Origin of the sequence: Nostoc sp. UHCC 0302, assembly GCF_038096175.1 — a bacterium.
GTDB lineage: Bacteria > Cyanobacteriota > Cyanobacteriia > Cyanobacteriales > Nostocaceae > UHCC-0302.
Genome location: NZ_CP151099.1, coordinates 5713701 through 5771134, shown reverse-complemented (window position 1 = coordinate 5771134; position 57434 = coordinate 5713701). Strand labels below are relative to the sequence as shown.

Annotated in this window: 59 protein-coding genes (2 of these 59 cut by a window edge); 31 read left to right on the top strand and 28 right to left on the bottom strand. The window is 40.8% G+C overall.

The annotated features are described in order from the left end of the window. The 6 genes from WKK05_RS25060 to WKK05_RS25035 form a co-directional block, all read right to left on the bottom strand. A protein-coding gene (locus WKK05_RS25060; RefSeq protein ID WP_341525757.1) for a hypothetical protein crosses the window boundary here: on the bottom strand, window positions 1–64 show its start. It extends 128 nt beyond the left edge of the window; the window shows 64 of its 192 coding nt (coding positions 1–64); it begins with the start codon at window positions 62–64; the stop codon falls past the left edge of the window. Window positions 65–123: 59 nt separating this feature from the next. Then, complete coding sequence (locus WKK05_RS25055) at window positions 124–462, bottom strand: carbon dioxide-concentrating mechanism protein CcmK (RefSeq protein ID WP_341525756.1); 339 nt, start codon at window positions 460–462, stop codon at window positions 124–126. A 177-nt stretch (window positions 463–639) separates the two neighbouring features. Beyond that, a complete protein-coding gene (locus WKK05_RS25050) occupies window positions 640–1209 on the bottom strand; it encodes a 3'-5' exonuclease (protein ID WP_341525755.1) in 570 nt (189 codons plus the stop codon). A 50-nt stretch (window positions 1210–1259) separates the two neighbouring features. Beyond that, the gene (locus WKK05_RS25045) at window positions 1260–1721 is read right to left on the bottom strand and encodes a hypothetical protein (RefSeq protein ID WP_341525754.1); all 462 of its coding nucleotides are present in this window, start codon (window positions 1719–1721) and stop codon (window positions 1260–1262) included. 238 nt (window positions 1722–1959) lie between these two features. Then, window positions 1960–3237: a hybrid sensor histidine kinase/response regulator gene (locus WKK05_RS25040; RefSeq protein WP_341531186.1), complete on the bottom strand. Its 1278-nt coding sequence runs from the start codon at window positions 3235–3237 to the stop codon at window positions 1960–1962. A gap of 30 nt (window positions 3238–3267) precedes the next feature. Continuing rightward, the gene (locus tag WKK05_RS25035) at window positions 3268–5205 is read right to left on the bottom strand and encodes an ATP-binding protein (protein WP_341525753.1); all 1938 of its coding nucleotides are present in this window, start codon (window positions 5203–5205) and stop codon (window positions 3268–3270) included. 361 nt (window positions 5206–5566) lie between these two features. Between WKK05_RS25035 and petN the strand changes: the two genes are divergently transcribed. The 4 genes from petN to WKK05_RS25015 all read left to right on the top strand — a co-directional run bounded on the left by petN (window position 5567) and on the right by WKK05_RS25015 (window position 9534). After that, on the top strand, window positions 5567–5656 hold the full coding sequence (petN, locus tag WKK05_RS25030; RefSeq protein WP_071589177.1) for a cytochrome b6-f complex subunit PetN: 90 nt from the start codon (window positions 5567–5569) through the stop codon (window positions 5654–5656). Window positions 5657–5663: 7 nt separating this feature from the next. Beyond that, window positions 5664–5825 (top strand): hypothetical protein, encoded by a 162-nt coding sequence (locus tag WKK05_RS25025; protein ID WP_341525752.1) that lies wholly within the window; start codon window positions 5664–5666, stop codon window positions 5823–5825. Window positions 5826–6014: 189 nt separating this feature from the next. Further along, a complete protein-coding gene (locus WKK05_RS25020) occupies window positions 6015–9149 on the top strand; it encodes a GAF domain-containing protein (protein WP_341525751.1) in 3135 nt (1044 codons plus the stop codon). Between the two features lie 28 nt (window positions 9150–9177). Continuing rightward, complete coding sequence (locus WKK05_RS25015; RefSeq protein WP_341525750.1) at window positions 9178–9534, top strand: hypothetical protein; 357 nt, start codon at window positions 9178–9180, stop codon at window positions 9532–9534. A gap of 298 nt (window positions 9535–9832) precedes the next feature. Here WKK05_RS25015 and WKK05_RS25010 read toward each other — a convergent pair whose 3' ends face one another. From WKK05_RS25010 to WKK05_RS24995, 4 genes are all read right to left on the bottom strand, one after another. Further along, the gene (locus WKK05_RS25010; RefSeq protein WP_341525749.1) at window positions 9833–10132 is read right to left on the bottom strand and encodes a type II toxin-antitoxin system RelE/ParE family toxin; all 300 of its coding nucleotides are present in this window, start codon (window positions 10130–10132) and stop codon (window positions 9833–9835) included. Then, the gene (locus WKK05_RS25005; protein ID WP_341525748.1) at window positions 10129–10383 is read right to left on the bottom strand and encodes a type II toxin-antitoxin system ParD family antitoxin; all 255 of its coding nucleotides are present in this window, start codon (window positions 10381–10383) and stop codon (window positions 10129–10131) included. The genes WKK05_RS25010 and WKK05_RS25005 overlap by 4 nt, the downstream gene beginning before the upstream one ends. 309 nt (window positions 10384–10692) lie before the next feature. Further along, window positions 10693–10911: a type II toxin-antitoxin system HicB family antitoxin gene (locus WKK05_RS25000; RefSeq protein ID WP_341525747.1), complete on the bottom strand. Its 219-nt coding sequence runs from the start codon at window positions 10909–10911 to the stop codon at window positions 10693–10695. Continuing rightward, on the bottom strand, window positions 10898–11128 hold the full coding sequence (locus tag WKK05_RS24995; RefSeq protein WP_341525746.1) for a type II toxin-antitoxin system HicA family toxin: 231 nt from the start codon (window positions 11126–11128) through the stop codon (window positions 10898–10900). The genes WKK05_RS25000 and WKK05_RS24995 overlap by 14 nt, the downstream gene beginning before the upstream one ends. Here WKK05_RS24995 and WKK05_RS24990 point away from each other — a divergent pair. Then, window positions 11103–11321 carry a hypothetical protein gene (locus tag WKK05_RS24990; RefSeq protein WP_341531293.1) on the top strand — a complete coding sequence of 73 codons (219 nt, stop codon included), beginning with the start codon at window positions 11103–11105 and terminating at the stop codon, window positions 11319–11321. The genes WKK05_RS24995 and WKK05_RS24990 overlap by 26 nt on opposite strands. Before the next feature lie 38 nt (window positions 11322–11359). Here WKK05_RS24990 and WKK05_RS24985 read toward each other — a convergent pair whose 3' ends face one another. The 4 genes from WKK05_RS24985 to WKK05_RS24970 form a co-directional block, all read right to left on the bottom strand. Continuing rightward, window positions 11360–12094 (bottom strand): hypothetical protein, encoded by a 735-nt coding sequence (locus WKK05_RS24985; protein ID WP_341525745.1) that lies wholly within the window; start codon window positions 12092–12094, stop codon window positions 11360–11362. A 248-nt stretch (window positions 12095–12342) separates the two neighbouring features. Next, entirely contained in the window at window positions 12343–13749 is a 1407-nt protein-coding gene (locus tag WKK05_RS24980; protein ID WP_341525744.1) for an NAD(P)(+) transhydrogenase (Re/Si-specific) subunit beta, read from the bottom strand. After that, the gene (locus WKK05_RS24975; protein WP_100900811.1) at window positions 13746–14039 is read right to left on the bottom strand and encodes an NAD(P) transhydrogenase subunit alpha; all 294 of its coding nucleotides are present in this window, start codon (window positions 14037–14039) and stop codon (window positions 13746–13748) included. Before WKK05_RS24975 ends, WKK05_RS24980 begins: the two co-directional genes overlap by 4 nt. A 111-nt stretch (window positions 14040–14150) precedes the next feature. Further along, a complete protein-coding gene (locus tag WKK05_RS24970; RefSeq protein ID WP_341525743.1) occupies window positions 14151–15323 on the bottom strand; it encodes a Re/Si-specific NAD(P)(+) transhydrogenase subunit alpha in 1173 nt (390 codons plus the stop codon). 848 nt (window positions 15324–16171) lie between these two features. On the opposite strand from WKK05_RS24970, the gene WKK05_RS24965 reads away from it, so the two are divergent. The 9 genes from WKK05_RS24965 to WKK05_RS24925 all read left to right on the top strand — a co-directional run bounded on the left by WKK05_RS24965 (window position 16172) and on the right by WKK05_RS24925 (window position 23086). After that, a complete protein-coding gene (locus tag WKK05_RS24965; RefSeq protein ID WP_341525742.1) occupies window positions 16172–16777 on the top strand; it encodes a DUF2808 domain-containing protein in 606 nt (201 codons plus the stop codon). A 150-nt stretch (window positions 16778–16927) separates the two neighbouring features. After that, window positions 16928–17062 (top strand): 50S ribosomal protein L34, encoded by a 135-nt coding sequence (gene rpmH, locus WKK05_RS24960; RefSeq protein WP_341525741.1) that lies wholly within the window; start codon window positions 16928–16930, stop codon window positions 17060–17062. Between the two features lie 26 nt (window positions 17063–17088). Beyond that, window positions 17089–17511, top strand: a complete 423-nt coding sequence (gene rnpA, locus WKK05_RS24955; protein WP_341525740.1) for a ribonuclease P protein component — start codon at window positions 17089–17091, stop codon at window positions 17509–17511. Further along, window positions 17498–17899 (top strand): PH domain-containing protein, encoded by a 402-nt coding sequence (locus WKK05_RS24950; protein ID WP_341525739.1) that lies wholly within the window; start codon window positions 17498–17500, stop codon window positions 17897–17899. The genes rnpA and WKK05_RS24950 overlap by 14 nt, the downstream gene beginning before the upstream one ends. A 167-nt stretch (window positions 17900–18066) precedes the next feature. Next, window positions 18067–19218 carry a membrane protein insertase YidC gene (gene yidC / locus WKK05_RS24945; protein ID WP_341525738.1) on the top strand — a complete coding sequence of 384 codons (1152 nt, stop codon included), beginning with the start codon at window positions 18067–18069 and terminating at the stop codon, window positions 19216–19218. Then, the gene (locus WKK05_RS24940) at window positions 19215–19730 is read left to right on the top strand and encodes a R3H domain-containing nucleic acid-binding protein (RefSeq protein WP_341525737.1); all 516 of its coding nucleotides are present in this window, start codon (window positions 19215–19217) and stop codon (window positions 19728–19730) included. The genes yidC and WKK05_RS24940 overlap by 4 nt, the downstream gene beginning before the upstream one ends. A gap of 320 nt (window positions 19731–20050) precedes the next feature. Continuing rightward, window positions 20051–20560 carry a DUF177 domain-containing protein gene (locus tag WKK05_RS24935; RefSeq protein ID WP_341525736.1) on the top strand — a complete coding sequence of 170 codons (510 nt, stop codon included), beginning with the start codon at window positions 20051–20053 and terminating at the stop codon, window positions 20558–20560. A 305-nt stretch (window positions 20561–20865) separates the two neighbouring features. Next, complete coding sequence (locus tag WKK05_RS24930) at window positions 20866–22377, top strand: AAA family ATPase (RefSeq protein ID WP_341525735.1); 1512 nt, start codon at window positions 20866–20868, stop codon at window positions 22375–22377. A 166-nt stretch (window positions 22378–22543) separates the two neighbouring features. Beyond that, window positions 22544–23086 (top strand): SH3 domain-containing protein, encoded by a 543-nt coding sequence (locus tag WKK05_RS24925; RefSeq protein ID WP_341525734.1) that lies wholly within the window; start codon window positions 22544–22546, stop codon window positions 23084–23086. Window positions 23087–23112: 26 nt separating this feature from the next. Here the strand turns inward: WKK05_RS24925 and WKK05_RS24920 are convergent, their stop codons facing one another. Further along, complete coding sequence (locus WKK05_RS24920) at window positions 23113–26031, bottom strand: EAL domain-containing protein (protein ID WP_341525733.1); 2919 nt, start codon at window positions 26029–26031, stop codon at window positions 23113–23115. 1162 nt (window positions 26032–27193) lie between these two features. Further along, the gene (locus WKK05_RS24915) at window positions 27194–30220 is read right to left on the bottom strand and encodes an SMC family ATPase (protein ID WP_341525732.1); all 3027 of its coding nucleotides are present in this window, start codon (window positions 30218–30220) and stop codon (window positions 27194–27196) included. A gap of 540 nt (window positions 30221–30760) precedes the next feature. Here WKK05_RS24915 and WKK05_RS24910 point away from each other — a divergent pair. Then, entirely contained in the window at window positions 30761–31315 is a 555-nt protein-coding gene (locus WKK05_RS24910; RefSeq protein ID WP_341525731.1) for a GNAT family N-acetyltransferase, read from the top strand. Between the two features lie 116 nt (window positions 31316–31431). Here WKK05_RS24910 and WKK05_RS24905 read toward each other — a convergent pair whose 3' ends face one another. Together WKK05_RS24905 and WKK05_RS24900 are read right to left on the bottom strand one after the other, a co-directional pair. Continuing rightward, window positions 31432–31701, bottom strand: coding sequence for a hypothetical protein (locus WKK05_RS24905; RefSeq protein WP_341525730.1), 270 nt, complete (start codon window positions 31699–31701; stop codon window positions 31432–31434). A 2-nt stretch (window positions 31702–31703) separates the two neighbouring features. Further along, window positions 31704–31883: a hypothetical protein gene (locus tag WKK05_RS24900; protein WP_341525729.1), complete on the bottom strand. Its 180-nt coding sequence runs from the start codon at window positions 31881–31883 to the stop codon at window positions 31704–31706. 384 nt (window positions 31884–32267) lie between these two features. On the opposite strand from WKK05_RS24900, the gene WKK05_RS24895 reads away from it, so the two are divergent. Further along, a complete protein-coding gene (locus tag WKK05_RS24895; protein ID WP_341525728.1) occupies window positions 32268–32951 on the top strand; it encodes a conjugal transfer protein TrbI in 684 nt (227 codons plus the stop codon). Window positions 32952–33340: 389 nt separating this feature from the next. Here WKK05_RS24895 and WKK05_RS24890 read toward each other — a convergent pair whose 3' ends face one another. Beyond that, window positions 33341–33793, bottom strand: coding sequence for a hypothetical protein (locus WKK05_RS24890; RefSeq protein ID WP_341525727.1), 453 nt, complete (start codon window positions 33791–33793; stop codon window positions 33341–33343). A gap of 839 nt (window positions 33794–34632) precedes the next feature. Continuing rightward, complete coding sequence (locus tag WKK05_RS24885; protein ID WP_341525726.1) at window positions 34633–35982, bottom strand: GAF domain-containing sensor histidine kinase; 1350 nt, start codon at window positions 35980–35982, stop codon at window positions 34633–34635. 284 nt (window positions 35983–36266) lie between these two features. Between WKK05_RS24885 and WKK05_RS24880 the strand changes: the two genes are divergently transcribed. Continuing rightward, entirely contained in the window at window positions 36267–36584 is a 318-nt protein-coding gene (locus WKK05_RS24880) for a DUF3155 domain-containing protein (RefSeq protein WP_341525725.1), read from the top strand. Between the two features lie 410 nt (window positions 36585–36994). On the opposite strand, the gene WKK05_RS24875 is transcribed toward WKK05_RS24880, so the two are convergent. Then, window positions 36995–37525, bottom strand: coding sequence for a cofactor assembly of complex C subunit B (locus tag WKK05_RS24875; protein WP_341525724.1), 531 nt, complete (start codon window positions 37523–37525; stop codon window positions 36995–36997). A gap of 54 nt (window positions 37526–37579) precedes the next feature. Beyond that, window positions 37580–37927 carry a PadR family transcriptional regulator gene (locus tag WKK05_RS24870; protein WP_341525723.1) on the bottom strand — a complete coding sequence of 116 codons (348 nt, stop codon included), beginning with the start codon at window positions 37925–37927 and terminating at the stop codon, window positions 37580–37582. Window positions 37928–38485: 558 nt separating this feature from the next. Here WKK05_RS24870 and WKK05_RS24865 point away from each other — a divergent pair. The 6 genes from WKK05_RS24865 (at window position 38486) to rpsN (ending at window position 43432) form a co-directional block, all read left to right on the top strand. After that, window positions 38486–39064, top strand: coding sequence for a DUF3611 family protein (locus tag WKK05_RS24865; protein WP_341525722.1), 579 nt, complete (start codon window positions 38486–38488; stop codon window positions 39062–39064). Between the two features lie 193 nt (window positions 39065–39257). Further along, on the top strand, window positions 39258–39599 hold the full coding sequence (locus tag WKK05_RS24860) for a hypothetical protein (protein ID WP_341525721.1): 342 nt from the start codon (window positions 39258–39260) through the stop codon (window positions 39597–39599). Between the two features lie 175 nt (window positions 39600–39774). Further along, window positions 39775–41055, top strand: coding sequence for a serine--tRNA ligase (gene serS, locus WKK05_RS24855; RefSeq protein ID WP_341525720.1), 1281 nt, complete (start codon window positions 39775–39777; stop codon window positions 41053–41055). A 176-nt stretch (window positions 41056–41231) separates the two neighbouring features. Next, complete coding sequence (gene rseP / locus WKK05_RS24850) at window positions 41232–42332, top strand: RIP metalloprotease RseP (protein WP_341525719.1); 1101 nt, start codon at window positions 41232–41234, stop codon at window positions 42330–42332. After that, window positions 42308–42982, top strand: a complete 675-nt coding sequence (gene nth, locus WKK05_RS24845; protein ID WP_341525718.1) for an endonuclease III — start codon at window positions 42308–42310, stop codon at window positions 42980–42982. Before rseP ends, nth begins: the two co-directional genes overlap by 25 nt. A 147-nt stretch (window positions 42983–43129) precedes the next feature. Further along, a complete protein-coding gene (gene rpsN / locus WKK05_RS24840; RefSeq protein WP_341525717.1) occupies window positions 43130–43432 on the top strand; it encodes a 30S ribosomal protein S14 in 303 nt (100 codons plus the stop codon). 83 nt (window positions 43433–43515) lie between these two features. On the opposite strand, the gene WKK05_RS24835 is transcribed toward rpsN, so the two are convergent. Beyond that, the gene (locus WKK05_RS24835) at window positions 43516–43845 is read right to left on the bottom strand and encodes a hypothetical protein (RefSeq protein ID WP_341525716.1); all 330 of its coding nucleotides are present in this window, start codon (window positions 43843–43845) and stop codon (window positions 43516–43518) included. 135 nt (window positions 43846–43980) lie between these two features. Here WKK05_RS24835 and aat point away from each other — a divergent pair, with 135 nt between their 5' ends. The 3 genes from aat to WKK05_RS24820 all read left to right on the top strand — a co-directional run bounded on the left by aat (window position 43981) and on the right by WKK05_RS24820 (window position 46355). Next, window positions 43981–44556, top strand: a complete 576-nt coding sequence (gene aat / locus WKK05_RS24830; RefSeq protein ID WP_341525715.1) for a leucyl/phenylalanyl-tRNA--protein transferase — start codon at window positions 43981–43983, stop codon at window positions 44554–44556. A gap of 89 nt (window positions 44557–44645) precedes the next feature. Next, window positions 44646–45353, top strand: coding sequence for a hypothetical protein (locus tag WKK05_RS24825; protein WP_341525714.1), 708 nt, complete (start codon window positions 44646–44648; stop codon window positions 45351–45353). A 798-nt stretch (window positions 45354–46151) separates the two neighbouring features. Next, entirely contained in the window at window positions 46152–46355 is a 204-nt protein-coding gene (locus WKK05_RS24820) for a type II toxin-antitoxin system HicB family antitoxin (protein WP_341525713.1), read from the top strand. 25 nt (window positions 46356–46380) lie between these two features. On the opposite strand, the gene WKK05_RS24815 is transcribed toward WKK05_RS24820, so the two are convergent. The 3 genes from WKK05_RS24815 to WKK05_RS24805 form a co-directional block, all read right to left on the bottom strand. After that, window positions 46381–46944: a Uma2 family endonuclease gene (locus tag WKK05_RS24815; RefSeq protein ID WP_341525712.1), complete on the bottom strand. Its 564-nt coding sequence runs from the start codon at window positions 46942–46944 to the stop codon at window positions 46381–46383. Between the two features lie 99 nt (window positions 46945–47043). Then, on the bottom strand, window positions 47044–47850 hold the full coding sequence (locus WKK05_RS24810; protein WP_341525711.1) for a DUF3598 family protein: 807 nt from the start codon (window positions 47848–47850) through the stop codon (window positions 47044–47046). An 80-nt stretch (window positions 47851–47930) separates the two neighbouring features. Further along, the gene (locus WKK05_RS24805; RefSeq protein WP_341525710.1) at window positions 47931–48833 is read right to left on the bottom strand and encodes an ABC transporter permease; all 903 of its coding nucleotides are present in this window, start codon (window positions 48831–48833) and stop codon (window positions 47931–47933) included. A 280-nt stretch (window positions 48834–49113) separates the two neighbouring features. Between WKK05_RS24805 and def the strand changes: the two genes are divergently transcribed. Beyond that, window positions 49114–49677, top strand: a complete 564-nt coding sequence (def, locus tag WKK05_RS24800; RefSeq protein ID WP_341525709.1) for a peptide deformylase — start codon at window positions 49114–49116, stop codon at window positions 49675–49677. 12 nt (window positions 49678–49689) lie between these two features. Continuing rightward, the gene (locus tag WKK05_RS24795) at window positions 49690–49893 is read left to right on the top strand and encodes a hypothetical protein (RefSeq protein ID WP_341525708.1); all 204 of its coding nucleotides are present in this window, start codon (window positions 49690–49692) and stop codon (window positions 49891–49893) included. A gap of 55 nt (window positions 49894–49948) precedes the next feature. On the opposite strand, the gene WKK05_RS24790 is transcribed toward WKK05_RS24795, so the two are convergent. Continuing rightward, window positions 49949–53560, bottom strand: coding sequence for an NB-ARC domain-containing protein (locus WKK05_RS24790; RefSeq protein WP_341525707.1), 3612 nt, complete (start codon window positions 53558–53560; stop codon window positions 49949–49951). 608 nt (window positions 53561–54168) lie between these two features. Between WKK05_RS24790 and WKK05_RS24785 the strand changes: the two genes are divergently transcribed. After that, window positions 54169–54408 (top strand): hypothetical protein, encoded by a 240-nt coding sequence (locus WKK05_RS24785; protein ID WP_341525706.1) that lies wholly within the window; start codon window positions 54169–54171, stop codon window positions 54406–54408. Between the two features lie 219 nt (window positions 54409–54627). Beyond that, window positions 54628–54855, top strand: a complete 228-nt coding sequence (locus WKK05_RS24780) for a hypothetical protein (RefSeq protein ID WP_341525705.1) — start codon at window positions 54628–54630, stop codon at window positions 54853–54855. Between the two features lie 167 nt (window positions 54856–55022). Here WKK05_RS24780 and WKK05_RS24775 read toward each other — a convergent pair whose 3' ends face one another. Further along, window positions 55023–56267: a glycosyltransferase gene (locus WKK05_RS24775; RefSeq protein ID WP_341525704.1), complete on the bottom strand. Its 1245-nt coding sequence runs from the start codon at window positions 56265–56267 to the stop codon at window positions 55023–55025. Between the two features lie 715 nt (window positions 56268–56982). Between WKK05_RS24775 and WKK05_RS24770 the strand changes: the two genes are divergently transcribed. After that, window positions 56983–57434, top strand: partial view of a PD-(D/E)XK nuclease family protein gene (locus tag WKK05_RS24770; RefSeq protein ID WP_341525703.1) — the 5' portion only. Its footprint extends 349 nt past the window's final position; the window shows 452 of its 801 coding nt (coding positions 1–452); its start codon is at window positions 56983–56985; its stop codon lies off the right edge, out of view.

Here is a 57434-nt window from a genome sequence, read left to right as displayed (position 1 = left end):
TAACATCACGATGTATTGGCATAACACCACGACGTATTGGCATAACATCACGATGTATTGGCATAACACTGCGATGTATTGTGATCGCGTTGATTTGAAAACCCTGCGGTGCTGTGCTATCCGCTAAACTGACAATGGTGGGGGAAACCGGATATCTGCACTAAACTGTTCAACATCGGCGCTGCGATGAATTGGTAAAACATATTCTAGATTCTCATGGGGACGAGGAATAATGCGATCGGAAAGTACCTCGCCGCCATCAACTCGCAACACCGCTTTTAATCCAGCGGCTACAGCCACATTCACCTCGCCCACATTTCCCCGAATCAACACAGTAATTCTTCCCAAATCAGTATTTTCATAGCCAACAAGCGTAACGCGGGCAGCTTTACACATCGCATCTCCCGCTTCTACTGCTGCGGGAACTCCATAAACTTCTATCATGCCCAGCGCCAATGTCATACTGATTTAAAATTTTAGTCGTAAGAATAACACAACCAAAATCCTATCACTTGTGGTTGTTTACAACTTATACCATTTTATTTTAATAATGATACAAATACGCTGGTAAGGCCATGGGATTGCCATGCCCCTACGAGAAATCTATATATATCAGGATTTTCGTTAATTGGTATTACCTCAATCATTAGCTACGTTTTTTGTTTGAATATGTTTATAGATAGATGCAATATTGCGAGCATCGTCAATACCGCGATGATGTGTTCCTTTTAACTCTATTCCCAGTTGATTGAGAGCCTCTGCCATACCAAATTTCTTAGATACACCAAGATATTCTGAAAACTCTTTTTTGATATTTATATGTTCTGGCGTAAAAGGATAGGGAATATTATGAAAAGCACAATCTTGAATAAATTGCTTTTTATCGTACTCTCCCCAAGAGCAAAAAATATAATTGGGAAATGAGTAAATCCACTCTTTAAAACGAGAAATTACTTCAGAGAATTGTGATGCTTGGTCAACATCTTGCTGCCGAATACTAGTTAATTCGGTACAAAATTTCGTTAATTGTGGATGTCTTACGGGTTGAATGAATTCCTGAAATTCTGCATCAATTTTCCATGTTGCTCGATTGAGCATCACCGCGCCGATTTCAATTATCTCCATTTCGCGACGCGGGATACTTCGGTTTTCACAGCACGTAGCTTCCAGATCAACTATGAGATAATAGTCGGCTTTCTGAATTTTCATATTAGGTAATAAGTCTATATAAATTTTTTGAATGCTTAAGAATTAAGAATTTAGGTTGATGAAAAAGGTTGAATCCAGCCAAATTTGATAGCGATATCAAGAGCGATCGCAGCCATTGCAAACCATAATACACTCTCAAAAGCCAGCACTAGAAAAGGTAAAATTGTCTCAGCAGAATTCCATCCAACTTCTATCTGGGTTAATCCGCGTACTAAGCCAAATGCCAATACGCCACCAGTTTTAAGTTGAGGATTGTTGTCTAAACGGATGATATAGCGATAGGTTACACCAAATAGCAACCCAGAAAAACCAGCGATTGCACCACTCACCAACCAATACCAACTAACACCAATTTGCAAACTTGCAAGTATCTCAAAATACTTTGCTAGCACTAGATTATTTATCAAATTTGTGATTACGAACGCAAAACCTAGAGATAATCCCCCAATAATTCCAGCTTTGAGAGATTCTAAGCGTTCTACCATTAATTGATTATTTGAAATTCGATTCATTTTACATAACGGTTTGGGATTATAAATTTGGCAAATTGCCCAGTACCCAATTACCACTATGATAAATACTAGATTATAACGTAAGTATAATTATTACTTTATTAAGTAGTGGCGGGTCTTAATCCCCCACTAACTGCATTCTGACGCTTCGCGAACGCGTAGCTTGCTTCCCCGGAGGGGTACGACAGGCGGTAGTTGAGCGCAGTCGAAACTCAGGGCATCGCTTCTGAATTCTTCTTCAAAAATCATGTTTTATATTAGGAATCCTGATCGTAAACTCGGTTCCTGTACCTAGCAGAGAATTCACCCCTAATGTCCCATTGTGTTTTTCCACGATAATTTGATGAGCTATCGACAAGCCAAGTCCAGTGCCTTTACCAACAGTTTTTGTAGTAAATAAAGGCTCAAACAGCCGTTGTTTAACTCGTTCAGGAACACCGATCCCATTGTCAGCAATCCGAATTACAACCAATTGTTCAGAATCTACCTCTGTTGCAATCTGAATCTGAGGAATTTGATTGCTGATTTTACCTTGCATTATGGCTTCATCAAGAGCATCAATTGCATTTGCCAGAATGTTCATAAATACTTGATTCATCTCCCCAGCAAAGCAATATACCTGTGGTAATGTTCCATAATTCCTAATAACTTTAATAGATGGGCGATCGCCATTAGCCTTAAGACGGTGCTGTAAAATCATTAGTGTACTATCCAGCCCTTGGTGCAAATCCATAGGTATTTTGGTATCACTATCCGAGCGAGAGAAAGTTCGGAGTGAATTAGAAAGATGCTGAATCCGACTAGCTCCTAACTGAAGTGAGTTCAAAATTTTTGGCATATCTTCGAGAACGAACTCCAGATCCAAGTTCTTCACAGCAGCAGTAATTTTATCTGTCGGGCTAGGATACTCTTGTTGATACAGTAAAAGCAGCTGGGTCACTCCTGCAATATATTCCTTTAGAGGCGGAATATTGCTGGTAATAAAGCTAATGGGATTGTTCATTTCATGAGCAATCCCAGCGATTAACTCTCCCAGCGTTGATAGTTTTTCTTGCTGTACCAGTTGGACTTGGGTTTTTTCCAAAGCAGTAGTGCGATCGCTAACTTGTTGTTCCAAAGAGTTAGTCAATCGCTTAAGTTGTAAATGTACACGCACCCTAGCAATGACTTCCTCTTGTGCAAACGGTTTGGGGATATAGTCTACTGCACCCAGAGAAAATCCTTTGGTTTTACTCTCCGTATCTGCTAAGGCTGTAGTGAAAATAATCGGAATGTTTTGTGTAACAGGATTAGCTTTCAGGCGACGACAGGTTTCAAATCCGTCAATACCCGGCATTTGTATATCCAGTAAAATCAATTCTGGCTGATTACGTTCGGCTTGAGCGATCGCACTTTCTCCATCAACTGCAACACGAAAACGAAACTTCTCACTATTGAGCGCTTCGCAAAGCAGAGACAAATTTGTTGGGTTATCATCCACAATCAAAATAAATCCGGTATCTAGGGTCTTGCTCATCATGGATTTCCAAGTGAAGTTTATCTAGAATTAATTGATATATTCGTTAATAAAAGTTTCCAAACGTTTGAGTTGAAAGTTGCTGGCAAGCTGGATAAGTTGCTGGTTAAAAGTGTTTAGCTGTTCGTTCGATTTGGAAAGTTGTTCAGCCATTTCTAAAAGTCTTTGAATATCGCCGTCTTGCACCAGTTCTAGTAACTGTTGTAAAACCTCTTTGGCAGGAGAAATAATCTCAGATGAATGAGCCAAACTACCTACATAGTTTTTTTTGTTTGTGTTTGCGTTCCCGTCAAAAATCCATTCTAGTTGCAAAAATTGTTGCAGCAGTTTCAGCAATGCTTCAGCTTCTATAGGCTTTGGTAGAAATGTATCTGCGCCAGCATCAACACTCTGGTGTTGGTCACTTGCAAACACACTCGCTGACGAAGCAATGATAGGAATATCTTTAAATGGAAAAGACTTACGCAAACGTTTGATCAACTCAAATCCATCTATTATGGGCATTACTAGGTCGGTGATAATCAAGTCTGGTTTGTAGACTAGAGCCTGTTCCCATCCTTCTTGACCGTGGCCAGCTTCTACAACAGTAAACCCAACTGGCTCTAGTAAATTTACAATCACCGAGCGGTTTTCCCATCTGTCATCCACAATCAAAATAGTGCGTTTTTGCCCTTGATAACCAATAATGGTTCCCTGTTCAATCACTCTAGAAAATTTTGCCCAGTCTTTAGATTCTGGCAATTGCACCTCAAACCAGAAAGTACTACCTTTGCCAAACTCACTTTGTACCTGAATTTGGTTATTCATCAACGAAACAATTTTTTGACTTATTGCCAATCCTAAGCCTGTACCTTCAGTTTGTCGTTTCTGATTTCCTACTTGCTCAAAGGGCAGAAAAATTTTCTTGACTTGCTCAGGAGTCATACCTGTGCCGGTATCTGTTATTTCAAAACGAATTTTGTAGTTAATGATTTCTCTACTGTCATTTTTCCCCGAAGTTAACAGTGAAGACTTCTCTGTTTGTTTTAAATCTTGTAATTCTTGACTAATGACTTGAGCTTTGAAAGTTACACTACCTTGTTGTGTAAATTTAATAGCATTACCAAGCAAGTTAATTAATATTTGTCGCAAGCGTTTTTCATCAGCACTAACGCCCGTTGGCAAATCAGGATCGAGTTGGACATCAAAGGCGATGACCTTTTGTTCTGCCCGGATGCGGCAAATTTCAATTACACTGTCTATAAACGCAGGTAAGTAGAAATCAACAGGATTCAATTCCAACTTTCGGGCTTCAATTTTGGAAAGATCCAAGACATCATTAATTAGATTTAATAGATGAGAACCACATTGGTAAATAATGCTGACTCCTTTTCGTCCTTTTTCGCTTAAAGATTCTGTGCGTTGAAGGATTTGTGTATAGCCTAAGATGCCATTAAGAGGTGTACGTAGTTCGTGACTCATGTTGGCGAGAAATTCACTCTTGGCTTCGCTAGCATTTTGAGCAATTTCCTCTGCTTGACGTAGTTCTTGCTCAATGCGTTTACGCTCGACAATTTCACTTGTGAGAACTTGATTAATTGCTTCTAATTGTGCAGGGCTAGGTAGTGTCAGAGCTTGAGGCATGAGATGAATTAACGCAAATGCTGTATATATGGAAATAATTGCAGTTATAGCTTTTAAAACACCTGAAATCCAGTAATCTGGATGCCAAAGCGTCCAAATATCCATCAAGTGTCCAGTACCGCAGGCAATGATAAAAGCCCCAAATAATAGAAAGACTCCGTTGAAAGGAACGTCTTTCCGCTTAGAAATGAAGTAAATCAGTAGGAAGGGAATAGAATAATAAGCAAGAGCGATCGCAGCATCAGAAATAATGTGTAGCGCAACTAGTCCAGTTTTCCAAAGATAACAATGTCCGTGGGGAACAAAACCGTTTGAGTTCAAAGGATAGTTGAAAAGTATCAACATAATGTTGGAGGTTATTGGATTGGCAATATATTCCTATAGCCTCAGTATTCCCAAACTATTAAGTGATAAAGCACGAACAAAATTTTTTTACCTTTCTCTTCAGAGTAGGCGTCAGCTTATCGATAAAACATAATGTCTTATTTATAAGTGCATAAAAAACTAAGTTATGTCAGATTCACTTGAACACTGATCATTAGAACTGATATCGTAGACGCTGCAAGCCAAAAAATTTTAGATAATTAAGCATTATCCGAGCTTGCATAATCAAGGTGATTGACAAAAAAATCTGATCCCTCTAACTCCCCTTTCCCAGTATGATGATAGTTAGAGACATTTTGTAAATTAATTAAGAAGTAGGACTATGGAGATTTTGACACTGGGTTGGGTATCACTACTAGCTGTATTCACTTGGTCAATTGCAATGGTAGTTTGGGGACGTAACGGACTGTAGGGGAATCGTGGAAAGTCCATTCCTGAGTATTTTGGCTTTAGTTGCCGTTGTGCTGCTGCTAGCAGTCACTGGTGGTGTTGGTTATTTGACCGTGGCAGATTGGCGCGATCGCCGCCGTCGAGAAGAAGAAAAACGTGTCACCCGCAACACCCCTCGCAAGCGGCGATAATTCACTCGTATTTGAACAGGTTTTTTGTAGGGACATGATAATATCATGTCCCTACACTATTTTATGCAGCACCAGAGGCGATTCTCCCAAGAGGGAGACGCTACGCGATCGCTAGTAATACTGTTACCTTTCCAGTCGTTGAGGGAATTATAAGAGAGAAGACTTTCAATATTCAAAGTCCTACTGGGAATGGAAAACGCCTCTACTGTACAACCCACACAAGCGAATTTAGAGCAGCAAGAATCTCAATCAGACAAAAAACTCACCGCGCATCAGCAAAGTGAGAAAAAAAAAGCTTTATCTGGAGTAATTGCCCGCATTCGCGAGTCTCTAGATATAGAAACCATCTTCAAAATTACAGTTACAGAAGTACGCCAACTCCTGAAAACTGACCGGGTTGCTGTCTTTCGTTTTTATCCTGACTTGGGATGGGAAGGAGAATTTATTTATGAGGATCTGGGAGCAGAATGGGGTTCAACCCTAACAGCTAAACTTCGTGACCACTGCTTTGCTGCGGAGTTTGCTGGACTATATCAGCAAGGTCGGATCAAAGCAATGGCTGATATTTACCAAGCTGGCATGAGTGATTGCCACGTCCAGATGTTAGAACGATTTCAAGTACGTGCCAATATAGCTGCCCCACTGATGAAAGGTAAAGATTTATGGGGATTGCTGTGTATTCATCAGTGTAGTAATCCTCGTGAGTGGGAAGCATCAGAAATTGAGTTTGTGCAATTAATTGCCGAAAATTTGGGAGTTGCTTTACAGCAAGCAGATTATTTAGAGCAGGTGAAACTACAATCAGCACAACTAGCACAAGCAAAAGCCAGAGAAAAAGCAGCAGAATGGCAGAAAACCATAGCCATAACTGTTGAAAAAATTCGTCAATCTCTGAACTTAGAAAGTATTTTTCGCACAAGCACCGCCGAACTTAGGCAGTTGCTGAATGCTGACCGCGTAGCAATTTATCGCTTTAATTCAGATTGGAGTGGTCAATTTGTGTTTGAATCTGTAGCACAGGGCTGGACTTCCCTGATTGACGAACAGTTGCAGCGACCAGAACTATGTGAAAACATCAGCGAATGTAGTGCTAAAGATTTAGCTCAAATTCCAGTAGTAGATACTTACTTACAAGATACAGATGGTGGTCAGTTTGTTAGAGGTGAAGTTTACCGCATTTGTAATGATATTTACAGTGCAGGTTTTAACGACTGCTACATAAAAGTCTTAGAGAGCTATCAGGCAAGAGCTTATGTAATCGTGGCCATTTACCACGGTCAAAGGCTTTGGGGCTTGCTAGCAGTGTACCAAAATTCCGCAATACGTAATTGGCAAGAAGATGAGGTATACTTACTTACGCAAGTTAGCACTCAACTAGGTGTAGCTTTGCAGCAAGCAGAATACTTACAGCAAATGCAGAGTCAAGCAGCAGAAATCAGCAAAGCTGCTGAACGACAAAGAGCGCTAGCAAATACTGTAGAGAAAATTCGTCGGTCTTTGGACATTGACACTATTTTTAATACTGCTACTCAAGAAGTCCGCCATCTACTGGAAGTGGAACGAGTCGCAATTTACCGCTTCTATCCTGACTGGAGTGGCGAATTTGTCGCTGATTCCATTGTTGATGGTTGGACACCAATGGTTAAGCCTCAGCCTGTGACAGAGCGGGTTCTTTTGCAAGGAACGCAAGCAGGCAAGTATGCACGTAATGAAGTTTTTGTACCAATTTCTCAGGGTGATAAGCTGTGGGGGTTGCTGGTAGCTTATCAAAATTCCCAGCCTCGTTATTGGCAAGATGAGGAGATCAATTTACTGGCACAAGTTGGCATACAACTAGGAGTGGCTTTACAGCAAGCAGAAGCTTTGAAACAAGTGCAGATGCAAGCCCAGCAACTGGCAAAAGCCGCCGAACGTGAACGGAAAGCCACAGAAAGGGAAAAAGCTTTAGCTGCAACAGTAGAAAAAATTCGCCAGTCTCTTGACTTAAGTACTATTTTTGCCACTAGTACTCAAGAAGTTCAGCGACTATTGGAAGTTGATCGAGTTACTATATATCGCTTCCAACCTGATTGGAGTGGCGAATTTGTTGCCGAGTCTTTAGCCAAAGGTTGGACACCAAAGCGGGAACTTGTACCTGTAATTGCAGATAATTACTTGGAAAAAACCCAAGGAGGAGACTTTGCTAACGGTAAAATTCTCATTATTAAGGATATTCACAACAGCAACAATGATTCTATTCCTTATCTTGCCCTGAGCGAGTTCATAGAGGCTAGGGCATACATGATTGTGCCGATTTTCCAAGGTGATAAACTCTGGGGATTACTAGCAGCCTATCAAAATACCAAACCTCGTGATTGGCAAGAAGATGAAGTAGATTTATTAATCCAAATTTGCACTCAATTAGGAGTAGGACTTCAGCAAGCGGAATTACTCGAACAAACTCAGCGTCAAAAAGAAGAACTTGCAGAAACTCTCAAAGAATTGCAGCAAACTCAGAGCCAGTTGATTCAAAGTGAGAAAATGGCTGGTTTAGGGCAGTTAGTTGCTGGTATAGCGCATGAAATTAACAATCCAATTAGTTTTATTTACGGTAACATCACTTATGTTACTGAACACACAGAAAATTTATTTAAATTACTGCATCTTTACCAGAAAAACTATCCCAAACCAAAAGGGGAAATTCAACAACAAGTAACAGCATTAGATTTAGATTTTATTGCTGATGATTTGCCTAAAATCCTGACTTCTATGATGATTGGGGCAGAACGTATCTGTGAGTTAGTTCTGTCGTTACGTACTTTTTCTCGACTTGACGAAGCAGAAATGAAGCCAATTAATCTTCATGAAGGCATTGACAGCACTTTGTTGATATTACAACATCGCCTGCAACCAAAAACTAGTTATGTTGCTATTGAAGTAGTTAAGAAATATGGTAAATTGCCCTTAGTCGTCTGTTACGCAGCTCAGATGAATCAAGTATTTATGAATATTCTTAATAATGCAATTGATGCTTTAGAATATTCAGTGTCTGCTGATAAAATGGTTGACAATCCTAAAATCTTGATTACTACAGAAATTATAGGAAATAATTCTACTTTGATTCGCATTGCGGATAATGGTTGTGGTATTCCAGAGAGTATGCGATCGCGTATTTTTGAGCCTTTCTTTACAACCAAAGAACCTGGACAAGGTACTGGTTTAGGGTTATCTATTAGCTACCAAATTATTGTGGAAAAACACGGCGGTCAAATTAAGTGTGTTTCTGAACCTGGGAAGGGTTGTGAGTTTTGGATAGAGATTCCGATGAATCGCTCAGTTACTTAAATAATTAAGGCGATACCTTTACTGCGGAATGCTACGCGAACGCCTAACGCTGGAGATTTTGCAGGCGATCGCTTTTTTTGTTTCGTGCAAAGTCGTAGCGAAGCGATCGCCTACTCCAAATCTTCTATACTTGTACTATGTAAAGGTAATCAAATTCTCTATAATTACAAACACTAATACCCAAATGAAAACCAATCAATACCCATTTGCCCAAGAATTAATTACAGATACTCAAGGTAACATTCGTAAAGTAATTATAGATTTTCAAGACTATCTACGTTTATTAGAAGCGATTGAAGATGAAGGATTGATATTAGCAATGAAGGAAGTACAACAAGAAACGCCATTAAATATTAATGAAGCATTAGCAGAATTAGAAAGATAGTGAATACCCAGTATCTATCCAGCTTTATTAATCCCAAGATATCGCACTTACAGCAAATCGGGGAATGCGATACTCCAAGACGATTCCAGGGCAATCGCATTTCCACTGAAATAGGTTATGTGATCGCATTTTATTGTAAAGGTGCAATTAGGCGATCATGTGTCAAGAATAAAGTAAGCGATCGCTCTTTGGCAGTTTTGGATATCACTTTTTTATCTCACACAGAGGTGCAGAGAACACACAGTAAGGAGGTAGCGATCACCTTTGCTGTAGAAAGTGCAATTAGACTATGGCTATTTCACTCTAATTCTAAAAATAGTGATTCCAAATCTCTATATCCACTGATGACACGCGCAATATCAATTCCATCTTCTCTGGGATAGTAGAAGACAATATATTCTTCAATATTAAATCCCCGTAAATTCGGAGATAATTGCTCATAACTCTTCCCCATGTTGGGAAATCCAGCAACTAATTTGCATTTCTGGCGAATAGCATCAAAAAGTTTACTAGCAGCGCTGGGGCTAGTCTGGGCAATATATTCACAAATAGTATTTAAATCTTTGACTGCTTCATCAGAAAACGAGTAGTTACTCATTTTTGAGACTCAGAAATTTGATTGATTTTTTCTTGTAGTTGAGCAAATACTATCTCACCATCTGTAACCTCTCCTCTAGCAATTTCTTCCTTTCCAATCACTATTTTTTGTCGAAGTTCTTCCAAACGTTGTTCTCGTGCTTGTAGCAATTTGAATGCTTCGTTCATAACTTCTTCTGCATTAGCATATCTCCCAGCTTGAATTTGAGATTGAATAAACTGCTCATGCTCAGGTTTGAGGGAAATATTCATTCTAAATAACTCTACTAACTTGACTATATTCAAATTTTATCGCTAATTGACTTGACGAAGGAATACAGCTCAGTTTTCAACTGAAAGATTAATGTGTTCACGAAGTGACTCCGTAGGAGTATCGCGTTTGTTATGAAGATGAAATTAGGCGATCGCATTTCAAAAAAAAGCAAGCGATCGCTCTTTTTAACGAACCACAGAGGTGCAGATAACACAGAGGAAGAAGAGAGCGATCAGCTTGACGATAAAGTTAGGTTAGGCGATACAAAACAAGCGAGTCACTTTATTATTGATCAACGCACTACCCATTTAAGCTACCTTACAAACGGTCGGTTTTGGAAGTGCTTCCCCGGTGGCTTCATAAGCCATTATCAGTGACTCTAATGCTTCAGTACCATTTGCAACAGCTTCCTCATAACTATCGCCATGCGTCCGAAAAGGCTGTCCAGGAAAATCGGGGAATCCGACTAAAAAGCAGTTGTCTTCATCAGACCATTGAATTAGCATTTGATATTTAAATTTGCTCATCTTCTTGATTCTCTCGCTGTTTTTCTTCTACTTCTTGAATTGCTTCTTGAACGTCTTTCTCTTGATAGCGTTTTGCGTCTGAACTGTCTTTACCAGAAACCGTGAGTTTTCCTGCATATAAAGGATGTATCCAGTTTGTATGACTTCCTTTACCTGGGATTTCTGTAAAATTCGCTCTTACCAACATTTGTTTGAGTTCCCTGATTGTCTTTGGCATTGTCAGGTCTAGACGCTTTATTAATCCCAAGATATCGCACTTACAGCAAATCGGGGGATGCGATACTCCAAGACGATTCCAGTGCAATCGCATTTCCAATGAAATAGGTTATGCGATCGCATTTTATTGTAAAGGTGCAATTAGGCGACCACGTGTCAAGAATAAAGTAAGCGATCGCACTGTGGAGTTTTAGCTAGCATTTTTTTAAGGAACCACAAACTACACAAATAATTATTCTTCCGCTATTTTAGTGGCAATTGATCTACCAATATTATGGAAATATTCATTTGTTAAACCTCTACTTACAGGATGTTTAGCTATAACAAACACAGTCTGACTATTTTTACAAATTAAGAAACCTTCTGAAGTTGGTGAAAACTCAACATCAGTTATTTTTTCAGTTATTCTTCTCCAATAATACTCATATCCCACACCGTAGAAAATAACCGCTTTAGGTTGATGTTCTTTTATTCTCTGACTAATATAATTTATTCGCTTCTCAAGACAATAATTTTCATAGGTAGCTCTATTAGATAAAAAAGAAAGTTGAGTATGGGGAGGATTAAAGATCCAATCCTTAAGAGATCGTGACGGTAGAGGGAATAATTCTAATAAACAAGTCTCCTTATCTTTTCTACCCAGTTCGTTTATTTGATATTTACGAACCTTTTCTAAATCAATATTCTCTTTTTCTTTAGCACTCAATACAATGCGAATCAATTTATTCCATGTTGGTTGTATTCTTTCGTCCCATGTTCCCATATCTATATGATATTCTGCAACATCATCTATTTCATATTTGCCCCTGTTTGACCATATATTTATTCTTTTATGAATATCTTGAAAGTCTTCTCCTCTTTCTTCCATACCAATAAACCAATAATTTTCTTTATAATTACCATATCCATAAAATACATCGACTCTTTTTTTAAGAAGCTTATCATTAAAAAAGTCTTGATTGAACATAACTTTGTAATTTTACTTCTAAAATTAAAATTTGTTAGTCAAAAGTAATTGAGCATACATAGAATGTCAAGTAAAATAACAAAACTGAAAATTTTATTAAATTATCAAATCTATAATAAATAACCTTTCTATTCTTTGCATGAGGTAATTATCCAACAAAAAAACTTGCCTAAGAAGCATTACACCCCCAAGGCAAGCCAACTGTCTAAATTCTTTACTTCGCGCCCTTTGCGCCCTTTGCGGCTCGTTTAAAGTTGCTTCACTTCCGAAACCAACTTCGACACCATATCCTTAGCGCTACCAAAAAGCATCGTAGTTTTATCCTTGTAGAACAACTCATTATCTACACCGGCAAAACCCGTACTCATGCCGCGCTTAATCACAATCGTCTGCTTCGCCCGATCTACTTCCAAAATTGGCATACCATAAATCGGGCTATTTGCATCACTCCGCGCCGCCGGATTTACCACATCATTTGCCCCAATTACTAAAGCCACATCTGCTTGATCAAACTGGGGATTAATATCATCCATGTCATACAACTGGGTATAAGGCACATTTGCCTCCGCCAGCAACACATTCATATGCCCCGGCATTCTCCCAGCAACAGGGTGAATGGCATACTTGACATCAACGCCCATTTTTTCTAGCTGATCTGACAATTCCCGGACGCTATGTTGCGCTTGAGCAACTGCCATACCATAACCAGGCACAATCACCACAGAACGGGCATAACCCAACATCATCGCTCCTTCTTCAGGATCGATACTGCGGACGCTTTGATCGGTTGCACCACCACTAGCACCACCACCAGCAGAACTAGATCCTGTACCAAAAGCGCTGAACAACACACTAAATAAGGAGCGGTTCATCGCCTTACACATAATCTCAGTGAGGATTAAGCCAGATGCTCCTACCAAAGCCCCAGCGATGATTAACATATTGTTCATCACCACGAACCCAGCCGCCGCCGCCGCCACACCTGACAACGAGTTCAACAGCGAGATTACTACTGGCATATCGCCGCCACCAATGGGGATGACGAACATTACGCCCAACACCAATGAAACGCCAACCACTCCCAAGAATATGGGTAAGCTATCTGGTGTGATGATTAAGTAGGCACTGCCTACTATATAAGCACCCAGAAGTAAGAGGTTAAATGGTTGCTGGAAAGGAAACGTAATCGGGGAACCGCTGATTAAACCTTGCAATTTGGCAAAGGCCAAAAAACTACCTGTGAAGGTAACACCACCGATTAAAACGTCCAACAGCATGGAAATGTTCACATCTAGCGGTATCGGCTGAGAACTATCTAATAACCGCCAGAATTCGGCAACAGCTACTAATGCCGAAGCTGCACCACCCAAACCGTTAAGTAAACCCACCATTTGGGGCATTTCGGTCATTTGGACTTTGTAGGCAACGATCGCACCAATTCCCGATCCAATTGCCAAACCCAACAATATCATCTCGTAGTTCAATACGTGCTGATCGAGCATTGTTGCCACAATTGCCAGTAGCATCCCTACAGCCGCTACGATATTACCGTTCCTCGCTGTAGCAGGTGATCCCAGCTTTTTCAAGCCCAGAATGAATAACGATGCAGCGACTAAATACGTCAGCTGAATGCCAGTTGGTAAAAAGTCGCTCACGCCTTAATCTCCTTCTTCTTGAACATTTGCAACATTCTGTCTGTGACTAAAAAACCACCCACAACGTTGACTGTTGCTAGTACCACAGCAATCAAACCGAGAATTACTGACACGCTTGTGTCTCTCGCACCAGCAGCAACTATTGCTCCCAGTACCGCAATGCCAGAAATCGCATTTGAGCCTGACATTAATGGCGTGTGGAGAGTCGGGGGTATTTTGTTGATGACTTCAAAGCCAATAAAAGATGCCAAAACAAATACAAACAAAGCAGCAAGTAATGCCTCTGTCATGAAATAAAAACTCCTTTTAGGACTGGGGACTAGAGACTGGGGACTGGGAAATTGGGAATGGATATTCTTAGTTGCTCTCTCACTCGCTAATCTCCCCCATTCTCCCGCTCCCTAATTAACGGCTGGTTGTTGAGAATTCGATGCTTGTAGTGCATCCCGCACTCGTTGATTGCGAATTTCACCTGCATGGGTAACACAAGCTGCATCAACGATGTCGTCGCTAAAGTCCACCTGCAAAGCTTTATCTTTGATTAGCAGTTGAATTAATGACGTAACGTTCTTGGCATACAATTGGCTGGCGTGGATTGGCATTGATGATGGGAGATTGATCGGGCCAATAATCGTTACACCATTCCACACAATATCTTTACCAGGCTCAGTACAGGCGCAGTTACCACCCTGTTCAGCAGCCAAATCCACAATCACTGAACCTGGTTTCATTTGTGCCACCATTTCTTCTGTAACGAGTCGTGGTGCTTGTCTCCCAGGAACTTGAGCGGTGGTAATTACGACATCAGAATTTTTGATGTGTTCAGCGACAACTTCTTGGGTACGTTGTTTGCTAGCTTCAGAAATTTCCTTGGCGTAACCGCCAGCAGCGACGGTTTCTTCTTCTAGTTTGACTTCAACGAATTTTGCCCCTAAGCTTTGCACTTCTTCTTTGACTGCGGGACGAATATCAAAGGCTTCTACCACTGCTCCCAAGCGTCTAGCGGTGGCGATCGCTTGTAATCCTGCTACACCAGCGCCCATAATAAATACTTTAGCTGGCGCGATCGTTCCTGCGGCTGTAGTTAACATTGGGAAATATTTTGGTAATGCCGCAGCAGCAATCAGTACTGCTTTATAGCCTGCCAAAGAAGCTTGCGAGGACAAAGCATCCATACTTTGCGCCCTGGTGGTACGGGGGATCATTTCCATACTCAAGGCTGTGACTTTGCGATTCGCCAGTTGCTGCGCCACCACAGGATTTCCTAAGGGATTGAGAAAGCTGACTAAGACAGCTCCTTCCTTGAGTAAGTCAATTTCTGAGCGTCCGTCTTCTCGTTCTTCAGGTGGACTGACTTTAAGTAAAATATCTGCTTCGCCCCATAATGTGACAGTATCGCTGATAATTTTGGCTCCTGCTGCTTCATAGGCAGAATCGCTAAAAAATGAGCGCTCTCCTGCACCTGTTTCCACCCAAACTTCCAAACCTTGTTTTACCAAACGGGCAACGGTGTCAGGAATTAATGCCACACGACGTTCACCAACTTCAATTTCTTTAGCTACAGCTATTCTCATGAAATCTCCTGGAGATAAATATATTTAATCTCTACCAAGTAAGCGATTGCCTGGATGATGGATGTCCCACACCTCTCATAGTGCCTGGGTGGGAACTATCAGCCATGACTTTTACTAATAGATTGAACTTGAACCTTTCCTCTCCCACTCTTAGTTCTTCTAGCAAAGCCTTACTTTTTTGTAAAGTTTTGAGCGCTGACCGAAGTTATAATCACCGGATGTCGGCGCTGAGACTTCTTGGAAGCATACATTTAGACTTCCCGCTTGCAAATGTCGCAGTTTTCAGATAGTTGCAAACAGAATTACATATTGCACATCCTAAGTTGATTCCTAAATTTTGCATCTTTGTCTTCAGCTTATTTTAGGAATTGAATAATTTTTGGCATTCTTTGTTTATATAGTGCAATATTCATCAAATTTTTTAAGCTTGATAGTTCCAAATTAAATTTTAACGATTACTACTTTGTTTCAAGCTTATTTTAATCAATCTATCTCAAGATAGGTGGCGATCGCTGATAACATCGCTCAATTTTTATAACAAAAATCTTAAATTTAGATACACTTATACATATTCTGAAACACAATCCAATCCCAACTGTGTTTCTATCTAGTTCAAATTTGACCAAGTTGCTAACAGAATCTTTACTGTGCAAAGGTAATATGAAAAATTCAATCAACGTTAAATATATTACTAAGTAGCTTTACTGCTAGCCAATGCTCAGAGAATATGGCACATTTTATGGCCATTTAACGTCTATTGTCAGGAAGTCAGTAGTAAAGTTTAGTTACGAGTACTAACTTTCAGTTATCTAGATAACGGATTTATATATTGGTAGAGGAGCCTCACTATGCAACGTTTACTTTCCCGAAGTTCATCTCGACAGCAGCCCTCTGGGTTAGCAGTCGCCTGCGGGGGGAGACCCTCCTATAAAGCTGTCTCACCGCTGCGACTTCTCTCTGCTTTAGCCGTAACTAGCTGTGTACTAACTGGATTTCCGGTAATAACCTGGGCGCAAAGCTTACCCGGATTCACGCTGTTTAGTGGTATTAAGAGTGATAATCAGTTACCTTTCCGGTTAGATTTTGGCGGACAAACCAATAGCACGGATCGATATATATTAAGAATTCCAGAAAAAAAGATGAAGTTGGCAGTTGCTCAATTTGCCATTACTTATCCTGATTATTACAAAGGAAGGTTTGATCCCAAACAAATTGAGGTACGGGTTAAAGGTAAAAAAGTTGCCCTTTCTGAAGTGAAATGGGATAAAGAAGGCAAATTGATTAATATTTTCCCCCAAGAGCCTGTCCCAGCAGGTAGCAAGGTTGAGGTGGTACTATCTAACGTGCGGAACCCAGCCTTTGGCGGAGTTTACTATTTCAACTGCCAGATTCTCTCTCCTGGAGATGTACCACTACTACGTTACCTGGGAACTTGGATTTTGAGTATTTCTTAAAGTCAAGGGTCAATAGTCAAGGGTCAAAAAATCTTGGACTCGTGGACTATAGACTCTGAACTCTTTTCCCAAAAGCTATCCCTTTTGCGCGTAAAGTGATACAATAAGAGATTGTGATTTTTTATAATAATCGCGTTAGAGGAGAACAGTATGCAGAGAACATTGGGCGGTACTAGCCGTAAGAGAAAAAGAACCTCTGGTTTTCGTGCCAGAATGCGGACACCAGATGGCAGAAACGTAATCAGCGCCAGGAGAAAAAAGGGACGTCACCGTCTAAGCGTTTAGGCCAAATCAAGCTATAAAGAGCGGCTGTGGCTTTGCCCAAAGCAAATAGGCTAAAATCTCGAAAAGATTTTCAGGCAGTTTTCCAAAAAGGAATTCGGCAAAATGGTTCCTATTTAACACTAAGAGCCTTAAAACCGCCGTATGTAAAACAACCTTCCTTGGAGGCTGCCACCGAAAGTACACAACCAACTGACTCAGCACCTCTTGCTAGTACCCAAATTGGCATTTCAATTAGTACAAAAGTCAGTAAGAGGGCAGTAGTTCGCAATCGGATTAAACGGCAGATTGGTGCTGCTTTCTATAAATTGCTGCCCAAATTATCACCTGGATGGCGGCTAGTGGTCATTGTGAAACCCACAGCAGCAGAATCTAAGTGCGTAAGCCAACGATTTCTGCAAGAATTAGAGCAGTTGTTGGCACAAGCCGAGGTGTTCAATGGGCATTCGTGAAGACGTATATTATGAGGGTGGCCCCCACATTGGGGATTTGATTGTAAACCTGTTGATAGGGCTTACTATCGTTGGGATACCATTGACAGTCGGGGCAATAGTCAGGGCATTGTGGCTGCGCTTCCGCATCACCGATCGCCGCATTACTGTGACGGGAGGTTGGCAGGGGCGCGATCGCACTGACGTGATTTATTCAGAAATTGTAAAAGTCGTCAAAGTTCCCCGCGGCATTGGCTTTTGGGGAGACATGGTATTGACTCTAAAAAATGGTAGTCGCCTCGAATTGCGAGCAGTTCCCAAGTTCCGGGAAGTTTATGACTACATTAATGAAAAAATTGCTGCTAAAAATCCCCAATATAGTGGCGCTGCTAACAAGTCAGGGGAGTAGGGCAGGGAGCAGGGGAGAGAATAGTAACTCTAAACTCCTAACTCAGCACTTATAACTCATAACTCCCTTTGTGCGGCTATCCGTAGCGAAGCATAGTCGCAGATAAATGATGATTTAGATAAATTAGATTCAGTCAGTTTACAGTACCTCAGGTTGAATTCAGAATAATGGATTTTGGTATCGGGTTTCTCTCGAACAACGTGATGCTGCCAATCATAGACTTTTTCTATGGTGTTGTGCCTAGCTACGGATTGGCGATCGTTGCCTTAACATTGATAATCCGCTTCGCGCTCTATCCCCTGAGTGCTGGCTCAATTCGCAATATGCGGAAAATGCGAATTGTACAACCTCTAATGCAAAAGCGGATGGCAGAAATCAAAGAGCGCTATAAGGATGATCCGCAAAAACAGCAAGAGGAGATGGTTAATGTCCAAAAAGAATTTGGCAACCCCTTAGCAGGATGTTTGCCACTGCTGTTGCAAATGCCAGTATTGTTAGCACTGTTTGCTACTTTACGAGGTTCGCCTTTTGCTGGCGTGAACTATTCTGTTAACTTGCAAGTTGTACCCTCTGAACAAATCGAGCAAATTCAACCGCAAGCCTTCGCTACTGCTCCTCAAAACATTTACGTTGCTGATGGGGAACACGTTCAAGTAGCTGCTATCCTTCCCAGTGGGAACAAATTAGCAGTAGGAGAACACACGAAGTTACAATATCAGACTACTCAAGGTAAACCATTTCAGGTACTCTTAGCAGAGCATCCAGAAAACAAGTTGATTCCCGAATGGAAAATCACCAAAGGGGAAGATCGGATCAAAATTGATGCTGAGGGGAACATAGAAGCCTTACAGCCTGGAGATGTCACGATTCAAGGCACAATCCCAGGACTAGCAGCAGATAAAGGATTTCTGTTTATAGATGCTTTAGGCAGGGTTGGCGCGAATGATCCAGATGGCACAATCCACTGGGATATTGTCGCCATGATCGTCTTTTTTGGAATCAGCCTTTATGTTAGCCAAATGCTCTCTGGGCAAAATTCCAGTGGTGGCAACCCACAACAAGACACCGTTAACAAAATCACCCCAATTATCTTTTCTGGGATGTTTTTGTTCTTCCCCTTACCCGCTGGGGTGCTGATGTATATGGTGATTGGTAATATTTTCCAGACACTGCAAACCTATATTCTTTCTCGTGAACCTTTACCAGAGGAACTACAAAAAATTGTAGCTACTCAAGAGAAAGAGACAGCAACCGCAGAACAAAAGGCATTGCCCTTTGAACCAAAAAGTTCTAAAAAGAAGGCAACAGGGGGATCATGATCAATAATCCCATGCAGCGAGGCCAGCAGTGGTTAAAAACACTGCTGGAACTCACTGGGATATCTGCTGAAATTGAGGGTAATTTAGAAACTGCCCAATCTCAAGACGGCGATTCCCAAGAACCAGATAATTACTGGTTGACGATTAATCAAACCAATTTGTCAGCAGAAGAAATCCAAGTTTTAATAGGTGCTGATGGTTCTGTACTAGATGCAATTCAGTATCTAGCTAATTCGGTTCTAAATTTGAGCCAACCACAGGAAGAGCAAGCATCCTACACGATTGAGCTGAATGGCTACCGTGTCAAAAGACAAGCGGAAATCCATTCCTTAGCTGAAGCTGCTGCTGACGAAGTGCGTTTTTCTGGTAGAGAAGTGGAAATCAAATCCCTCAGTTCAGCTGAACGCCGTCAAATTCATACTTTCTTGAAAGACTTTGAAGGTTTGGAAACTTTTAGTCGTGGTAAAGAGCCGCATCGCCATCTAGTTGTGCGTCCGGCTACCTTGGAATAAGTTAAAAACTAGAGAGGCATAGAAACAGGAGAGAGCCGGAAGAGATGAGGTAGCAGCTCAAGAAATAACTAACTTTTTACTTTTGACTCTTGACCGTTGACTTTTGACTATTAACTCAACACTTTTAATTTAGGAGTTAGTAATAAAGGTAGAAATAAGTTGTGAGAATTTAGGAGTTAATTAAAAACTCATAACTCACAACTCATGACTTATAAAATTACAAAATTTATCTTGTCCCTAAAAGCTAAAATAAAAATGTAGTGCCAGCAGAATTGCTGAGAGTTAAAATAAATTTTTCGTCAGGATATCTTACAAATCCTATGGACGCAATTCATATTCCGCAGCTAACTAAAGCCCCGGAGCGGACAGAGGAAGTTCAGGTTAAAGAGTTTCTCCCTGGTTTAGAAACGTTGACGCCAGTTCGCGGTCATGTCCGGGTGCAGCATCATGGCAATTACCTACAAGTGTCTGGTCAGGCAGAAACAATTATCACTTGTACCTGTAACCGCTGCTTGCAGCAGTACAATCAACGTTTAGCAGTTGATACTGAGGAAATCATTTGGTTAGACGAAACTGCCAATCAAGTAGATGACTTGCCTTTAGAAAGGGAAGTAGCTATAGAAGATTTGGTAGAAACTGTATCACCTGATAGTTACTTTTATCCTCAAGAATGGCTATATGAGCAAATGTGCTTAGAGTTGCCTCGGCGTCAGTTGTGTGAGCTTAATTGTCCAGGTATTCTTGGGAGTACTGCTGATAGTTCTGAAAAGCAAGTTGACAATCGCTGGTCTGGATTGGAAACACTAAAAAAGCAACTGCCAGGACAGTAGGTTGAGTATCTCAAAATAAGGATAGGATGTCTTAGCCTAGTCATTTTGACCCAGAAATACCGCTTGCTATCTAAAAGGCTAAATTCACATGGAACAAGTAATAGACTGATTAAACCAGTAAACTCTAACTTACACCCTCCAAATTGGAGGGTTTTCTTGTGTTTGGGTTTTATTGGATAACTTTCCCATAAATTGAAACAGTAGAGAAAGTTGAAATTTACACACAATTTAATTGGAATTGTTTTTTAATTTACTTTTTTAAATTTCCAAATACTTGAGTACGTCAGATTGATAGGAGAAAGTTCATGAGCTTCCGTGATGAGTTTAAACTGCTAGTACGCGCCCGTTACCCTTTGATTTATATTCCCACCTATGAAGAGGAGCGGGTAGAAACAGCTATTCGGGAAGAAGCAGCAAACCAAGGCAATCGCCCAGTGTATACTTGGGATTTTGTTGATGGTTACCAAGGTAACCCCAACGATGCTGGGTTTGGGCGGCGTAATCCGTTGCAAGCATTAGAATTTATCGAAAAAATCCCTGTATCTGCGCCGGCAGTGTTGATTTTGCGAGACTATCATCGGTTTTTAGATGATGTAGCGATCGCTCGCAAACTCCGTAACCTCGCCCGACTTCTCAAGTCTCAACCGAAAAATATTGTCATCTTATCGCCACGCATCGCTATCCCTGATGACTTAACCGAAGTTCTGACGGTTGTCGAGTTTCCTTTACCTGCTGCCCCAGAAATTAAAATAGAAATAGAACGCTTACTGCAAAGTACTGGAAACAACCTGAGCATAAAGGTTTTAGATGATTTAGTCCGCTCTTGCCAAGGGCTTTCTATGGAACGGATTCGGCGGGTTTTAGCAAGGGCGATCGCTACCCACGGTGAATTGCAACCAGAAGACGTGGATTTAGTTTTGGAAGAAAAACGCCAAACTATCCGCCAAACCCAAATCCTGGACTTTTACCCCGCCACAGAGCAAATTTCTGATATCGGCGGATTGGATAACCTCAAAGACTGGCTGATTCGCCGGGGAGGGTCTTTTAGTGACCGAGCGCGACAGTACGGATTACCGCACCCCCGTGGTCTAATGTTGATAGGTATTCAAGGAACAGGTAAATCATTAACTGCAAAAGCGATCGCTCATCACTGGCATTTACCTCTACTACGCTTAGATGTTGGGCGATTATTCGGTGGTTTGGTTGGTGAATCAGAATCTCGGACTCGCCAAATGATTCAGGTGGCTGAAGCCCTCGCTCCTTGCGTTTTATGGATTGATGAAATAGATAAAGCCTTTTCAGGACTTGGGAGCAAAGGCGATGCAGGCACAACCAGCCGTGTGTTTGGCACTTTTATTACTTGGCTAGCTGAAAAAACCTCACCTGTTTTTGTCGTCGCCACCGCCAACGACATCCAAGCCCTACCACCGGAAATGCTCCGTAAAGGGCGGTTTGATGAAATCTTCTTTGTAGGTTTGCCCACTCAAGAAGAGAGAAAAGCAATTTTTAATGTTCATTTATCCCGACTGCGGCCTCATAACTTGAAAAGTTATGACATCGACCGATTAGCATATGAAACGCCTGATTTTTCTGGGGCTGAGATTGAGCAAACTTTGATTGAAGCGATGCATATCGGGTTTAGCCAAAACCGCGATTTTACTACCGATGACGTTTTAGAAGCTGCCAGCCAGATTATACCCTTGGCAAGAACCGCCGTTGAGCAAATTCAGCTATTGCAAGAATGGGCAGCGGCAGGGAGAGCGCGTTTGGCATCTAAACATAGTCCTCTAAGCGAAACCTTCGGGAAGCTACGCTAACGCCTTCAGTGGCAGCTACAATAGTGGGTTAGCGGCGGATATTTGGTAGAGACGTTGCATTGCAACGTCTCTACAATGGTCTATCTGTCACATTTTTTTCAAACTGGTATTAGAACCAATGACCATTGACAAATGACTATTGACCATTGCTGATTAGGTTTTAATTATGTTTTCTGGCTTACTAAAGTTTACCCTTGGGGTTTTCCTGGCGATCGCTGTCTTAATAGGTAGTGGTGTTGCCACAGCACTCTATTTCATTAATCGAACTGGTATACCACCTGCAAAACCCATTTTTGCTAATGACAGCCCCTCGGTGAAAGCTCAAGCTCCTGTGAGCGAGGATAAAGGAGATAAATCTACCCCTACACCTGGGGCTGAAACTAAATCTTCTCCTAGCCCCAGCCCTACTAAATCATCTAAGACTGGCTCATCTCCCAAGCCATTGCCAGCAGGAACTTACCGCGGACGTGTTAGTTGGTCTGAAGGCTTGAGTTTGCGAGCTGAACCTAATCAGGAATCTGAACGTATCGGTGGAGTTGGTTTTAATCAAAAGATTATTATCTTGGAAGAAAGCCCAGATAAAGCTTGGCAAAAGATTCGCTTAGAAGATAGTGAACAAGAAGGTTGGGTGAAAGCAGGTAATACTGAAAAAGTTAACGAACAACCTGAAAAACCAGAGGAAACAGAACAACCACAGAAACAACAATAAATTTAGTAACTAATCAGTAGTTCATCTTATGCGACTAAAAAAGATGTGATAACTCGACGAAACTTGCACTTTTTTAATAGTAATATCGTCGCATCTTCCGCTGAGACAGCACAACTGAAAAGATGCCCTTGCATTAGTTCACATTCAATAACCCGCAATAAATTGCGTTGTTCTTCAGTTTCCACTCCTTCAGCAACAACTGTCAGATTAAGTCCATGTGCCAAAGCTACTATTGCAGTTGTTATGGCAGCATTACTAGTATCAGTAGTCAAATCACGTACAAAAGACCTGTCAATTTTTAAGGTATGGATGGGAAAATTTTTTAGATAACTTAAAGAACAATATCCAGTGCCAAAATCATCTATGGAGATGGAGACACCCATATTGTATAATTCCCTTAAAATTTTTTTGCTGAAAGCCGTATTTTGCATGGCAATGCTTTCAGTTATTTCTAACTCCAAACACTGATTTTGTAATTTTGTTTCAGACAAAATCTGCTTCACCATATTGACGAAGTTTGTTTGCTGAAATTGTCTAGGGGAGATGTTAACAGCTACTGATAGTGATGGTAAGCCGAAAGCTTCCTGCCAAGCTTTATTTTGAGCGCAGGCTGTTCTTAAAACCCATTCCCCAATAGGTATAATTAGTCCGGTTTCTTCAGCAATGGGAATAAATTTTTCCGGAGGAATTAAACCTAGTTCAGGATGTTGCCAACGCAGTAAAGCTTCCATTTTGGGAATTTCACCTGTGTTGATATTCACCTGTGGTTGGTAATAAATTTTAAATTCTTGCCGCTCTAAAGCATAGTGCAAGCTATTTTCTAATTTTAACAATTCTGAAGCTTGCGAATTTATAGTCGAATTATAAAACTGATAGTTATTCCGTCCCTGTGATTTAACACGATACAATGTGGCATCAGCGTGTTTAATCAGGGTTTCGGCATCTTCTCCATGTATGGGATAGAGAGCAGTTCCAATACTAGCACTGATATGCAACTGATAATTTTCTATATCAAATACTGCTTTTAAAGTTTCTAATATTTGCTCTTGTATCTGAACTACATCATTGAGATTATGAATTTCAGGTAACAGTATAATGAATTCATCGCCTCCCCAACGAGCGATAGTATCACCTGGTCGCAAGCATTTTTTCAGACGTTGAGCAACGCTTTGCAACAATTTATCTCCGACGGTATGACCTAGTGTATTATTTATGGTTTTGAAACGGTCTAAATCTAAAAAACATACTGCTAGTTTGCTACCATTTTGATGCGCTTTTGCTAACGATTCACAAAGATATTCATGAAAGAAATCTCGGTTAAGTAGATTCGTCAACAGGTCATGGGAAACTTGATAACAGAGTTTAGCTGCTGCAAATTTGTGATCTGTGACATCGCTAAAAATCCAAATTTTACCGCCAAGACGCTGGGATTGAGAATAATACTCAAATATTCTGCCATCTTTTAAGGCGATCGCCTTTGGCCCTGCGATACCAGTCGCCTGCGGCAGAAAACCCGTCCGCAGCCCTGACTCCCCTTGAGCAATCACATTAGAGATTTGTGCATCTGGGTTAAAGCATATTTCTTTAATTGCGGCAAGATACTTTTTTGGGTTTTCTAGCTGTCTTACCGCCACCAAGAGTGCTTGTCTATAATTGCCTAACTTCATCAGTGATTCAGGAATACCCCACATCTCGACAAACTTTTGATTAAAGTCTGTAATATTACCTTTACTATCCATCACTAAAATCCCATTGGCAGCAGATTTTAGCGTTGCTTGTTGTAAAGAAAGCAGTTTTTCTAATTCTGCTTGTATAAGCTTGCGTCCGGCAATCTCTCTCTGCAATTGGGCGGTGCGTTCTTGGACGCTATTTTCTAGTTGAGAGGCGAAATTTTGGGTTTCTACAATTTCTGTTTGTAGTTCATCTTCTACTAATAAGCGTTCATATTTCAGGGATAGCGCACCTGCTGCTGCTTGTAAAAATGCTACTTCTTTTGCTCCCCAAGGCTGTGATTCCACACAGTTATCGAAGCCGATAAAGCCCCAAAACTGCCCTTTAGCAATTATTGGTAAAATTAAAATTGCCAGAATGCCCTGACGTTCTAAAATGTTCCGCTCTGATGCGCTTAATTCAGCCACTATGCTGGAAACAATGTTGCCACGTGCTAATCTCTTTGCCCAGTTGGAGAAACATTCACTATGGGAGAGGCTTTGCCACGGATGGTTGTCAATTGGTAGCTGAATGCCTTTAGCACACCATTCTGCTTTTAAAGTGAACTTTAAGCCACCATAATCGTAGTCACAATTTTTACAGATATATGCACGACTAGCTCGGCACGCCTGCCCCAAGCTTTGCAAAATTTCTATGTATTTTTCTATACTACCATCAAGATTCAGTAAAGAGTGTTCTACTTCCACAAGCACTTCTAGGTAGCGATTGCTTCCGGCACTGCGCGTAGCGTAATCGCTGGAACTAAAAGCTATTTTTTTTACATACTTGCTAGGTTTGTTTTCTTTTACTGTGCGATCGCGTAGCGTCTCCCTCTTGGGAGAATCGTCGCTGATAAAGCGTGCAGCGCAATCGCTAATCTTTTTTAGTGTTCCAGAAGTGCCAATAAATTGTCCTTCCCTATCCAAGGTAATTCGGAAATAAACTTCTAAAGAGCAACAGCCACCGTCTTTAGTTAAATAACGAGTTTCAAATAAATAATCTTCTGTTTGGCCTTGGCTGAGGATGTGAAATAAATTTAAGTTGCGTTGGCGATCGTCAGGATGAACATAACTCAAAAAACTTTTACCAATGCTTTCTGCAAGCGTAAATCCCGTAATCTCTGTCCATGCTGGATTAAGAAAAGTCCATACCCCAGAAGGATTTGTCTGAAAGAATACTACTTTTTCTTTATTTGGCATCAGCGAGTGATGTTTACTTTCTCTTTCTGACAGCATTTCTTTTTGGGGTTAAAGGTAGAGAACCTTGCGAACGTCTGCTTGGATATTCCCAAATTCTGGTAACATGAAATTCAAAGATAAATAAGCTTATTTGTTTGGGTTCCAAGTAGGTCAACTAACTAAGCATCAACATTATAGTAGTTTCTGCTATCTCAAGTAACACATGATTTGTGTATTTACAAAATTTTTTCTCTTCATAGTTAAAACCTAATTCTCTCAACATCTACTTAAAATTTCTTGCTGAACTTATAGATTTTTCCTTAACTCTTAGTTAATCTAAGCCTTGATTTTGGGTTGCTCTGGAAAATTTTTATAATAACTGCTAAAGTTTTAGCAGTTTACTAAGAGTCAACTCTATAACATCAATAGAAAATATCAATAGTGTTCTTATATCTTCAGAGAGATGTTAGGAAAATTAAAATATCATAATATTTCTGATAGTCGGCTAAGCTAATTGAAAGTTATCCTCCTTGCAGAAAGTAAATTTATTTGATTAATGATATTTCGGTATTTTTTAACACTCTGTATAAGGAAAATTATAGTCTCAAAAAATGAGTTTCTCTAAGTAGCCATTAACTACATATTATATTATTTAGTGTTCATTAAGCTGATATTGCTCTAACAATAATTTTCCTAATTTTAAACTTCGCTTAATCATAAAAATAAAACTAAAATAAGTTTATTTTTTATCCTTAAAAATAAATTAAGAATTATTAATAGTAAATACGTTTAACTATTAAATTAAAGTACTTAGTAAAGAACTTTTATTCAAGGATATAGGGGGGCTGGGTATAGGGATATTAGGAGAAGAATAAATTGTTTATTTTCCTCAAGCTTATCGCTTTAATATTATTTCACAAAATTTATGCTCTAGATACACAACTAGAGGCGTACATTTATATCTTTCTACAAACGATTCATATAGCTGTCGCTAGGTAGTTTAGGACATCAACTGAACATAAAACCCAGACACCAAACGCCTTTCAAACCTGTTCCCTGCGATGCACTGAGTTTCGACTACGCTCAGCACAAGTGCGCCCTTCCCTGTCCCCTGCTATATGTTGTAAAAGTTTTTGACAATGGGATTATACCCCTAGTTTTATATTCTTTCCACTGAGTACGTTTGTACGTAAGTGATGACTTTAGAAAGCGAAGTTAATTAAATTAACAAATGTAACTGCGAACCTTGCTGAGTTTTATTGACTTCAATACGGGCTTGGAAAGCTTCTTTGAGGTGGGGCATATGAGTGACAGTGAGTATGCAGGCAAACTCTGAGGCGATCGCATTAATCGCCGCAATTAAGCGATCGCATCCTTCTGCATCCTGCGTACCAAACCCTTCATCCACAATCAGCAATTGTAATGCCGCCCCCACCCGCCGCGCTAGTAATTTCGCCAGGGCTAAACGGATAGAAAAGTTAATTCTAAAAGCTTCACCACCAGAATAAGTTTCATAAGCTCGCGTTCCGCTAGCATCAGCGATTAAAATATCCAAGGTATCGATCAACTTGGCATTTTTCTTCGTGGATCTGCCATTTCGCCCAGCTTTTTGAGTAATAAATTGTACGTGCAACTGATTAGCGCTCAGCCGTGAAAGTAGTTGATTAGTTTCGGCTTCCAGCTGCGGCAATACATTCTCAATCATCAATGCCTGGATGCCATTTTTACCAAATGCTTGGGCTAATTCTTGATAAACTCGATGTTGCTGCTTAGTAGATTGCAGTTGCAGTTGCTGTTGTTCGTACTGAATTTGCAGTGTTTCCAGTTGACTCACCAACTGTTCCAAACGCCCTAACTTTGCTATTTGCTCATCGAGTTGGCGTCTACGCGTTGCTAGCTGTTGCTCTAAAGCTTGAATTTGGGCAGATGGGTTGGCTGTGGCTTCTAGCTGTTCGACTAGACTTTCTATTTGGCTACTGAGTTTTTGCTGCTCAGTCAATCTAGCGCTTCTAGAGAACTCTAACTCTTGCAATCTCGTCTGGAGTTGCGGATACTGCTGTTCAGCTGATAACAGTTGTTGATAGCGCAAATGCCAAGGTTGAGCTTGCTTGACGGCGAGACGCAGGTTGTTGTGCTGTTCAGAACTGTAGCCAATTTCGGTAATATGACGCTCAAGGGCGGCAATTTGTCTAGCACAGTCAGAATCAGTTTGTTCTTGGGGGATTCTGGCTTGTAATTGGGCAATGTTAGCTTGTAGTTCTGGTTTTCGGGCTGCTAGGTGCGCTTGTCGCTTCGTAGCATCTTTAATCTGCCCTTGCTTAATTTCTGCCCATCGCCAACGCTCCACTTCGCTGCGAGCGAGGGCATGGTCTTGTTCACTATAATTAAGTTGTTGCAGATATTTGTCTAACTGCTGAAGTTCCGCTTGTTTGTCTGGGGCATAATCACCAGCTTGGAGCGATCGCTCTAAATGCTGTTTTTCAGCAGCAATTTGTTGTAGCTGTTGTTGAACATCTGTTGTAGCTTGCAACTGTGCTGCTAACTGTCCTCTTTGTTCGCGTAAACCATCGTAGCTTGCCAATTGTTGGGAGATTTCGCGGTATTCCTGCCTTAGTACCTGAATTTCTCTATCAGACACAGCCATTTGTTCCCGGACTACCCAAAACTGTCCTTGAGTATCTTGTAACTCAGTTTGGGTTTTTTCCAGCACGCGACTCCAATGATGTTCATCTAAAGGACGCTCGCACAAAGGACAAAGAGCATCAGGATTCTGGAGCATTTGCAGTTTTTGCTCTAGTTCTCCCAATAGTTTTTCATAGTCGCGTTGATGAGCTTGCAGACGTTCGATAAAATGACGCCGCTCCTGTCCTTTTTCCTGCACTCGTTGCAGATACACCCGCTTTTTGTCTAGTTCCTCAATCTGGATTGCTACATCCATCACTGCTTGTTGGAGTTGGGGTTGGCGTTGTGAGGAACGTTGTAGTTGGTTCTCTGTATTTTGCAGTTGTTCGAGTCGTGCTACCAAACCAGCATGAGTACGATCTAGTTGGTTTTGTAAAGTTCCGCGTTGTTGCAACAAGGGAGCCACTTGCATTTGCAATTGATCTAGGCGAGCAAGATGGTGACGCGCTGCAGAAAGTTGTGCTAAAGCAGCCTCTACTTCACCTGATTTGGTAAGAGTTTGCTGAATCTCTCGCTCTTGTTGCACTAAAGCGTCTAGTTGCGCTTGGGCTTGTTGTAGTTGTCGTTCAATTTCGTTAATTTGTTTGGTAAGCTGTTGTTGCTTTTGTTGGCGAGTCTGCCCAGCGCTGGTGTATGCTTCAAATTTAGCGCTCATAGCTTCTTCTTGAGATTGCAGACTTTGATATTGAGCATATCCAGCTTTAATCTCAGCTTGCTGATTTAATAATTTCTCTAAATCTGATAACTGACTTTTGATTGCTGACTGCTCTTGTTGGAGGCGATCGCAATCTTGGCTAAGATTTTGGTATTGCTGCTTGATAAAGCTGAGTTGTTGTTCCCAGCTTTGCCGCTGGTGCTGAACAACTTGCAAACTTTGTAATTTGATATTGTCAAAAGCTTGCATCTGTTGCAATTGGTTGAGTTCAATATCTAACTCGGCTCTTTGTCTCTCGGTTGTTTCACGCTGTTGCAGCTGAGTTTTAATCGACTCCAAAGAACGCTCTAATTCCTCTGTTCTGGCTTTGAACTGACGAGAAGATTCTTTTGCCCGTTCTTCTAAATCATCATATTGATTGAGTTTCAACAACTCCGCCAAGATTTCTTTGCGCTCTGTTGGGCGTTTGAGCATGAATTCATCTGCACGGCCTTGACGAAGATAAGCAGAATTAATGAAAGTATCGTAGTCGAGCTTGATATGCTCTAAAATCAAATCCTGTGTCGCCCTTACACCTTTGCCAGTAAGGGCGCGAAACCCAGAGGGAGTTTCTATTTGAAATTCGAGGACGCTAGCCCCACCTCGAATTCGGGTGCGAATTACCCGATATTTTTGCTGGTTATTTTGGAAAGTAAAATCAACCCGAACTTCTTTTGCCCCAGCATGGATGACATCATCTTCCGCAGCGGCGCGGCTTTCACCCCAAATTGCCCAAGTGATTGCCTCTAAAAGAGAAGATTTACCCGCACCATTGGAACCACAAATACAAGCCGTATGCAAACCGCTAAAATCTAAAGTTGCATCACGGTAACTGAGAAAGTTTTTGAGGATAAGTTGTACTGGGATCATTCAGGCTATAGCGCCACATCTACTTTTAATAATTAAGAGTACAGATGCACTGTTTGTTAGTTTAGCTATCTAAATATCAGGTTTCTAGCTTTGAAGACTTGAATTTTACAAAAATTAACATTAAGAGGAGTGATTTCTTCTTATTGTGTGAAAAATTTTTGCTATTTCCAGAGAAAAATCAAACTCTGGTAGAAGCTTTTGCTTATTTTCCTTGTTGACTGAGAAGAAAAATTTACCCAAGAGTAGCTTTAAGAGTTGAGAGAGATTATTTCTGCTGGAATTTGCTAAGTTCTGAATCAGGCTAGCTCTTAATTCTCTTGGCTATAGCTATCTAAAAAGAGTAGACGAGCGCTTTTTTTGAATAATCTTAAAAAATGAAACCCGTTGGTATAGGTTTTGTTTGTCAGGAGTAATTTTGCTGTGGCTACTTGCGATCGCTTAACCTTGACCGAGGTATCAGCAATCCAATATATATACTGATAGCAAATTTTGTGAAATCTGGAAATTACGAGCAACTCTTCTCATCGATAATTGAAAATTATGGAGATTGTCACCAAAAGATTTATTCTACGTGACTTTATTAAGGAAGACGAGCCTGCGTTTTTCACATATCATGCTGATCCACGGTATGCCGAATTTTGTGCGCCCGAAGAAGTAGCACTCAGCCATACACGCGAGCTTCTCTACCTTTTTGGTCAGTGGGCAACGGAACACCCTCGTCGCAATTATCAACTTGCCATAATTGATCCTCGTAACTCGCAGGAGTTAATTGGCTGTTGTGGACTGCGCCGTGAGAGTCACATTTCAGATAAGGCGGAATTGGGAATCGAATTAGCACCACAGTTCTGGGGTCGTTACGCATATGCAATTGAGGTTGGGAAGGCTTTGGTTGATTTTGGGTTCCGTGATTTGGGGTTAAAAGAGATTCGAGGTATTTCCATCAGTGCAAATCTGCGTGTCGTACGTTTAGCGCAGCGATATGGCTTTATCCGAATTAGCACGCTTCCTAGCCCAGATTGGATGTGTGCGCGAGGATGGAACCAAACGGAATGGCAACTTACGCGAGAATCCTGGGAGAATTTCTCAGCTTCCTAACAACCGTCTTGCAGCGGAAGCAGGCTAAATCCTTAGTACATTGCAAAGATTATTAGCCAATGTATATCTATTATCTATCCGTTGCTAAAACTACTAATTTAAGATTCAGCTTGCACTTACTCTTTATTTAATAACGAATCTTCAGGCAACTTCCAAGAACGTCCTTGACAATAGACATAACCATTTGTGATGGAAATACCAAACATTTGCCGCATGATTCTGGTTGCTTCTTTCCTCTCTTCATCTGTCAAGTAATCTTCTCCCTTAAAACCTGCTCGATAATGTTGAGGATTATTACCAGCATCCACATAACGCTGTTTTCCAATTTCTAAAATTTCTTGGAACCTAGCATACTTTAGCTTTTGCTCTTCAGTCCAATTTGCCATAATTACAAGTCCCAAGTAGTCGGAACAATATCACCATTTTGCAAAATCATAGCAATTGGCAGGACTTGGCTGAGGGTATTTATGTACCAATTGCCACTGTCTTCATCATAGAACGTATTACCGAGTAAATCTAGGGTAGTAAGTGCGTTGATAATCAAGTACTGCGCTTCACTCGGTTCCATCAGTAGTTGTTATATAAAATTAACTTAAGCAATTCTAAAGGAAGAGAAAGCATCTCCACAGTTTTGGCAAATAAGCTTAGAATGGAAGAAATAGTCACAGTTAGCCTCTTCCCTTCTATTCAGAGGTTATAGATATGTGAACGTAAACAATGAAACAACATTTAGGAACAATTGCAGTAATTTTTCGTCATTACATTGGCTAACTCTCTATTTAAAAACATAAATTAACAACCTAATAATTCTCAGGAGCGATCGCACCTACTCCACATCATATAAGTATTCTTACTTTCGAATCTGCCTATAGATAGGTTTTAAACTTGTCAGAAACAATCTCAGTAACTCATCGTCATTAAACACATCACTCACACTAACAGAAAGCCTTTTATGACACACCTTCTTCGCTGGAAATCTGGAACCCTCACACTCATGACAATGGCAATTACTACAAGTGCCGTTGCCCCAATGATTGCCTTTGCTCCTGCTAATGCCCAATATAATATTAATCAATCTAGATACGTTACTATTTCTTCAGGAGCTAGTTTGCCTGTGAGATATGACAAAGATAAAATTGTTATCAAACCAGGTGAAAGCAAATCCATAACGTTGAGAATAGCAAATGACATTATCGACAGGAATAGAAATGTATTGATTCCTGCTGGTACTAAAGTTGAAGGAAAATTAGAACCTGTAAGCCTAGATAGTTATTCAAGAGATAGGGATAATCAACAAGGCGTACGGTTCATAGCCCAAGAATTAGTATTTTCTAATGGCCGTCGTCAGTCGATTAATGCAAGTTCTCGAACTATAACCGAAACTCAAAAAGTTACACAAAACCCTAGTACTGGTCAGATTTTAACTGACGCTGCTATTGGTGGGGGCGCTGGCGTTTTAGGTTCACTAATTACAGGCGATCGCAGAGTTAACGATATAAAACCTGTTATTGGTGCAGGTGCAGGTGCGGCTGCAAGCATACTGTTGCGGAAAAAAGAAGTAGATGCCTTTGTGATTAGACCAAATCAAGATTTGAGGCTCACACTGGATTCTAACTTGGAACTATACCGCTACTAAGTAATTTAAATTATAAATTAATAGGCGATCGCATACCATAACTGAAGTTGCGATCGCCTATTATTTATCTAACACAAACGATTTTGCTACTACCACAGAAGTATTATTCGACTTTTAATCCCTCTTTTATCACCTCGGGAGAGAATAATCTGGAATGCTTACAGCATAAGACTTTTACTAAAAAACCATGATTTCAGCCATTGTGTTAGAAAATAAACACTCAAATGCCTGTTCTATCTACAGTTCAAAATTTGGCTTTGATTTTTATTTTCCCAGAGTAACAAAACAGGGATAAAGCTAAAAACATTAAAATGTTACCAAGCAGTAGTGCGAGCGCTTGTAGTAAAACCAGTGCTTACTTCTCCTAGTTAATAGTGTAAAAAAGCTTTTTAATCCAGAGACTTCAAATCTGGAGCAACCCATGTTTGACGAGCTTCCGAAGACATTATTAACTCATCACTGTAGTATTCGCAAAACAGGCTTTTTCGCTCTCCATAGGTAAGTATGAAGTCATTGACCAGTGCAGAGACTGAGACATTAGGGTTAGCAGTAGCAAGAAAGCGACGGGCTATGAATATCCAGAACAGAGTCAGAGTTTCATGATACCCACTGTTTTTGGTATTCGCGATCCCATTGCAGTGGTTGTAATGCTGAATTCCTGTACGAATACGTATCGTTGCTTCTGATTCAGAGTATTGAGATAGATACCATACAGCAATAGTGAGATGGGCAGCATGATTCCAGTCAGTTCGAGGCAAAGTACAGTCTTCAAATTGCTGGACTAACGTAACTACAGTCTCATCTATTTGGTAAAAGTGAGTTTTAGCGTTATCAAGTGCCATATGTGTGTCCTCCATTAAACTAGCATAGTGGCTTCCACACAAGAATTTTGGTTGATTTGAGTATAGGAATTAGAAAACTTTCAGTTTACCTTGAGCTTGAACAAAATATGTCTACAAGGATCAACAGGATTATATCGAAATTTATGAGACTCCAAAACCTCTAATCCAACTTGAGCAATCATCTCATACCAATTTTTCTCAGTCAAAAAGGAATAAGTTAGATTAATCCCGTAGGGTTTATTTTCAATGTAGTCTGCAAATTTTAGAATAGTGAAATCTTTAGAGCTTCTCCAGTAGTGATCTTTGATTAAAATATGTCTTTTGGAAACTCGTTTAACTTCTTTTAACAACCTTTGATGACTGTCTGCATGATGAAACACATAAATAATCATTACAGTATCAAAGTAGTTATCTGGGAAAGGAAGATTATAGCCATCATAATGAACTATGGGAATAAAGTTTTCTGATTGAATATGGGTATCACAACCAGTAAATTGTGGAGTGAGAGAAGTTTTAGCTAATTCTTTTTTGATGTTATCTTTCTTTTGTCACTCTGGGAAGAGTAAAATCAGAAAGATATCATTGCATCTATTGCTGGGCGAAAGTACATTCTTGAGGCTCTATCTGTTGCCGGATTTTAGAGAATTGGTATTAACCCTCTTTTATCACTTTCGGGAGAGAATAATCTGGAATGCTTACAGCACAAGACTTTTACCAAAAAACCATGATTTCAGCCATTGTGTTAGAAAATAAACACTCAAATGCCTGTTCTATCTACAGTTCAAAATTTGGCTTTGATTTTTCTTTTCCCAGAGTGACAAAACAGGGATAACTAATAACTATTGACTCTTTGGCAACCAAATAATAAATGTGGTTCCCAGCGTATTGGATGAAGTAATAGCTGAATTAATTGCAGGGCTGAAAATCTCTATTTCGCCCTGCATTTGCTTAATTAATTGTTTGGCGATCGCTAATCCCAAACCTGTACCAGGAATTTCTGTTTGCGCTTGTATACCACGATAATGCCGCTCTCCAAGATGTTCTAAATCTTGGGGTGGAATGCCAGGGCCAGTGTCACTAATGACAATTCCCTGATAATTAAGTTTTTCTTGACCTACCTGGATTAAAATTTTGCCCCCAGCGGGAGTGTATTTCAATGCATTATCAATAATATTACTCAATACCTCTCGTAATGCTTTAGCATTGGCTCGTACTAATGGCAAATTCTGCTTGATTTCGGCTATTAGTTTCAGCTTTCGCTCTTGTGCTATTGCTTTCGCTGATATTAATAATGGTTCTAATATATCTACTAAGGAGCAATCAGCTTCTTTCTCTCCTGTTCCCGGCAATAGTAGCGCAGGTTTGGCATCTTTTTCAAGAGTTGCTTCTACAAATACTTCCTGCTCAGGAAGTATTTGTGGCGCTAAATCTGCCTCTGTCAAGTCAATTACTTTATCAAACTGTTGCAGCAATTCTTCCAGGCGATCGCTTTCTCTAACTATACTATTTGCTACATCCCGATTGGCATCCGCTGCTCGTAGTCGTTTCATCAGCAGTTTGCCAAAAGTCCGCAACGCCGTTAAAGGGTTGCGAAACTGATGCAATAGGTTATCTAGCAAATCGCGTTGCTTTTCTTGGAGAATTTGTTGCTCATGCAGTTGCTGTTGCAACCATGCTCGCCGCTGATCCAAAATACAGGCGATCGCTAAGGTTTTGGCAATCCGTTGAATTTCACTTTGCTCGTGTTCATGCCATCCCCGATCTTCCCTGGCTGTCACCAGTAACCCCATCATTAAACCTTCATAAATAAGAGGTAAAACAATTTGGTTGCCACCAAGCAAGTATTCCTCTTTTAAATTGGGTTGGGTCGCATCTGATGGACTAGACTCCTGTGATGAGATCGGAGATTCTCCCCCTGCTGTCAGCAACCTTCCTTGAGGATTCGGTAATAAAATATTTCCCACTTTCAGTTGTTTGCGTAATGTTGCCTCAGCAGTTTCCTCTCCTTGCATTAATAGTGCTGTCTCTGGGTAAACCACTACAGGAATTAGTTTCGCCTCACCTGAAGAAGCTTCTACCAATTCTTGTGTTAAATATACAACGCTCAAAGATGCTCCCAGCCCTTGGGTTAGCAGTGTTATTTGCTCTCGGCACAGAGCCAGAAAATCAGAACTGGCAGACATTAACATTTTTTAGCTCTTGCTCAGGATTACAGACTTTGAGGGATGATGAAAGAGGATGTTGAGTTTTTACCTCGCTCATTTAATAAAGCTTAACTAAATCTTTTGAGTAATGCTTTGTACTAGGGGATTATATCCATAGGTACTATAATTCAATTTTTTTCTTCAAAGATATTACTTTTCTTGTATCAAAACGTTAAAAACTATTGAATTTTTGAACTAGAACTTCTATAATGACGACGGATTTTGTAGCTATCACTACAATCTATAGCTTGAAAGAGGAGGACAATAGGTTGGCAAGGAGACGTAAAAGGAAAAGCCGTCGTCGCCAAGAAGGGCGACGAATTCTAGAACACGTGCCTCAATATAGCATCGAAAGCGGTGAGGAAAAACCTGTAACAGCAGCGAGAAGATTCATTCAAACTGAAGGGATTTTACCACCGGCATTGCTACTCGTAAAGCGGAATGAACACACCACAGACCGTTATTTCTGGGCAGAAAAGGGACTGTTTGGTGCTCAATACGTAGAGGAGAACCATTTCTTGTTTCCCAGCCTAAGGACATTAGAAAGTCCTTCAGGTCAGGAGCCTCTTGCTATGGCAAGCCGGTGAACTACAAGCGGCTATCTCACGCAGTGAATGTGGCTTCTGTCTATAATTAACTGGCAAAATTGCTCAGTTTATGCGAATACTTCATTTTTTTTTAAGTTTCTCGCTGATTTGCCAGTAAGGCTAGCCCAGGTAATTAAATGATCGACTCGTTTCAAACCACGCTAGGTTGCATGAGTTGATTGCTAGTTTGGTGTTGCAGAAGGGAGTGAGGATAGAGCTAACCGCATCCAGAAGCGCTAGTAAAGTTGCGATCGCATTTGGATATCTTGTTAAGCACGCTCTATCAACCAATGTATAATTTTCCCCTACGATACAAATCGTGGGGGAAAACTTACAAATCACTAGTTGTTATTTAATCCTCCCTACTAGCCTTTGCCTAAAAAGTAGGTCAGAAGTCTACATATTTGCCTTTATTCACCAGCTTTTAACTGTAATGCCCTCTGTAACTCAGCGAGTTCATCTCGATGGGCAATTACAGTAATCTTGCTTGAGGAATGTTGTTGGTTCTCGGTTGCTTCAACTTTCAATGACACCTTCTCAAGTCTTCCAGCTTTTTTCCAATAAAATAGACCAGTCACAGGCGACAGCAGTACCAGAGTTAGAAAAAAGGTACTCAGATCAGGAAAAAGCAGGTATAAAACTAGTAATAAACAAGTAATACCAATAGATGCCAGCAGAGTTAAAAATATAGCTAAAAACCAGCTGGGTCTAACAAATCCTTCAAAAATCACTTGGTTTTGTTCTTGGTCTACCGCTGCCACTCGGTAAGACCGCAAGCGAAAATACTCCTTTAATTGAGACATTAAAGCAGCTTCATCTTGATCAGATACCAGTTGCGCTGTTTGCGTGCGGTCTTTAGTCGAAGCACGAATAAAGAAAAACAGCCCAACCGATAACAACAAGGTTAGTAGGAACGTAGATGGCAGAATAGCAGTATCCATAACTAAATTGTTACTGTTTGACTGGGGGAGACTTATTCATTATCAATATATTCCTTAATTTGTCCTTACGTTGATGTAATCTTGCCAAAGACGAGTCAAATCCTGCGCTTGAACTTGCCATTCAGGAGAAACTTGGTACATCCGCCTGGGGCGTCCCCGCCCTTCGAGTTTCTTCCAATATCCAGTAATTGCCCTTTGGTCTTCCAAAAATTTAATCGCACTATAAAGTACGGTATCTGAAAGCCGATAGGTAGGATATTCAGTTTCTAGCCGTTGGATTAACTCGGTTCCATAGGATTCACCTTGTAGCAAAACATACAGTATGTAACAAACTGCTAGTTCCTGACAGAGGTAAGTTGGTGGAGGATTCTCAAAGAATTGATATATATCCTCAAGTTTCATGGTTGGTGAATGGCTAAAAAAAAATGCCTGAGGGTAAGGTCTACAATCCTTGTAGTCAGTATATAATGCTGCACGGTAAGCATTAAGTATATAATGCTACTTGGTCTATTTTCCAAAGCGTAAACATCAAATGGTTGCCCACGCCTCTGACGATTTGTGGGAAGAGTTTGGGAGTTTTAGGGGTACAAAATATTGCACGCCTAACCTCGCTCTATCCAGTGTTGTGAGGAGCGATCAGACAGTGGCGAAGCCAGAGCCTTGGTGTTAACTGATGCCGATATGGTCAGAACTGCCTAAGCATAAGATGCCATCGAAGAAATTTTACAAGTAAAATGCCGTTTTGTCTGTATAACTTAATAAACACTTTGTTTTACGGTGATTTTCCCAATCTTAATTCTAAAAAAGCAGATACACCAGATGTCTAAATGAAAACGGCTGTGTTTGTGTAAACACTTAAGTGAGTAGTTAGTACTGATTTATTGGGGCTTGAGATTCTCTTGTTCTATCTGATAAGTGTGATAGTAAATTTATCAAATGCTAAGCACGTCGTTGATCAGTATGTCACAAACCCCTGATGCCCCATCATCTTCCTCTACTCTTAGGGCCATTGCCCAAACATTTCGTCTTATAGGTTGGATTAGCTTCTGGATTCAGTTAGTACTAGGCGTTGTATCTGGCATAATTGTGCTGCTGTTTGCCATCTTTAGCCAGAGAACTGGCAGCCCCAGTAATAATCCAGGAACTGGTTTTGGCGTATTTTTAGCAGTTTGTGGACTAGTTATCTTAGGTGGCGGTATTTATTTGGCTTACCGTTACATAAGAATAGGCAAGCAACTCCAATCCTCGAATCCTAGTAACCGCCCTCGTAAAAGTGAGACTGTACAGGTATTACGTTTGGGATTGTGGGTAAATTTAGTGGGAACGCTGGTAACTCTTTTGGGAGCGCAGGCGATTGTTGGTACCTTGGTAGCAAGGTCTATATCACCTCAAGCTGTAACTACCCAGTTATTTGACCCTACCCGGATTATTAGCGGTTTAGATATGCTCGTGGTGCAGGCGAACACCAATACTGTATCAGCACACTTTGCGGGGCTGGTAGGGTCACTGTGGCTACTCAATCGCATCAACCGTCCCTAATATTCGGTGCTGCGTCCTTAGCCTTCTGCCAGTAAGCAGTTCGTGATTCAACGAGACCACAAGATTATTTTAAACTTTTCCGAAACAAACTCAGCCTGCCTTGAAGTACTACCATATCGCCATTCAAATAACACCCAACTAATAGGTGAAAAACCTTACGTGGGATAAAATCTAGCTTTTGAAGGTCTATATTATGGTAGGGTCATCTGACACAAGAAGAAATCAACCGAGACAAAAATTTAATCAAGATGCTTGGAAATTTGGTGTACAGGTTGCATTTAGTGGTGTTGTGCTTGGGCTATGTATTTTCCAGCTTGTTTCAAAACCAAGTAACGATCCAAATACTGCGCTTTACTGGGGTGGTTTATCTAGCGTGCTAGCATATTGGTTACCTGCACCTGGACAAAATAGAAACGATAGGGAACCAACGAATATCACTCAAAAGACGTTTGCAGCCACTGATGACAATAATGGTAACGGTCAAAGTCTTGCTCAGGTTACTCAAACTACACTAAGTAAAGATACTAATTCCTGATTGATTAAATGGATTGTCTGTTTTCATAGCCCTAGCGTGATGCTAGGGTTAAATTTTAATAATGAATTGAAAATTAATTTTTCCAGCCACAGGAAACTAAAATTACTATATGCTGAATGCTTATGTGCTAACTGTATTGACAGAAAGATTATAGGCTAGAAACTGAGAAAAATCTGTGCTGGATATCAAGCAAATACGGGAAAATCCGCAATTAGTTCAAGAACGGTTGAACAGTCGTAGTGGTAAATACGACATCGACCCGATATTAGAGTTAGATCGGCAACAGCGAGAAATAGAGGTGACCCGCAGTCAACTCCAAGCTCGTAGTAATGAGATAGGCAAAATAGTTGGGCAAAAGATTAAATCCGGTATAAATCCTCAAGACCCAGAAATTCAAGCTTTGCGGGATGAAGGCAACTCTGTTAGAGCTAGATTGAGTGAACTGGAACCGCAAGAAAAACACCTGAAAGCTGAAGTTGTACAACTTTTACTGGCACTTCCCAACTTGCCAAGCGATTCTACCCCCATTGGTAAAAGTGAGGAAGAGAACGTAGAGGTGCGCCGCTGGGGTGATGAGTATATTCCTCAAAACCCGAATATTTTGCCTCATTGGGAAATCGGCGAAAAGCTCGGCATTCTTAATGTTGAGCGGGCTGTAAAAGTTGCCCAAAGTCGCTTTGTGGCTTTGATAGGTGCTGGTGCAGCATTAGAGAGAGCATTGATTCAATTTATGCTGACTCTTCAGACTCAAGCTGGGTACGTCGAAGTCAGTCCGCCGTTGTTGGTAAATAGTGAATCGTTGACGGCGACTGGTCAATTACCCAAGTTTGCGGAAGAAAGCTTTAAATGCGCTGATGATGACTTGTGGCTGATTCCAACAGCAGAAGTTCCGGTTACCAACCTCTACCGTGGTGAAATTCTCGCTGCTGAAAGCTTACCTATCTACCACTGTGCATATACTCCCTGTTTTCGTCGTGAAGCTGGGAGTTATGGGCGCGATATGCGGGGATTAATTCGCCTGCATCAATTTAACAAGGTGGAACTGGTAAAATTTGTCCATCCCAGCACTTCCTTTGATGAACTGGAAAGATTGGTGGAGAATGCAGAAGCCGTTTTACAGGCGTTGCAATTGCCTTACCGAGTAGTAAATTTGTCTACTGGGGATTTAGGCTTTTCTTCAACCAAAACCTATGATTTAGAGGTTTGGCTGCCTTCTTCTGGTAAATACCGAGAAATTTCCAGTTGTTCCAATATTACAGACTTCCAGGCGCGACGGGCTGATATTCGCTTTAAAGAAGCAGGTAAGAAAGGCACTCAGTTTGTGCATACTCTCAACGGCTCTGGTTTAGCGGTAGGACGGACTATGGCAGCAATTTTGGAGAATTATCAGCAACCTGATGGAACTGTGCGAATACCAGAAGCGCTGCAACCTTATTTAGGTCGCGAGGTATTGTAATTTAGTCATTAGTCATTTGTCCTTTGTCCTTTGTCCTTTATTGTTTACCAATGACCAATGGCTAGTGACTAATTACTGCCAAACTGCGGAAATATTCCATTGAGAGAAGTCCTGTCCTGTGACACATCTTAAAATGGAAATATGTATCTAGCTTAATATCTTTACTAATTTGCTCTATGTCAGTTTTAGCAGCGATCGCAGTCTTGGCTGTTTTGATCTTGGTACACGAGTTGGGACATTTTGTTGCAGCACGTTCTCAAGGCATTCTCGTTAACCGTTTTTCTTTAGGTTTTGGCCCAGTTCTGTTTAAGTACCAAGGTTCGGAGACCGAATATGCTGTCCGCGCCTTTCCCTTGGGCGGCTTTGTGGGCTTTCCCGATGATGACCCAGATAGCGATATTCCACCCAATGACCCAAATCTGCTGCGTAACCGTCCAATTTTAGATCGGGCGATCGTCATCAGTGCCGGAGTGATAGCAAATTTAATATTTGCCTATTTGGTGCTGGCTCTACAATTGGGTATCGTCGGCATTCCCAAGGAACTAAACTATCAGCCTGGTGTACTTGTACAGCCTGTTAATGAACAATCTATTGCCTATCAAGCAGGTATCAGAGAAGGAGATATTGTTCTGGCTGTTAACGGTCAGGAACTCCCTGCTTCGGACAAATCAACTACCTTGCTGACCAAGGAAATTCAGAATAATCCCAGTAAGCAAATCGAACTCAAAATTCAGCGTCAAAACCAACAACAGTCACTGAAATTAACACCAAAACTAGGCCCTGACGGTAAAGGTCTAGTTGGCATTGCGCTGACTCCCAACGCTAAAGCTGTTTATCGTCGTCCTAATAATCCTGTCGAAGTTTTAAGCATTGCTGCTAACAGATTTCAACAATTATTTGTAGGCACAATCAACGGCTTTGGACAGTTAATCACCAACTTCCAGCAAACTGTAGGGCAAGTTTCTGGCCCAGTTAATATTGTCAAGATAGGTGCAAAGTTAGCCGCTGACGATAGTACTAATCTCTTGTCTTTTGCGGCAATCATCAGTATTAACTTGGCTGTTATCAATATTTTGCCTCTACCAGCCTTGGATGGCGGACAACTTGCTTTTTTGCTAATTGAAGGTTTGCGCGGGAAGCCATTACCTAGCCGCATTCAAGAAGGTGTAATGCAAACTGGTTTGGTGCTACTTTTAGGATTGGGAATTTTTCTGATAGTCAAAGAAACTACCCAGTTAACTAGCCAGTTAGAGTGGGTGCAAAAGTTGTTCCAGTGAGCGTGATTCGTAAATCTTCATCTACAAAGCAACGAGCTTTAGAGATTTTAGTTCGCTTAAAGCGTCTTTATCCAGATGCTACCTGCTCTTTAAACTACTCAACACCAGTGCAATTGCTGGTGGCTACTATTCTCTCCGCTCAATGTACTGATGAGCGAGTGAATAAAGTGACACCAGCATTATTTAGTCGATTTCCTGATGCAGCTAGTTTGGCGATCGCTGACTTGGTAGAGTTAGAAAGCTTGGTGCGTTCTACAGGGTTTTATCGCAATAAAGCTAAAAATATTCAAGCCGCTTGTCGGATGATTGTGACTGAGTTTGACTCTGTTGTTCCCAACCAAATGGAGCAGTTGTTAAAGCTTCCGGGCGTGGCGCGGAAGACAGCAAATGTAGTTCTAGCTCATGCTTATGGCATTAACGCTGGCGTTACAGTAGATACTCATGTAATGCGTCTGTGCCAACGTTTGGGTTTAACTGAGCATTCAGATCCTATCCGCATTGAAAAAGATTTAATGAGGTTGTTGCCACAACAAGATTGGGAAAATTGGTCAATTCGGTTAATTTATCATGGTCGTGCTATTTGTAAAGCACGTTCTCCCGCCTGTGTTGCTTGTGAGCTTGCCGATTTATGTCCTGCGGCTAATAAGTAAGGGTGTATGGGTGTTGGGGAAAGAATCTGAAACAATTTATCCCTTTTGCTCTTACACCCCACACCCTTTTCTTTGACACCAAAAGCCCTAGAATTGATGGGAAGACTGTAGAATGGAAAATGGTGTCTTTAAAGAAGTGAGAAAAGTATGGCAAAAAAGAGCATGATTGAGCGCGAGAAAAAACGCTCCAAATTGATAGAAAAGTATGCGGAAAAGCGGGAAGCTCTGCTAGAAGAGTTCAGAACTACAGAATCTCCCCTTGATAAGCTGCAAATCCATCGGCAAATTCAACAGCTACCCCGTAATAGTGCGCCCACTCGCCACCGCAATCGCTGCTGGGTGACTGGTCGTTCTAGAGGTGTTTACCGCGATTTTGGGCTGTCTCGGAACGTCCTGCGGGAATGGGCGCATGAAGGTCTTTTGCCTGGTGTGGTTAAATCTAGTTGGTAGCAAGAAAGTTATGAGTTATGAGTGATGAGTTATGAATTGAGACAAAGCTAAACTCCTAACTCCTAATTCCTAACTTTTAACTTTTATTGACCACAACACTTATCAATTCCCAGACTTTCTAAGAGTAGATCGCTAACAGCGTTGGCGATCGCAAACTCTCCATAAAAGCTTTTGGAAAAATCAAACGATTGCATTTCTGTAACAATCGCAATCACTAGAGAACCTAAATCGTTTTCTCCTTCCATCCGTTGTCGCACAAAAATCTGGGCTGCGCGTTGAGCAATCTTTTGATTGGCTGCTTCCGGGATAAATTCTGTATCTAGCCATCGTAGTAAGCGCTGTTGCAGCCATTCGCCTTCAAGCTGCGGATTTTGAGGCGGTGGTAAGATGATCGGTGGAATTGGTTCAGTCATTTTTTTATTTTAAATAAACGCAAAGAGAAGTGGTAGCGGCGGTTTGGACTGTTTCTAACTTCGGTGGAACGTGAAAAGAAACGCCAATAATGAGTAATAGTATGAAATTGCGTTTCTTTGGTATTTTTTATATTTATGCAATATGATGTCGCCGCTATTGTTGAGGGTTATGCTCAAGGTTATTTTCTCATGGCTGATGAGCGCGATCGCCTGAATTGGTATGGAAGTCGCGATCGGACTTTTATTCCTTTAGATGAGAGGTTTCGATATCCCAAGTCTTTGCAGCGCGTCCTCAATCAAGAACGTTTCAGCGTGGCGATTAATCGTGATTTTCCGGCTGTAGTAGCTGGCTGTGCTAACCGTGAAACAACTTGGATTTCGCCAGAGTTAGAAAAGATTTACTGGCTACTTTACCAAGCAGGTTATGCCTATAGTTTTGAAACTTGGCAAGGTGACGAACTCGCTGGGGGGATTTTAGGGATTGTGATTGGTGGGGCTTTTATTGGCGAATCGATGTTTTACCGCATTCCTGAAGGCTCGAAGGTAGCGATGGTAAAGTTAGTGGAAAGATTGCGCCAGAAGCAATTTGTGTTTTTTGACGCTCAAATGATGAATCCCCATTTAGAAAGATTCGGTGCTTATCGCGTTGGGGATAAAGAATATCAAGTTTTACTCAAACAAGCGTTGCAACGTCGTTGTTCTTTAATATAAATAGGCGATAAAGTTATTTTAATAACTTTTATCGAAGTTCAACGGAAATAACAAATATCATAATAGGATCAGGTAATTAGGATAAATTTATGCACTTGCATAAAAGTTATGAAAATTTATCGTCCCAACAAAACCTTAAACTTATTCGTGAATGTTTACGCGAAATAAATCAACTTGGTAGACAAAAATTCGGTGACGAACTCAAGCAACAACAAGGAATCTTGGCACGTTTAAAAAAGATTCTATTTTTTTATCCAAACACTATTGGGATATCTGTATTTGTTCTATGTTTAATATTTATAACTATTTGTATAGTTATTGCAAATTTAGTAAATTTACTTTGGATTCGTATAACTTTATTTATAATTGGCTCATTTCTTTACTTACCCTTACCAATATTTATTGAGTTTATTACTCCTAAATTTGATATGAAATCAGAAGAACGGTGGGGGCGCGTTTTAGGTGTTTATTTGAGTAAAACAGGACTGAATTTAAAGCAAACAGAGCGTAATATTAAGAGAACACTTTTTTACTACAGTCAAGAAGGCAAACCTATAAGGTTTTTCGTTGATCTTTTTTGGGGTGGTATTTTTGTAAGTTGTCTTTCTGAACCAACTTTTCTAAAAGCTCTTGTAACAGGGTCAATACTAGAAATATTCAACGCTAATCCAGCTGGGGCAATATGTATAGTTATTCTTCCCTTTTTATATCTCTTCTATTTTGTTAATTACAAAAGACCAATTACCTGGATGGAATATATTGTAAACGAAATTGAACTTGCAAGTTTTGATGCTTAGACAATTATGTACAGGCAGAAGTTTCCAAATATACAATAATTCTAAACCAAAAATATATTTTGTTTTACACAGAGAGAAATCTAAGCGGCTACCCTTCTCCTAACGTATACACTAACGCGAACGGGTTCTCCAAAAAAGTACCGCCGCTCAGAACTTCTCCTATCGGAGACCAAGGCGTAGCTTGCTTACTCATAAGGGTATGGTGGGTGCAGAGAAGTAAGAAGTTTATTAAAATTAGTTAGGACGTGTTTTGAAGTTGCATATTATCGGGCGATCACTATTAAGTAGTAAAATGCGACGAAATTAAGTAGTAAAATGCGACGAAGCAACACCATTTAATCCTTATGAGATGACTGCACTGGAAGAATGAAATAACTTAATATCGAAAATCTGCCGAGATTGCTAGCAACTGACTACGTTTTCTATAGCCTCTCGGATCTTGCGTTCCCATTCTTGTGCTTTGACACACCTCGGCCTACCCCAGGGACGCCAAAACAATTGCCATTTCGGTAAAGAATGCCAATAAAGCCAGAAATGGTCATTTTCTGGGGATACAATCTCGAAATCATTCCCCTTGCTACCACTGGTTCGTATTTTGCAATCAATAGTTTTTAGTTTTTTCCTAAGTGACTGCTCAAAATTTTGCATAGGGCAACTTTAGGAGCCAAAAAAATGTTATTAACTTGATCTAACCAGGCTTCTACGTCGTCAGTCTTATTCCAAAAGACAGATAAAATTTGCGGTTTTCTAAGAATTTGGTATTGATTTTTACATCCTTGCCCAAGAAAACAAAACAGCATGATTGTTCAATGGTTTGATGAAGATCAGCTTTCTCTAATCACCATTCCAGAGTTGGTTGAGTTTGTAATCATGCCTTGCACTCACGGCAGAACTCGCGCAGAATCTATTCGTAACAGCGAAGAAGTGATTGAAATGTACTTGGAAGCTTGGCAAGTAGAAGGTGAATTTATCGCTAAACCAACCACACTTCAAATTGTGTGATTATCTGAGGCTTTTTGCAAAACAGTCATTCCAGCAACCAGCTAAATAAACCTTCTACTGTTAGACTGAAATCTTGAGCAAATTCTGGTACTGGTAACTGTGTTCCTAGTTCTTCGTAAACAGCGGTTGGTTGATCTGGCAAGTAGACAAACACAGATTTTTCTTCAGGATCAATCAGCCATCCCATCTGAGTTCCAAACTTCAGGCAATGTAGAATATTTTTGGTTACTTTAGTTTGACTTTGATCAGGAGATAGAATTTCAATTGTCCAATCTGGGGCAATTGAGAAGACGTTAGCAACCCCACCATTCTCTCTACGGGGAATTCTATCCCACATAAACACAGAAATATCAGGTACAATTGAGCGATCGCCAAATGTACAGCGAAGCTCACAAAAAGCTCGCGCAATCTGTTTGGGTTTTACGACCAAGTTAATTGCAGGTGCTAACTCAGTCTGAATTGCGCTGTGTTCTCCTTGTAGCATCGGTTTTTGGATGATACGCCCATCAATGTATTCACTAGCGGGTTCTGTCTCTGGCAGAGCTAGGAATTCACTTAAAGTCAGGTGTTTAGCAGGGGTCTGTACCATTTAAGATTTTCTGACGAGGGGTAAGTTGTACTACTGCTATTTGTGATTCTAAAAATCGAAATCACCACCAAGGATTAGCAGCGCAGCCTAATAAATCTTTTATCTCTTCTCTTCAGTAACTAAGGTAAGACTAACCCATTCACCTTTGTCGTTATAACTGCGAATCATCCGTTGGCGCAGGTTTGGTTGAATTAACCAACCTGCTTCTAAAAATAAGGGTTGACGTAACTGCACTTTGACTGGAGAAGTTGCAGAAGCACCATCAGGTAACAGTAAAACTTGCACCTGCTTTTGTGGATCTTGATCAAAAAGGATGAGAGGTTCTTTGATGGTAGCAGTTGAGGTAATTGTGCGTTCCCCAAAAGAGGTAGTTTGAATTAATCGTTCAGCATCGACTTGTAATTTTAGCTTTGTAGAGTAAGTATCAGGTGAACGCAAATCCCGATATATTGTCACTGCTTCACCTTGCCATTCTCCTAACAAGTCACTCAATTGCAAGGCTGGACGTTCGGCTACTGGGGTTCCAGCTAAGTGTTCTCTAATTAAGGTTAGTTGATTCAAATCACCATTTTCATTAAACAGTTGCACCAGACGTAAGCGGCGATTTTCATGAATCAAAGCAAGTTCTGCCCCAAATGTAGAAAATGGGCCTAGCTGAATTAAACCTTCAGAAAATGATCCATTTTCAAAAAATAGCAGACCTCCTCCCACAGACATAAATTCTCTGATCACATCATCTCGTCCCGAACGGGAAAGAGTTAGGCGGACTGTTTGATTATTGTTTAAGCCTTCTAGCGAAAGACAGCTAGGTGTATCGTTGAGCAGTGTACCTTGGGGAGAAAAAGTAGTGAATGAACCTTCCCATACACCAAGATTTTGCAGAAAACTTTTCCACTGAGATGTCATTTGTTATTTGTCCTTTGTCAAGACTCAATCAATATTTACTCTTGACTATTTACCAATGCCCAATACCCTATGCCCAATTTTCAACCTTTAGCAAAACGGTGGACAGCAAATAAGCTTCCCATTAATCCTACAGCTGCACCAAAACTTAAGAGAATTAGGGGCAGTAATAAAATTTGTGCTGGAGTTAGTTGCATACCGTTGCTAATAAATTGGATAAATTCAGGTTGTTTGGTTAACAACTTGCCAAGAAACTGTTGAATAACAGAAATGAAACTCCAAGCGATCGCCCCACCGACTAAACCAAAAGTAATTCCTTGTAAAATAAACGGTAGGTAAATCCAAACGGAAGTTGCTCCCACCAGTTGCATAATTTCAATCTCCTGGCGTCGCGCCATGACAATCAAGCGAATTGTGGTAGTGGTAACAGCGATCGCTGTTAAAGTTAGGATGATTGTAATTGTCAAAGTAATCCAGTTAAGACCTTGGTGCAATTGGGCAATACGTTTGACTGCTTCATCCACATACTGCACTGTATCAACTCCTGGTAACTTAGCCAAATGTGTTGCTAAAGCTGGCACAACTTGAGAATTACGCGCTTTCACCTTCATTTCGTCAACCAGAGGATTATCCTCTAACTGCTCTTTAGCACCTTCAATATCTGAAATATCCAGTTCTTTAACTAACTTAGTCCAAGCTTCTTCTTTAGTAATGCTTTGTATCGCCGCCACCTCCGGCATTTTTGCCACCAGTGGTTCAATGCTGTCAACTCGCATATCCGGCTCAAGATAAACTGATACCTCTAGCTGACTACCGAACTGGTAAAGCAGTTTTTCGACTTGCCAAGATGTTTGCAGACTCAAGCCGAATAAAAATAGCAACACCGTCACAGTACTGACAGCTGCCCAATTCATCCAACCTCCCCGCAGTAATCCAAGGAAAGTTTCTTTGAGCAGATAATCAAGTTTGGTGAAAAATTTCAACACACATCACCCCAATAAGCAATTTAAAATAAAAGAACGCAATCACAGCAGTTTATTAAAAATTATCTTTCCGCCTTCGTACGAGATAACAACATCATTTATACTCGACACCGGAGATTTTGGATGCTTAAAAGTTCATTATTTCAGTAGTGCTGAGTACATAATCTTTTCCGCTGTATGGAACGTCATGTACAGACGCTTTAAACAGCGTGTCTCTCCAGACAGTGAAGAGATTGATAGAATTAAGGTAGTAGGAATTTTCACAATCTAGCCATAGAGACTCATGCCCTCTGAAATTGCTGTCGAGAAGAAAAAGTTAAAAAATCCGCCTTTGGAGCTTCATTATTTAGGCGATCGCGTGCTGCGTCAAGCTGCAAAGCGGATTTCTAAAGTTGATGACGAACTCCGCCAAGTGGTGCGTGAAATGCTGCAAACTATGTACAGTAAAGATGGCATTGGTTTGGCTGCGCCCCAAGTGGGAATTCACAAACAACTAATTGTCATCGACCTGGAACCAGACAACGCAGCTAATCAGCCCTTAGTGTTAATTAACCCCACAATTAAACAGGTTAGCCGTGACATCTGCGTTGCCCAAGAAGGATGTTTGAGCATTCCAAATGTCTACTTGGATGTCAAGCGCCCCGAAGTCGTAGAAATTACTTATAAAGACGAGTATGGCCGTCCCAAGACATTAAAAGCTAATGACTTGCTAGGACGATGCATTCAGCATGAAATGGATCACCTGAATGGCGTGGTATTTGTAGACCGCGTGGAAAACTCCTTGACTTTGGCCCAGGAGCTATCTAAGAATGGCTTCTCGTATCAAGCGGTGAAACCAGTAGTATAGGGTGGTCTAATAGTGTATTTAACTCCAAAAAGTGGTTTATTTCTAGGTGGTTCTTGTATAAGTGCGATCGCAGCTGTCGGTTCGATTTTTGAACTGAGTTACGGGCAACCAGATTTCGGCGTTCCAGCAACTGCGATTATTCTGGTATTAAGCATTCCACTCACAGGATTATTTTTCTTTGCCGCAGTGAGGGACGCAAGGGCTAACATTAAATAAGCATCAGGTACATAAAAAAGGTAAAGGGATGGAGTAAAAAGCAAAATTCATCCTTTTACCTTTTATTTTTGCTCTCTATCTTTTCCACAGCCCCTAAAGCTTTCAGTGTTACCTTCTGAGCTGCTGTTAAACCGATAGAGCCTGTAATCTCCATATCCTCATAGGGTTTAGGGATACTGAGAATTTTCAAACATTCACCAGTGTCTGCATTCCATATCCTTACGGTTTCGTCTTCACCCCCACTAGCTAGGAATCGTCCATTGGGGCTGAAGACGACTGACCATATTCTCTTAGTGTGTCCTTCCAGTGTTTTAAGGCATTTAGTAGTGTTCACATCCCAGATTTTTAGGGTATTGTCATCACCAGCACTGGCCAAAATGTAGCTAACTTTATCAGTCTCACTGGTAGTTGTATAACCTTGAGGACTAAAAGCAACGGCTCGGACTTTATCGGTGTGTTCCTTCAAAGAAGGTTCTAGAGGTTCTGGGCTGTCGGTGCTAGCCTTCCATAATCTCACTGTATGGTCTTCACTGGCACTGGCTATCATTTGGCCATCAGAACTAAATGTTACTGACCTTACCCAATTAGTGTGTCCTTTCAAAGGTTCTAGGGATTGACCGCTACTAACATTCCACAATTTCACTGTATGGTCTTCACTAGCACCGCCTAAAATGTCACCCTTGGGACTAAAGGCTACAAACCATATTCGGTTAGTGTCTTCTAACAAAGTTTTGAAGCATTTACCAGTATTCACATTCCATAACTTTACTGTTTGATCGTCACTAGCGCTAGCTAAGATATTACCATTGGGACTGAAGGCAATTGACCATACCCAATTAGTATGTCCCTTCAAAGTTTTGAAACATATACCTGTATTAGCATCCCATAACCTGATAGTTAGGTCATCGCTGGCACTAGCTAGGATTTGTCCATCAGGACTAAAAGCGACCGATCGCACTCCATTTGTATGACCTTTCAAAGTTTTAAGGCACTCACCAGTGTTTACATCCCACAGCCTGACTGTGTAGTCGTCATTGGCACTGGCTAGGATTTGAGAATTGGGACTGAAAGCTACAGACCAGACCCAATTGGTGTAACCCTTCAAAGTTCTCAAGCATCTACCAGTATCACCATCCCACAGTTTCACTGTTTGGTCATCACTGGTGCTGGCAATTGTCTGATTTTGAGGACTGAAAGCTACAGACCAAATTCTATCTGTGTGTCCAGGCAAAGTTTTTAGACACTGACCAGTGTTTACATCCCACAATCTAACTGTTTGGTCATCACTACCACTGACTATCATGTCCCCTTCAGGACTATAGTCTACTGACCATACCCAATTAGTGTGACCTTCCAAAGTTTTAAGGCACTTACCAGTGTTAGCATCCCACAGCCTGACCGTTTTGTCATCACTGGCACTGGCAATTGTATCATCTTGAGGACTGAAAGCTACAGACCAGATTCTATCTGTATGCCCTAATAGTGTTTTGAGGCATTTACCGCTCTTAACATCCCAAATTTTTACGGTTTGGTCTTTGCTGCCACTGACTAAAGTTGTACTATTGGGACTGAAAGCAACTGACCGTACCCCATTAATGTGACCCTTCAAACTTTTGAGGCATTTACCGCTCTGAACGTCCCAAATTTTCACTGTTTGGTCTTCACTAGCACTGGCGATCGCATCACCTTGAGAACTAAAAGCTACTGACCAAATTCTATCTGTATGCCCTAACAGTGTTTTGAGGCATTCACCTGTCTGAACGTCCCAGATTTTCACTGTTTGGTCTTCACTGCCGCTGATTAGGGTTGTACCATTGGCATTAAAAGCAACTGACCAAACTTTATTAGTGTGTCCTTGATAAAGTAAAAGTTGTTGACCAGTAATAACTCGCCATAAACGAATCTCACCGTTAGCATCTCCTGTAGCTAAAAGTTGACCATCTCGACTAAATGTTACTGACAACACAGTGGCAAAGTTTTTAGCAAAGACAGACCGAGTTAAGTCGCTGTGAGCAAAACTGACCTTATGCAGATTCACGTTCTGTAGATAAGCTTGCCGAACAGCTAGATGGGAAAAGTCATAACCAGTTAAATCAGTCTGTAATTGACACAGTAGATTGAGAACGTTACTCCCAGCATATCCACGTTTGACAACAAATTTGTCTCGCAGGGGTTCCAGAATTTGAATTAACTTGTCTTCAATATTTTTCTGACTGCTAAAAATACTGAGCAATCTTTTGATGATTGGCTTCAAAATCAGGCGAATTTGAATATCTCTGACATAATCTTTGACAGTGGCTCCCATCAGAGCATGACTCATGAATAGTGCGATTTTTCCTGTAGTAATTTCTTGACAAACCTGTTCAATTATGATCTCTGTGATGTATTCCATAACCACAGGTTGAAGGGTGAACAGTGCTGTGCTTTTTTCAATGAGCGATCGCCGCCGCAGTGATTCTAGTGCTTCCAGTAATTCTCTTTTTGCTAAGGGAGACACAATATCATCTAGCAATTCTTCTAGCAAAACTGCCTCACGCTTGATTGCCAACCAGTAGATAATTTCTTTTTCTAGCTCTGAGGCACGCTCAAACTGCTGGTCTAATAAATTACGAGTGTCACCAAAAATTATTTCTCCTTCGGCTAAAAAGGCAGCAATATCCCCACCAAATAATTCTCGGATTGTCTCAGAAACTAGCTTTAAAGCCAATGGATTGCCTGAATAATTCTTAACTAGTTTCGCCCAGTTTTGCGACGACCCAGATAAGCCTTTATCTTTGAGAATTTCTTGCCCTTCTGTTTCTCCCACACCAGGTAATGACATTGTTCTGACTGGTGATGCTTTGCCCTCTAAAGGTGCAAATTCTTTCGGTTTTTCGCGACTAGTAATCACTAAACAGCTTTCATGAGGTTCTTCCCCTAAGCGTCTAAGTAGTTGACCGTAACCTTCGTATCCTTCTTGATAGTATCCGGCGCGAGGCTCCTGCGAAGCAGCTACGCTCATGCCTGCTTGCAAAATTGTCTCTGCATTATCCAACACCACAAGACAACGCCGCTTTCGTAAATAATTAATCAGCAGCGTGATTCTAGCATTTACGGTTTCTGGTAAATTCGTTTCTCGCTCATCAGATAGAAATCGGATTAGGTTCGCTAACATCTCTTGGATGGGTGGAGCATTGCGGAGAGTTCGCCAAACTAAGTAGTCAAAATTCTCTTGCACTTCCTCTGCCAGTTTTACAGATAAAGCAGTTTTGCCAATTCCTCCCATGCCTAAGAGTGCTACTAAGCGACATTGATCATTGACAATCCACTGCTTCAGGTTAGACAGTTCTGTTCCCCGTCCGTAGAAGGTATCACGAATACTAGGTGCTTCGCCCCAATCTTGACGCTTGTTGGCAGTCGCTTCTATGGTCTGCAAAGATGCTTGATATTCATTTTCAATAATTTGTTGTAACTTAGTGAGTTTACCCGGGCCACCGCCACTCACTTGGAATTTTTTGTAAACCTCACTCAATCTTTTACGTACCGCTTCAGCGCTGACACCCAATTCTTCAGCGATCGCATTTGGCGATTTACCCTTAACAGCAGATAAAAATACCTCTAGCTCACTGCTAGATAAGTGCCGTTTTTGGGCTAAATCCAATAAAAAGTGTTGGGCGATCGCACTCATGCACATACCAAGAGACCTACACGCTAATCTTATCTCACAAAGTGAGATATTGAGATCCTAAAAGTTACGTTTATGCCAATATGCAACTATGGTATTGCATTTTTTTATGCGTTTTGCCTTGACTAAGTAACTAAGTTACTTTAAAGTGAGAAATACACAGGCTAGTTAAGTAACTTCGTGGGTGAGAGGTAAAGGCTGAAGCTGTCGAGTCCGATAATTCAGAAAAAGGCAAGTATTCAAAGTCTGTTGTATAAATTGCATTTTAGGGGTTGATGCGCGTAATCTGCTTTCCGTGCCATCACGAGCATTGAGCGCCTAATATCGATTTCCAGATTGCCACTGCAATTTATCTAAGAGCCAATACGGTTCAGATGAACCTTTTTTCTCTCTCTGCTTGCCTCAAAAGATAAATTTCCTTCACTGAACTGTATTAATCTAGGAGCTTAATTTTTCATCATCTACAAATAGCAAGCTAACTCCTGAATGGAGTATAGCTGTAGTTTGCCTTGACTGGCTAAGAGCAATGCTGTAAGTATTCGCTTTTTACTTAGCTTAGTTGGGGATATGTTGGCTGCCAAGATTTAACTCTCAAAAAAGGACAAACAACTATGAATACCAATCTCAAAAACGACGAAAACCACCTGTTTAAATTGGCTGTTAAAGGACTGAGGTTTTTTCTGTTAACTCTGCTTGGTTTTGCAATAGCTTTGGTTGTGTCTAAAGTTCTTGGTATTAGCACGATAGTAGAGATACTGTTATCCGCAAGTTTATGGCAATGGGTGTTTCGGATAGCAGTTTGCCTATTTTGTCTGTTTGCGATCGCGATGATGATTGAGTCTTGGCGTTGAGTCCTCACCTATTCATCAATAGCAAAATTGCACTTTTAGGTTTGTAGCAAAGTTTAATCAACTACGTATGCCTAAACTTGCGCTTAAACATAATACCAATTCAATTAATGATTGCAACACATCCTTGGGTGAAGACACGATTCATCGCGTCTCTACAAATGGACTATTTGTTACATTCTTTTTTCTAATTGGTATAACTTTCTCAACAGGAAATTTATCATGTCAAACAACAAAGATAGCGGTTCTGGTGCAGAAATTCTTTCGCCAATTTTAGTTATTTTAGTGGCGGGTTCAATTTCTTTGGCAATTGTTAATAAAGCTAATCACACAGCATATTTTGACATAGTGAAAATAGCGATCGCCTACAGTTTTGGTTCAATGAAGTACCAAGGCAAAATTCAAAAGTCTGAGAAACAAGACCAAGCAGATGACGACAAGTTGAAATAATAGACACGGTAACTCACCAATATAAAACAAAGCCACCTAAAAGGCGGCTTTACTTTCAGTGCAGCCGTTCTTTGAGAGTAGCTGCGCTAATTTTTATTTTGGAATAGTTTTAAAGCTTTCTCGACTATCTGGCATTCTGAATGTATGACATCGAAACAGTTCTTTGACTACTTGACGTCAGTTACCCGCCAGCTTAGTTTCAAGTTAACCCAGAAATTCCAAATGGTAGCAACTGCGATCGCAATTAGGTTAGCTACGTAGCGGTTAGGAATCAGGAAATTAAATACTAGATTCAACACCAGCACATTCAACACAAGCCCAGCAAGGCAAACTATGTTGAATTTTAAAAAACGTTTCAGACGTTGACGCCATCCCTGTTGCTTCGTGGTGACATCAGCAAACGTCCAAGCGTCATTCCACAAGAAATTATTGAAAATTGCAATTTCGCTAGCAATAATTTTACTACGTGTCAAAGGCCAAGCTAGAGTTGTTGGGTCACTGAGTAAGTAAAGCAGTGTCATATCTATAAATACCCCACTCAGTCCTACTAAACCAAAGCGAAGAAATCGACCAATTGGGAAACCAGCTTTTTGACTGAATCTTCCTAACCGTCCTGTAGACACGCGCAACCGAAATAAATGGTGTATGTAATCCACATATTGCTTCCACGTCACCTTGCTTTCACCCTCTTTGCGTTCGCGGAAGACATAACCAACTTCTGCAATTTCGTCTACGCTTCCTCGCCCAATTACTTCTAAGAGAATTTTATATCCCACTGGGTTGAGAGTTTCACCAGCGATCGCCTGACGACGCACCATAAAATAACCACTCATCGGGTCAGTAACTCTGCCAAGTACCCCCGGTAAAATCATCAATCCTAACAATTGTGCGCCACGGGATAAGAAACGCCTCACAGCACTCCAACTACTAACTCCCCCTCCTTCTACGTGACGGCTGGCTACTGCCAAATCTGCCCCTTGTTCAATTGAAGCAACCAGTTGTGTCAACACCTCTGGCGGATGCTGCAAATCTCCATCGATTACCCCTAGTACACGTCCCTTAGCTGCTTGCCACCCGCGAATTACCGCTGAAGACAGTCCTCGTTCATCTTGGCGTCGCATCACCCGTAACTGTGGGTATTCTGACATCAGAGATTGTGCTACTTCCCAAGTCCGGTCTGGACTATCATCATCTACTACAATCAGTTCGTAGTTTTCTGGAATAGCTTCATCCAGCAACTGGCTCAATATGCTTACAACATTCTCAATATTGTCACGCTCTTTGTAAGTGGGAATCACTAAAGAAAGAAGGATGGACTGACCACTTGCATTCACACTGGTAATTGGCAATTCAGGAATCTGCAAACTGCCAGTTGGTACTGGTAACAATGAAAGAAGTTGGCTGTTACTCATAAAGCAGAATCTAGATGGTAAAAGAGTATTTTTCTGTCAGGACTGATTTTGAGGGGTTCGATAGGCGGACAAGCTGAAAGTGTGTTTTGGATATTTAAGATTTTTGTTAATTTACTTTGTTATTAACCCACACTCTGTGCCTTAAATCATTACACAACACAGTATAATTATTGAAATTGCGTACCGTTACCATCAAATATCTCATTGAGTTTACCAAAACTCAGACCATTTACTGAACGATATTGCAAATAAGTCAACTGCAAAAGTCTGCTACTTTGCGCTACTACGTTTGTTTCCGCATAGCTTTAGGCACTGCTAGACAAGAGGGCGTTGACTAAAGAATTAATACTTAAATGTTTTTTAATCACTGAGCGCTACCAGTTATTTCTCCATGAAAATACTGTGTAACATAATACAATAACTTACTATGCCTGTAACACTCCAGAAAAGCAACTGGTATCCTATTTCTTCATCAGAAAAACACAATACTTTTTTTATATGTAAAAATCTGTATATATGGCTGATTTAGAGACTTTTTAGTCAAGTACTGCTGACTGAACAGTTAGAGCATAACCTTGGAAAACTTAGCAGGTAATACTCAATAGAATTTTCTTTCTGTAAAATTTTCATAAAATATAATATTGCCCCGGTTTTAATCTATCAATTTATACTTGACAGATTGTTACATTTTTGATAATGCTTCTAAAGTATAAGAATGCTATCAACTCAAACTCAACTATTGCGAATTTCACAAGGACAGCTAAACTTGCTAGAAGCTTGTCCGCGTAAGTTTCAACACACCTACTTAGAACAACTCAATTCACCCTCAGATCCCGAACATGGGGAACGGCAGACTTTGGGTAGTCGTTTTCACTTGCTAATGCAGCAGCGAGAAATGGGTCTACCAATTGATAGTTTTTTAGAAGCAGATGCTCAACTACAAAGCTGGATGACAGCCTTTGCTAATGCAGCACCAGAGATTTTAACACCTGCAACCGATCATCAAATTTTCCGTGAAAGTGAACATTACCGCACTCTGCAAGTTCAGGACTATTTACTCACAGTGGTCTATGATTTATTAATTGCAGATAATCCGGAAGCGCAAATTCTCGATTGGAAAACTTATCCAAAACCACCAAATAAACGCAAGTTAGAAAAAAACTGGCA

Bases quoted from the DNA above. Each gene is read 5' to 3' on its own strand.
- WKK05_RS25035 (WP_341525753.1), bottom strand. From the start codon at position 5,205: ATGTTGATACTTTTCAACTATCCTTTGAACTCAAACGGTTTTGTTCCC.
- WKK05_RS24910 (WP_341525731.1), top strand. From the start codon at position 30,761: ATGGAGATTGTCACCAAAAGATTTATTCTACGTGACTTTATTAAGGAA.
- WKK05_RS24780 (WP_341525705.1), top strand. From the start codon at position 54,628: ATGTCAAACAACAAAGATAGCGGTTCTGGTGCAGAAATTCTTTCGCCA.
- WKK05_RS25050 (WP_341525755.1), bottom strand. From the start codon at position 1,209: ATGAAAATTCAGAAAGCCGACTATTATCTCATAGTTGATCTGGAAGCT.
- WKK05_RS24865 (WP_341525722.1), top strand. From the start codon at position 38,486: ATGTCACAAACCCCTGATGCCCCATCATCTTCCTCTACTCTTAGGGCC.
- rseP (WP_341525719.1), top strand. From the start codon at position 41,232: ATGTCAGTTTTAGCAGCGATCGCAGTCTTGGCTGTTTTGATCTTGGTA.
- WKK05_RS24895 (WP_341525728.1), top strand. From the start codon at position 32,268: ATGACACACCTTCTTCGCTGGAAATCTGGAACCCTCACACTCATGACA.
- WKK05_RS25015 (WP_341525750.1), top strand. From the start codon at position 9,178: ATGCTACGCGAACGCCTAACGCTGGAGATTTTGCAGGCGATCGCTTTT.
- WKK05_RS24775 (WP_341525704.1), bottom strand. From the start codon at position 56,267: ATGAGTAACAGCCAACTTCTTTCATTGTTACCAGTACCAACTGGCAGT.
- WKK05_RS25020 (WP_341525751.1), top strand. From the start codon at position 6,015: ATGGAAAACGCCTCTACTGTACAACCCACACAAGCGAATTTAGAGCAG.
- WKK05_RS25045 (WP_341525754.1), bottom strand. From the start codon at position 1,721: ATGAATCGAATTTCAAATAATCAATTAATGGTAGAACGCTTAGAATCT.
- WKK05_RS24940 (WP_341525737.1), top strand. From the start codon at position 19,215: ATGATCAATAATCCCATGCAGCGAGGCCAGCAGTGGTTAAAAACACTG.
- WKK05_RS24860 (WP_341525721.1), top strand. From the start codon at position 39,258: ATGGTAGGGTCATCTGACACAAGAAGAAATCAACCGAGACAAAAATTT.
- WKK05_RS24920 (WP_341525733.1), bottom strand. From the start codon at position 26,031: ATGCTGTCAGAAAGAGAAAGTAAACATCACTCGCTGATGCCAAATAAA.
- WKK05_RS24785 (WP_341525706.1), top strand. From the start codon at position 54,169: ATGAATACCAATCTCAAAAACGACGAAAACCACCTGTTTAAATTGGCT.
- WKK05_RS25010 (WP_341525749.1), bottom strand. From the start codon at position 10,132: ATGAGTAACTACTCGTTTTCTGATGAAGCAGTCAAAGATTTAAATACT.
- WKK05_RS25005 (WP_341525748.1), bottom strand. From the start codon at position 10,383: ATGAATATTTCCCTCAAACCTGAGCATGAGCAGTTTATTCAATCTCAA.
- WKK05_RS24975 (WP_100900811.1), bottom strand. From the start codon at position 14,039: ATGACAGAGGCATTACTTGCTGCTTTGTTTGTATTTGTTTTGGCATCT.
- WKK05_RS24935 (WP_341525736.1), top strand. From the start codon at position 20,051: ATGGACGCAATTCATATTCCGCAGCTAACTAAAGCCCCGGAGCGGACA.
- rpsN (WP_341525717.1), top strand. From the start codon at position 43,130: ATGGCAAAAAAGAGCATGATTGAGCGCGAGAAAAAACGCTCCAAATTG.
- WKK05_RS24950 (WP_341525739.1), top strand. From the start codon at position 17,498: ATGGGCATTCGTGAAGACGTATATTATGAGGGTGGCCCCCACATTGGG.
- WKK05_RS25055 (WP_341525756.1), bottom strand. From the start codon at position 462: ATGACATTGGCGCTGGGCATGATAGAAGTTTATGGAGTTCCCGCAGCA.
- WKK05_RS24925 (WP_341525734.1), top strand. From the start codon at position 22,544: ATGTTTTCTGGCTTACTAAAGTTTACCCTTGGGGTTTTCCTGGCGATC.
- WKK05_RS24970 (WP_341525743.1), bottom strand. From the start codon at position 15,323: ATGAGAATAGCTGTAGCTAAAGAAATTGAAGTTGGTGAACGTCGTGTG.
- WKK05_RS24810 (WP_341525711.1), bottom strand. From the start codon at position 47,850: ATGACATCTCAGTGGAAAAGTTTTCTGCAAAATCTTGGTGTATGGGAA.
- WKK05_RS24905 (WP_341525730.1), bottom strand. From the start codon at position 31,701: ATGGCAAATTGGACTGAAGAGCAAAAGCTAAAGTATGCTAGGTTCCAA.
- WKK05_RS24790 (WP_341525707.1), bottom strand. From the start codon at position 53,560: ATGAGTGCGATCGCCCAACACTTTTTATTGGATTTAGCCCAAAAACGG.
- WKK05_RS24930 (WP_341525735.1), top strand. From the start codon at position 20,866: ATGAGCTTCCGTGATGAGTTTAAACTGCTAGTACGCGCCCGTTACCCT.
- WKK05_RS24820 (WP_341525713.1), top strand. From the start codon at position 46,152: ATGATTGTTCAATGGTTTGATGAAGATCAGCTTTCTCTAATCACCATT.
- WKK05_RS24875 (WP_341525724.1), bottom strand. From the start codon at position 37,525: ATGGATACTGCTATTCTGCCATCTACGTTCCTACTAACCTTGTTGTTA.
- rpmH (WP_341525741.1), top strand. From the start codon at position 16,928: ATGCAGAGAACATTGGGCGGTACTAGCCGTAAGAGAAAAAGAACCTCT.
- WKK05_RS25000 (WP_341525747.1), bottom strand. From the start codon at position 10,911: ATGAGCAAATTTAAATATCAAATGCTAATTCAATGGTCTGATGAAGAC.
- WKK05_RS24915 (WP_341525732.1), bottom strand. From the start codon at position 30,220: ATGATCCCAGTACAACTTATCCTCAAAAACTTTCTCAGTTACCGTGAT.
- WKK05_RS24825 (WP_341525714.1), top strand. From the start codon at position 44,646: ATGCACTTGCATAAAAGTTATGAAAATTTATCGTCCCAACAAAACCTT.
- aat (WP_341525715.1), top strand. From the start codon at position 43,981: ATGCAATATGATGTCGCCGCTATTGTTGAGGGTTATGCTCAAGGTTAT.
- WKK05_RS24985 (WP_341525745.1), bottom strand. From the start codon at position 12,094: ATGTTCAATCAAGACTTTTTTAATGATAAGCTTCTTAAAAAAAGAGTC.
- WKK05_RS24835 (WP_341525716.1), bottom strand. From the start codon at position 43,845: ATGACTGAACCAATTCCACCGATCATCTTACCACCGCCTCAAAATCCG.
- WKK05_RS24890 (WP_341525727.1), bottom strand. From the start codon at position 33,793: ATGGCACTTGATAACGCTAAAACTCACTTTTACCAAATAGATGAGACT.
- WKK05_RS25040 (WP_341531186.1), bottom strand. From the start codon at position 3,237: ATGAGCAAGACCCTAGATACCGGATTTATTTTGATTGTGGATGATAAC.
- WKK05_RS24995 (WP_341525746.1), bottom strand. From the start codon at position 11,128: ATGCCAAAGACAATCAGGGAACTCAAACAAATGTTGGTAAGAGCGAAT.
- WKK05_RS24885 (WP_341525726.1), bottom strand. From the start codon at position 35,982: ATGTTAATGTCTGCCAGTTCTGATTTTCTGGCTCTGTGCCGAGAGCAA.
- WKK05_RS24900 (WP_341525729.1), bottom strand. From the start codon at position 31,883: ATGGAACCGAGTGAAGCGCAGTACTTGATTATCAACGCACTTACTACC.
- WKK05_RS24815 (WP_341525712.1), bottom strand. From the start codon at position 46,944: ATGGTACAGACCCCTGCTAAACACCTGACTTTAAGTGAATTCCTAGCT.
- WKK05_RS24870 (WP_341525723.1), bottom strand. From the start codon at position 37,927: ATGAAACTTGAGGATATATATCAATTCTTTGAGAATCCTCCACCAACT.
- yidC (WP_341525738.1), top strand. From the start codon at position 18,067: ATGGATTTTGGTATCGGGTTTCTCTCGAACAACGTGATGCTGCCAATC.
- petN (WP_071589177.1), top strand. From the start codon at position 5,567: ATGGAGATTTTGACACTGGGTTGGGTATCACTACTAGCTGTATTCACT.
- def (WP_341525709.1), top strand. From the start codon at position 49,114: ATGCCCTCTGAAATTGCTGTCGAGAAGAAAAAGTTAAAAAATCCGCCT.
- WKK05_RS24965 (WP_341525742.1), top strand. From the start codon at position 16,172: ATGCAACGTTTACTTTCCCGAAGTTCATCTCGACAGCAGCCCTCTGGG.